The organism is Spirulina sp. CCNP1310, from assembly GCF_034932185.1.
In the GTDB taxonomy this organism is placed as follows: Bacteria; Cyanobacteriota; Cyanobacteriia; order Cyanobacteriales; family Spirulinaceae; genus Spirulina.
Genome location: NZ_JAYGHW010000004.1, coordinates 1 through 57319 on the forward strand (window position 1 = coordinate 1; position 57319 = coordinate 57319).

Here is a 57319-nt window from a genome sequence, read left to right on the forward strand (position 1 = left end):
GGATACCCTTCTTGCAGTTTTCGTAGAATCGCGAGATTGCACTCCAGGCTCTTTCTGCGGATGCTTGGCGAGCCATGCTGTTGAGTTCAGCGGCAAAAGGGAATTCCTGAGCCAGTTGAGCGCATAGCTTTTGTAGGTCGTTCTGTCCAGTTCCCCGGTTGTCCATCCAATAACGGATGGCTTTGTTTCGGATAAACTGGACTGTTCTCACCGCCTCGTCTATGGCGCTGAATTGCTGGGGCTTTCCGTAGGCTTTGAACTCTAGTACAATCATGGCTATATCCTAGCACACAATATAAGCCGCCCTGCAAGAACGGCGACTAAAGTCGCCGTGTCGTCTTTCATCCCCGCGCTAAAGCGACGTTGCTCTAAGACTCCCGCACTATTTTCGTAAACGCTGATACACTGTCGCCAATCCCTCGTCATCCCCGACATTACCAGGAAACAGCACCACAGGGAGGTTAGGGAATTGGGGATGGTCGGGGGCGGTGGTGACGAGGGAGCAACCGGGTAAAATCTGCCCCAGGAGCCGCGCCGATCGCAGCTTTAGGCCCACACTGAGCACATCATTGGAGGTAATCCCCCCCTTACTGATCAGAAATCGTAACTGGGGCGGCAACCCCTGGACAATTTCCATCAATAGTTGGGAAACCGCTTTGCCAAAATCGAGGCGTTGCTGAATATCGTCAAACTGCAATTCTTCGCGGCTGGTGTAGATCACGGGGGTTTTGCCCGCTGCAAAGGCGGTGGCAATTTCCTCTAAAGCCCAAGCTTTAAGGCCTTGGGCGGCGGTTAAATCCTCGCGCATTTGGGCCACAGCAATTTCAAGGGGGGCGAGGCCGTCCCTTTTGAGCAACTCCTTGAGTTGCGCGGTGGTTTTGCGCACATGGGAGCCGACGATAATCGCCCCCGGCTCCTCGGTGCGGCCGTATTGGGCCATGGCTTCGGGGGCGAGGGGTTGAGGCCCCAATTTTGCCAAGGAGGTGAGGAGGCTGGCGGCACTGCGGAAGAGGAAGCGTTTACCGGCTGCGGCCGCCTGGAGTAAATCCTCCGCAAAGGCATCAAAATCCCCCTGATTTTCCCCATCGACGGCACAGCAGACATTACCCGTTAGGGCCATGAGGCGGCTCTGGCTCCCGGCGCGAATGTCTTTGAGGGTAAACCGTTCAACCGCTGTGGCGGGGATTTGCCCTTGGGTTTTTTCCGCCACATAATCCGGTAAAAAGCCGGTGCTATAGCCAAAGACGGAATCTTGGGCGAATTCTGTGGCGTGGACGGGGATTTCTACGCCGTTGACGATTAGGTAATGGGTGCTGTCGCGGGTGATGCGGCCCCCCTCAAAAAAGGCGGGGGTGAGGAAATGGGCATCGAAGGGGCCGAGTTCGGCGGCGATCGCATCGGTTTCAATGGGGTAATGGCCCCGCAATGTGGAATCGGAACGGCTAACGACGAGGAACTCGGTGATCTTTTCGGCGGCGATCGCCTTTTGCAAATTCTGGCAAACTTCGCGGGTAATCGCCGCTGCTTCCCCAGGGGGCAAAGCACGGGTATTGGTGAGAATGAAAAAAATCGGAGCCGAATCCGCTAAACCTAGCCGTAGCGTCTCCACATCCCATTGCAGCAACAACAGGCAACTGTGGACGGTTTGAGAGCCGGTGGGATCATCATCCAAAACAATGATTTTCGGGGTTTGAGACATAAAATGAGGAGAATACGCTTGCCCTTATCCTACCGCTCCCGTTGTCAACCATTGTGCTTATTCTCAGCTTAATCTTTGCCAGTATGGGGGCTTGGTTCCTCAGTAGCCTAATCGGGGGTGGCAGTCCCCTCATTCTCATTCCCGTGATCAATGGATTTTTAGGGGCTGCCGCAGTTCCGCCAGTGCTAACCACGGGGATGTTATTTGGTAATGGGCAACGGGTTTGGCTCTACTGGGGAGCCATTGATTGGCGGGTGGTGGCTTGGTGTTTGCCAGGGGCAACGGTGGGGGCGGTGTTGGGGGCCTTTGTCCTTAGCCGTACCCAAATTGAAGGGTTAAGTTTACTCTTAGCCTTATTTTTGCTCACCTCCGGATTCAGCCTCTTAGGGCAGCGAACCCCTCAGGAGGGCGATCGCCACATCACCCCAGAGGCTTGCAGTCTTGAAGACGACTACGTTGGTGCAAACTCCCCCCCAAAAACCCAACCCCGTTGGCAGATCAAAGCCTGGTATTTTCTACCTGTGGGCTTCCTTTATGCCTTTTTTTCCGGCCTGATCGGCTCCACCGGCCCCGTCCTCCATCCCCTTTACCTCAACTACGGCCTCACCAAAGAAGCGATGTTAGCCACCAAATCCTTTAATGTTCTAGGTGTGCATCTCGTCAAACTGATCGCCTATGGAGCCTTTGGCGTTTTAACCCAGGAGAATTTAGCCTATGGGCTGCTCATTGGTGTTGCCGCTTTACCAGGGAATGGCTTGGGTCAATGGGTTTTGGCAAAAATGAGTGAACAGCAGTTTCGTCAATTGGTGATTCTATTTATCGGAACCAGCGGTCTCTGGATGCTCTGGCAACAACGCCAATTCTTGATCGTCTGGGCTGGGTTTTGACACTCCCCGCGCTAAAGCGACGGGGATTCTTGGTTCATCGACCGGACTTAACCGAGCAGGATTGCTCCAACTCAGCCAGAGGTCTAATCTCCCCAAGCGTATAACTTCCCGTTTGCCCCACGGTAGTTAGTCCCAGGCGCAGGATACAAACCCGCTTCACTATCGACTCAGCACGATGCCGATTGCAGACTAACCCTTTCACATTCAAGTCTTCCTAGGCGACCAAATCGTTAGATTGGATGACGCAGTAGGCAATCCGCCCACTCATTACGCTGCCTGCTTACCCTTAAATGCTTCCAGGCCTGTCGGTTTTTAGCCTTGTGATAGTTCCTGGACGTTTGAAATTCAATATAATCACCATAACACGACTGGCCCAAGGAGGGCGACTAAAGTCCCTCGTGTCGTCTTTCATCCCCGCAATAAATTGACGTTGCTCTAAGACTCCCGCACTATTTTCGTAAACCCTACTTTCTCGATTCCGAAGGTGTATCCCCTAGAGGCGGAGGACAACAAGGGGAATCCATCCCCCCCAACTCGCCATTTTTTTAACAAGAGCAGGGATCCCCAGCAAATCCGGTTAAAGTGGAGAGAGTTTTTTGGGAAGCGGTTATGGCAGAAACAAAACCGATGATCCTCGTGACAGGCGGAGCGGGTTATATTGGCTCCCATGCAGTGCTGGCTCTACAAGAGGCGGGCTATGGGGTTGTGGTTTTAGATAACTTGGTCTATGGCCATCGGGAATTGGTGGAGGCCTTGGGGGTGAAGTTGATTGTGGGAGATACGAGCGATCGCCCCCTTTTGGATCAACTCTTTGCTGACCATCCCATTGCCGCCGTCATGCACTTCGCCGCCTATGCCTATGTGGGGGAATCCGTCACCGAACCCGCCAAATACTATCAAAACAATGTGGTGGGAACCCTGACGCTCCTCGATGCGATGCGGGCCGCAGGTGTGAACTGTTTCGTTTTTTCCTCCACCTGCGCCACCTACGGCATTCCCCAAACCCTGCCCATCCCCGAAACCCATCCCCAAGACCCCATCAACCCCTACGGCCAAACTAAATTGATGGTGGAAAAAATCCTCGATGATTACGATCGCGCCTATGGCCTGCGCTCCGTCCGGTTTCGCTACTTCAACGCCGCCGGAGCCGATCCCAATAGCCGCCTCGGGGAAGACCACAACCCCGAAACCCATTTAATCCCCCTGATCCTCGATGCAGCCATGGGCCGGCGGGACAACATCGCCATTTTCGGCACAGACTACCCCACCCCCGACGGCACTTGCATTCGGGACTATATCCACGTCACCGATTTAGCCGCCGCCCATCTTTTAGGTATTGATTACCTTTTACAAGGGGGAAAAACCGAGGTGCTGAACTTGGGCAATGGTAACGGCTTCTCGGTGCGGGAGGTGATTGAGCAGGTGCGCCAAACAACGGGGCGGGATGTGGTGGCGGTGGAATGCGATCGCCGCCCTGGGGATCCCCCCGTGCTGGTGGGCAGTTGCGAGAAAGCCCAAAACATCTTAGGCTGGCAACCCCGCTATGGGGACTTAGGGCAGATCGTCGCCCATGCTTGGCAATGGCATCAAAAACGCTATGGACAACACTGAAACCTATCCCGATCTGCCCCTGACGGGCCGCTACCGTCGCGCCTTCCTTTGGACTCCGGCAGGCATTAACCGCTATCTCGATGCGGGCTGTGCTTGGGGCTATGGCGCGGTGCATTTCACCACCAAAAGCCGCGAAGTTGTGGGCCTTGACCCCACACCGGAATTTATCACCGCCGCCCAACGACAATATCCCGGATTAACCTTTGTGTTATCGGATTTAGAAGCCACACCCCTGCCGGATGCTTATTTTGAGGCGATCGCCTGTTGCGACACCATCGAACATGTCCGCGACGAGGTGCAATGTTTTCGGGAACTGTTCCGAATGCTCAAACCCGGCGGCATTTTAATCATCACGACCCCCCACCGGGGCCTCTTCGCCTGGCTCGACCCCGCCAATAGCATCCCCTACCTGGACTATTTCGCCCGCCGTTATTTGGGATTGATCTACCGCCTCCTCTACTGGTTCCGCAAACGCCAATGGCCGGGGCCGATCCCCTGGAAAAAGCCCATTTACACCCATGACACAATGCACCGCCACTATTCCCGCCAGGAATTGCTGGCCCTCATCGATCAGGCTGTTGGTTCCCAAGGGTATCAGGTCATGAAGACGGCGCGATCGGGCCTCTTCCTTGGGGTGGGGGTGGATGTTTTCAGCTTTTTGTTTACGGTATTTTTCCCCCGTGGGGTGATGAAGAGGATGGGCGATCGCCTCCTCTTTCCCCCCCTCCAACAATTAGCCGAATGGGACTATTGGATTCCCTACGGCCCATTGGCCTATAACATTGCCATTCAAGTGGAGAAAACAATGTAGGGGCGTTGGCGTAAGCCTGCCGGAGGCACAAAAATTTTTCGCCCCAAATTTTTCGCCCCTACATATCGATAGCCTAACCCATTGATTTTCCGCTTAACCGAACACCTGCAACAGATTGGACTGTTTCATGAGTAGGGAGAGAGATGCTTTCAAAATTTTCTAGCCAATCTCCCTCCACATCATCAAAATATTGATGAACCCGATCAACTCCGTACTCTTCCCAATCCTGCTGATATTGTCGCATCGCACGCAAAGCAGCCCTGGCTCTCTCGACAGGATCGGAGATTTCACTAAAACTGAAAATGTTAGTTTCACTAGCCATAACTGAAATTGGAGAACCCATTTCAATATGTATGAGTGTATTATACCAGTATATGTAGCATTATACTAGTATCATAAAGTACTCAACCATTGCTAGCGAATTGCTATGATCGAAGATAGTGGCGGCAAGTCGATCCACTAGGTCATTTTCCATGGGATTATAGCTGATCAGTAATCCTCTCTCAATGCACCAAAACTGTAAAGTCATTTCCCATGCTTGTCGCTTCTGATCAAGATGGGGTTCTGAAATGGTTGTTAACTGAACACACAACGATGATTCTCTCTGTCCAGACGCTAACAAGTCTGTTGCCATAGACAGATCGAGCAGGTGTCGCCATAGGTAGCTTCCCCCTTTTCTAGTGAGTTCTCGCCCAAGACTTTTCAAGAGACGTGCATCCTCGCGCCGAAAGTTGCCGTTCATAACCTCCCGCCGCCAATTGGGAAACTTTGGATCTGGATCACTGATCCAGCGTGGAAATAGAACCTCAAGCCAGTACTGCTCTGTGACTGAGAAATTTTCACTCGCGTAAAATTGCTGTCTCTCGCTATCGCTCAAAGATCTCAGCCCAAACCAAATTTCAGAATCTCCAATGACTTCTGTGAGCAGGTCTAGAACATACGGTTTGCTCACTAACAGGCCATCTTTTTTGGGTTCGATCCACTTACTCAGTGCTGCCAGCTTCTGAGCTAGATTGGGTTCAGTCGTTGTAGCTCGCTGAGTTAATTCTTCGAGCCTTGTCCGGGCTTCCTGTGGGGAGAGACGTTTTAATACCACGGTTGAGCGTCAAAAATTTGTAGGTTGTCCATTCTAACTGAAAGGTTGTCCCGCTACAGCTACCCCATTAACCCCTTGCCTAGAATCTTACTCCTCCCAATCATCAAACAAAGCTCTAGCCCATCGATTCCGGCAGAGCGGCGGGATCTTGGGGGGTGATGGGGGGGAGAGCTTTCGCTTCGATGGGCGATCGCCCACTAATCGCCCCAATGCCTAAGGTGGCGGATTGATGCCAGCGGTCTAAAACATCGGCGAATAAGACCTCTTCAACCCAAACCTTTGCTACCACCGTAAGGGGCAGGGCGAGGATTAGGCCCAAAAGGCCAAAGGCCTGGGCAAAGAAAATCTGTGCCGTCAGCGTCACCGCCGGTAATAGTGAAACCTGTTTCGCCATCACCGTGGGGGAAAGCCAATAACTTTCCAGGTTTTGGATTACCAAATACCAAACCAACACTGCCACCACTTTCCAAGGGGCATCGAGCAACGCCACCATGATCGGAAAAATCGCACTGGTGAAGGGGCCAATATTGGGAATCATGTTCAGCACGCCGGCCAGGAGGGCATGAACGAGAACTAAATCCACGCCAAAAAAGACAAGGCCGATGGCGCTCATCGTGCCGATAAACAGGCAGTTAATTACCATCCCTTCTAACCAACTGCTGAGGGCGACTTCACACTGTTTGAGGATGCCATCGATGCGGCTGCGGTAGAAGGAAGGGAAGAGTTTGATGAAGGCTTGGCGGTATTCTTGGGGATTGGCCAACATCATCAGTGTTAAAACCACGACGAGGAACAATTGCAACACCGTGGCCACAGAACTGGAAAAGAAGCTGAGGAGTGCTACTCCTAAGGGTTGGAGTTGGTTGACGACTTCTTTCCAAGTGGGGGGATCAGGGGCCAGTTCTGAAAATCGTTCGAGGGCGACAATTTGCGATCGCACCTGCGTAAAAGCCGTCGGCAACAGGTCAATTAATTTTTGAAACTGATCCACAAAGGGAGGGACGATTAACCAAAAGAAAAGGGTAATCATCACCACCACTAAGCCGATGGTCAGAGCCACCGCCCGCCCCCGGTTGCGCACCCCCCAAACCATCAGCTTACGCACAAGGCGATTGAGGGCAGTGGCGAGAACGACAGCGGAAAAGATCAACAGCAACAGTTGATGAATTTGCCAGAGGATATACAGGGCAATCACCAAACAGCTAAACCCCAACCACTTACCGAAATTCATGACTCTTCCTCCGGCGTAGCGGCAATATACTGCTCCAGTTCGGGGCTGTTCGCGCCATAGACTCCGGTGATCTGCTGTTCACAGCAGTCAATGGCAAAATCGTTGAATTCTTCCATGGGAACCTCAAACATTTGAGCAAAGGTGTCCGGGCGGACACGGCAGAAGCGGGGACGATCAGCGTAGATGGTGCAGTTGCGATGATCGCGATCATAGTGTTTACACCAGCCTCCCTCGCCCACCAGACTGAGGTAGAGGGTCAATTCCTCAGGGGTGAGGTAGGTGGCCAGATCGGGGCGATCGCTCGGATCCAGGTGGCAGCAAGCACCACAGTTTTCAATACATTGCCAGAGCGCCATGGGATTTGGGGGTTTTGTATAGTTTTGTATCGTTCCTGAAAGGGGATGTTCAGCGGTTCCCCCTATCCGGTAATATTAACCATGAATTTTTGTTTAGTTTTTATATCGGGTTGAAACGGGGAAAGACTATGGACTTTTTAATGAACTTCTTCGGTGCAATCAATTTTGAATTGATTTTTCAACTGGTGTTCCTGGCGTTAATTTTCATCGCTGGGCCGGTGGTTGTGTTTTTATTAGCACAGCGGGGTGGGGATCTCTAGGGCGATCGCCTTCACTGGATTCCTGAGCCGTTAGGAAATCCCTCCTAGTTAAACCTAGGAGGGATTTTTCGCATCTGGCGACCGGCAAAAAATCCTTCGCCCCTACACCCATCAATGCCACAACCGGATTCCACACATCCCTTAAATTTCTTCCACCTCAAGCAGCGCACTTAAGACTGCACCACAGGCAAAGGCAAACACCAGCGGCATGGGAGAATGGGTAAAATAGCTCAACAGCAGGGAGATGGAGGCGGCGATCGCCCCTGTCCACACCACCACCCGCTCCTCTTGACACCAACCCTTTGCCGCTTTAATCGAGCGCAGCACCGAAGTAGGGATCGGCTCTGGCATTACGGCCCCGGGGGGAAATGCCCAATAGTTTCCTGGCCGCTCTTGGAACAGATCCGTCCAGCCATTATCGAGACACCAGTCATTAATCCATTGATCGCTGTAATGCTTCATTGAGAACCTCCGAAAAACCTCACCCCAGGAAATGCCATTGGCGTAGGTTGGGGGTGCGAGCAAACAGGACACGCAAAAACAAGGTCAATTTTATCGAGTTCATCCTAGCAGTGAACCCCAGCATTCCTCGCACCTCCCATAAAAAACTTTACGTTTTACCCTGAAAAAGGTGAGTATTTATACTCACTTTCTTGCCAAAAGGGGCGAGAAAAGAAATATTTTTCACCCTGAACCATAGCGGAACGAGAACATTTCCCCCGTCTCTAAACTTGTGATCTCACATTCCGCAGGTTAAGACCAATGATGCTCATGAACGGTGCGTCAGATACAATTCAACTACCAACATCATCATCGCTCTTGTCTGACGCACCCTAGGATTGAATTGTAAGGTGCGTCAGAGCGGTTCATCTATAAGGCAAAAGAGCAGCGTCACGGCTGACGCACCATTGATTGATTCTTCAAAAAATAGGGTGAAATTAGTTCAATTCGAGACCAAATCTGCATAGGAGCAAAAAAAAATTTCGCCCCTACATCAAGGGTTCAATTTTGATAAATTTATAGCAATAGCCAAGGGGATTAATGTAATCTTTGAAACCAAGCCAGAGCGGACTGAAGTCCGACGACAAACTGTGTCCTAATGATTCTGGCTAGTGCGATAGCTTATCATCTTGAATTTTGAAGACCCGTTCATTTAATCCAAAATTAATCTGGATAGATTGGGATTAACCCCATTGTTTACCTAAGGTGGATTGTTTTAGCCAGGCTAAAAAACCTTGGCGATCGCCATCAGGCATATCGGCTAAAATATCCTTGAGTTCTTCAGCAAAATTAGTATTACCAAAAAAATCCTTACCAATACGATAAATTTCTTGCAAAATCGCAATTAAATGCTGCTCTGCCCAACTGGGAGCTTTAAAATTGCCCAGGGGATCCACCTTCAGCAATTGCTCCATTGCTTTGGGAGAAGTGACTTCGGGAATTTGGCGGGTTTGAAGGGCGTTGGCAATTTCCTGCTGAAAGAGCTTGGCTTGACGACCGCCGAGGAGTTCTTCCACATCAAAATAAACGGCTTGTAAAATCAGTAAGCAAGCCTGCACGAAAGCGACGGGGCTGGCTTCATCGCCGCCATCCCCCAATTGCTCAAGGCGAAACCGCCCCCAAACGCTATGGCGGTTGTCTTCTTGGAGTAACACGCAGAACTTTCCCTGATTATCCGTCAGGTCTTTCCAGAAGGTTTTCGCCTCCTCAGCTTGATTGACATCAAAAACACTAATGAGACGAAAGGTTTGATCTTGATACTTCAAGACGGGGATTTGTTGTTCTCGCTTGGGGTTCTGAACGCTGGAAATTTCAACATCCTGCCGTTTGAGAATAAACATAGTGTGGTCGATGACTCCTGCGGAGGGTCAGGGCAACGGGCTGGCTCATCAGTTTCCTGATTGCTTTCCTAGTGTACTTGAGATTGCGGAATAACCAACGGGCCCGCTTGGATGGTTCCCGCCCAAAGGGGGGATCTCCTGGGGCTACGGTGGATCTAGCCAATCTTAGCCTTTCATGGCAAGCTAGGGGGCGAAGGCGCAGGGTGGAAGATGAATGACGATCGCCCCTATTGGTTGGCATGGTCTCGGATTAATGGGGTGGGGCCCCGGTTGGTACAGCAGTTGGTGGTGGAGTTTGGCACTCTAGAGGAGGCTTGGTGGGCAACTTCGACGGCTTTGCGCACCGTGCCGGGGATTGGCCCCAAGTTATTGGAGACGATTAGCGAGGCGCGATCGCACCTTGACCCCGATCAGTTATTAGAAGATTGCGATCGCTCCGGCATTCAATTTTGGATCGCTGCGGATCCTGATTACCCCCGCTTACTGTTGGAAATCCCCAGTCCGCCGCCGGTACTCTACTATCGGGGCGTGGTGGATGGGGCGGAAAATCGGGGGGAGAAGGCGGCGATCGCCATCGTGGGAACCCGCAACCTCACCGACTATGGCCGCCGCTGGACAGCCCAACTCAGTACCCACCTCAGCCAACACCAATTTACGATTGTCTCCGGCATGGCCGCTGGGGTGGATACCATCGCCCATGAGGCTTGTCTTCGGGCGGGGGGGCGTACCCTTGCTGTACTCGGAACCGGCGTTGATGTGGTTTATCCCAAAAGTAACCGCCGCCTTTATGAACAAATCCAAACCCAAGGGTTAATCCTCAGCGACTATCCCCCCGGTACACCCCCCGAAGCCCGCAACTTCCCCCCCCGCAACCGGATTATTGCCGGGTTGAGTCGGGCGGTGTTGGTGATGGAGGCAGCCCAGCGATCAGGGGCATTGATTACCGCCCGCTATGGGGCAGAATTTAACCGTGATGTTTATAGTTTGCCGGGTTCGTTGGATCAACCCCAATCCTTGGGCTGTTTGGAGTTGGTTAACAATGGGGCGCAATTGATCTTAGGTGTTAAACCCTTATTGGAAGCTTTGGGGGAAATTCCCCATTTGGATCTGCCGGGGGGCCAACTTTCCCTAGAGTTGCTCAATCCTAGCGCCGCGATCGCCCCACCCCTGATCCCCACCGCCGTAACTCCACCCCCAGATTTAGACCCCCTGCTGAAACAGGTTTGGGAAGCAACGCCCCTAGAACCGACACCCCTGGATGTGATCATGGCGACGACGGGCTTACCGATCAGCGAACTCTCCCCGGCCTTATCCCAGTTAGAATTATTAGACTTGGTGATCCAGTTGCCAGGGATGCAATACCGTCGGAGTTAACGCCTTTCCCCATGAATACCCCCCAAGCCGTTGTCTTGCTATCCGGTGGTTTAGATTCCGCCACCGCCGCCGCCCAAGCCCAAGCCGATGGCTATGGTGCGATCGCCCTTTCCTGTCGCTATGGCCAACGCCATCACCGGGAACTGGCGGCGGCAAAGGCGATCGCCCAACACCTCAAGATCGCCCAACATTTCATCATCGATGTCAATCTGGGGCAATGGGGCGGCTCCTCCCTCACCGATACCACCACCCCCCTCGCCCAGGATGGCAGCGACACTGCCCCGATCCCCGCCACCTATGTCCCCGGTCGCAATACAGTATTCATCGCCCTCGCCCTCTCCCTCGCGGAAGCCCAAGGCGCAACCGCTGTCTACTTAGGGATTAACGCCGTCGATTATTCCGGCTATCCCGACTGTCGCCCCGATTATTTAGCCGCCTATCAACAATTGGCAGCCCTCTCCTCACGGGTGGGGGTAGAGGGGCAACCGATTCAACTGGTGGCTCCCTTAGTGGCGGATAGTAAAGTGGATATTGTCCGGCGAGCATTGCAGTTAGGGGTTCCCATTCCCCTCACTTGGTCTTGCTATGCTGGAGGCGATGCCCCCTGTGGCCGCTGCGATTCCTGCCGGATTCGGGATCAGGCCTTGATTACTGCCGGTTATCCCCAATGGGCCACTCCGAATGTCACTCCCTGCTTTTAAGCCATGTTTGTGTTTCTTTCCAAGCTCCTGCCGGTTTTTGTCTACCCCCTCGGTTTGGCCTGTGTCTTGTTGGTGATCTCCTTAGTGCTGGCTTGGTGGCAGCCACGTTTAGCCGCCATTCCCACGGCTTTAGCCCTGCTGGTGTTGGTGATAGCCTCAATGCCGACGGTGAATACAGCTTTGCTGAAATCCTTGGAATGGCAACACCTACCAGAAGGGCCACTCCCCCCAGGGGAGGCGATCGTCATTTTGGGGGGAGGGTTGAAATTTCAGGAGCATCCTCGGCGGATGGTGGAGGTGGCGGAAGCGGGCGATCGCGTCCTTTACGGTGCAAAACTCTACCACCAAAACCGCGCCCCCTTAATCGTTGCCACCGGAGGCCGGATTCATTGGCAGGGAGAAGAACCCCCGGAATCTGCCGATATGGTGGAATTATTAACAATACTGGGCGTTCCCAAAGCAGCTATTTTAGAAGAATCCGCTTCGGTGAATACCTATCAAAATGCCCTCTACACCAAAGATTTATTAGAACCCCAAGGCATTAAACGCATTTTACTCGTAACTTCCGCCCTCCATATGCCCCGCGCTGTGGCCATTTTTGCCAAATTGGGGTTTGAGGTGATCCCCGCCCCAACAGATTTTGTGGTGACAGATGGTAGCCTCACGGGTGGCCAACAAACTCTCGCTGGTTTGATTTTAGATCTTTGGCCCGATACCGGGCGATTAGCCTCAACAACGGATGCCCTAAAAGAGTATATCGGTATCGTTGTCTACCGATTACGGGGTTGGCTGTGATACAACTGGAGGGGAAGAAATGCGCTAGGATCAAGTGTTAAGCCCCCCTCACTGCCATTTTTTGGTTATGAATCAACCCATTTATCGCACCCTTGAAGCGCGACCCGATAACTATCAAGGCTGGTATAACCAGGCCCTGGCACTCCATGATCAACGTCGCTATCAAGAGGCTTTATATTGTTATGAAAAAGCCCTTGAACATAAACCCCAAGATTATTGGAGTTGGTACCGGCGGGGAACAATTTTTGAGGAATTAGGGGAATATAACGAGGCATTAAGCTGTTATCAACAGGCGACAGCAGTCCGCCAAGATGACTATTGGGCTTGGTATAGTTTGGGCTATATTGCCCTTCAAGATCTCCAACATTATCAAGAGGCGGCGGACTATTTTGCCCAAGCCCGTGCCATTAATCCTGAGGATTATTGGAGTTGTTATCGTCAAGGGGAAGCGTTGCGGCTGGCGGGGGATTTTGAAGAGGCGATCGCCTGTTTCCAAGCGGCCCTAGCAATTCGGCCGGGGGATTATTGGTCGATTTACCGCCAGGGGGATGCCCTGCGCCAAAGTGGGGATTATGAAGGGGCGATCGCCACCTACCAAGCCGCCCTCAAAGTTCGCCCCCAGGATTATTGGTCGCTGTATCAACAGGGGCAAACCCTCAAACTGATGGGCTACTACTACGCCGCCTTGAGTGTGTTTCGAGAACTCTGGCGGCTGGATCCCGATGATGACCAGATTTGGTATGCCCAAGCGGTCTGTTATGCCCAGTTGTGGGATATGCCAGGGGTGATGCGGATGCTTGAACCCGCGTTGCAATACAGTCCCCCGTATTACCTAGAGCAAATTAGCCAAGACCCCGCTTTTGCTGCAATCCTCAACCATCCAGAATTGCAGCGATTAATGGCCAACTGTCGGGCGGAATTGACCAGCGGCGCTTAACGGTCGTCGGCCAATGCCCTGCGATAGAGCCGCTGGGTGGCTTTCAGGAGGGAATCCAGCAGGGAGGATGGGGGGAGATGTTCGGGATCAAGTTCCTGGAGTTGCAGTAAAAACCGCGCCTCTTGGGTTTGCACTTCCCCATCGCTATAGATCAAGCCGCTAATTGCTTCTAGTACCTTTTGATAGTCTTCTTGACTGTAGCGATCGCCCAAATAATCCTGAATCCAGGTGTAGCATTCTTGGGGCGTAATCGGCTTAATTTCCGCTAGCATCGCCTTAATATCCGGGTCTTCTTCGAGACCATGATTGTTGGCCATGCGATGGAGATAGTCCCGTTCTTCTTTTTGAATCACCCCGTCAATCCAGGCGGCTCCGATTAAAATCCGCATTAAATCTTTTGTGCTGTGTTCTTTAACGCTCGGAGAATTCATGAGGGATCTTTTTTGGTGAAAACCAAAAGGCAAAACTTTCGGATTTATTTTAACACCCGAAATTTTTCCCCTGACAAAATTGCGCCAATTCTGAAAAACTGATCACGTTTATTGATATTTTTTGATAAATCGTTACGAGATCCCCCCGGCTACGCCGACCCCCTTCATAAGGGGGTTAAATTCCAGAACCCCCCCTTTTTTAAGGGGGGGCAGGGGGGGATCTCGCTTCGTCATTAATGCTCAGGATCCCCCCGGCTACGCCGACCCCCTTAAAAAGGGGGTTAAATTCCAGAACCCCCCCTTTTTTAAGGGGGGGCGGGGGGGGATCCCGCTTCGTTTTAATGCTCAGGATCCCCCCGGCTACGCCGACCCCCTTAAAAAGGGGGTTAAATTCCAAAACCCCCCTTTTTTAAGGGGGGGCAGGGGGGGATCCCTCACGCCACCGTAATTTCAGCCAAAGCCCCGATCGCCCCATCCACTTTTCCCGCCGGAACCCGCCCCGCATTCCCCCAACAAATCCCCACTACCCCCGCCGCCCCTGCGGCCCGGGCCATGGCCCAATCAAATTCTGAATCTCCCACCATTAGCGTTTGTTCCGGGGGGAGAGCAAGGCGATCGCAGGCCTTGCGATACAACGCCGGATCCGGCTTCGCCAACCCATCCGGCTCATGGCCCAATTCCAACGCCAACCAAGGGCGCAACTCGCTATAGGTGACAAATTCCTCTACCTCCGGTGTCGTTCCCGCCGACAACACCCCTAGGGTTAACCCCGCACTGTGCAACCGTTCCAGGGTTTCAGCTACCCCGGGAAAAGGGGGGCTAGTGGTGCGATCGCGCGTCACGGTGCGATCGGCATCCTCAAAGGCGCGTTGGGCAAGTTGCCGGGCTTCGGGCCAAGGGCGGCCGGTTTCGGCAATATAGGCCGCCGCCGCGATTTCATTTTCCACGCGACTCCCCACCACCATTAACCCCTGGCGATCAATATCTCCCCCCTGTACCCCAAAGGCCATCAGTAAGGGTTCCCCCACCCCCGGAATTTGGGCATCAATCAGGCGCGATCGCTTCAGGGCCAAGGCCCGCAAATAAGCCGGTGAATCCTCCAACGTGCCATCTTTATCAAAAATAATTGCTTCGATTCCCGTAAACTCCACCCCACCACAGCACACAGTCACCACGCTCGATCCTCCTTAACAATCCGTTACGATGCTCTACCCCGTTCACACCGTAATGATAAGCTGGCAAATGCACTCAAAATCAATCTTTATAACGGAGTTTCTATGACGGGGTCGGAGTTACCACATTTGTTAAGAGTGGCACGGGGGGAAATCTTGGCACGGCCACCCGTCTGGATGATGCGCCAAGCCGGACGCTACATGAAGGTTTATCGGGATTTGCGGGATAAATACCCCAGTTTTCGCGATCGCTCCGAAAATGCCGATCTCGCCATTGAAATTTCCCTACAACCCTGGCGGGCCTTCCAACCGGACGGCGTGATCATGTTCTCCGATATCCTCACCCCGTTACCGGGTATTGGTATCCCCTTCGATATTATCGAAAGCAAAGGGCCGATCATCGATCCCCCGATCCGCACCCAGGAACAGGTGGACAACCTCCACCCCCTCGACCCCGATGCTTCCCTGCCCTTTATCCGCACGATTTTACAAACCCTGCGCCAAGAGGTGGGCAATCAATCCACAGTCTTAGGGTTTGTGGGTGCGCCTTGGACGTTGGCGGCCTATGCCGTCGAGGGGAAAAGCTCGAAAAACTACGCAGTGATTAAGGGTATGGCCTTTTCTGCGCCGGATCTGCTCCATTCCTTCTTAGGGAAGTTGGCAGATGCGATCGCCACCTATGTTTGTTATCAAATCGAATGCGGCGCTCAAGTGGTGCAAATGTTCGATTCTTGGGCGGGAGAACTCAGCCCCCAAGATTACGAAGTGTTTGCCCTCCCCTACCATCAGCAGGTGGTGAAGGCCGTTAAGGCCAAGCATCCCGATACCCCCTTGATCCTCTATATCAGCGGTAGTGCGGGGGTATTGGAGCGCATGGGTAAAAGTGGTGTGGATATTGTCAGCGTCGATTGGACGATGGATCTAGCCGAAGCGCGGCAACGGTTAGGCCCCGCGATGAAGGTGCAGGGCAATATGGATCCCGGTGTGCTGTTTGGCTCCAAGGATTTCATCACCGAACGCATTTTAGATACGGTGCGTAAAGGTGGCGGCCAAGGGCATATCCTCAACTTGGGCCATGGGGTACTCCCCGGCACTCCTGAGGAAAACGTTGAGCATTTCTTTACCATCTCCAAGCAAGTGGATCAACTTTTGGCCGTTCAAGCCTAAACTAGGCCTGTGAATGGATCAAAAAAGAGAGGTTAAACGCCTACAGCTTGTTAGTCGTGCCATAGCCCTCACCCTAAATCCCTCCCAGGGAGGGGAGAGGGACTTTGAGAATGCGCCTCTCTTCAATCGTTCACGCCCTGGCAATCTTTATCCCCACTCGCTAATGGTGCAAAGCAAATCCTCTCCCCCCCCACGCAAGCGCATCTTTATTACGGGTGGCAGCGGTTGTATTGGCCATTACATTGCCGAAACCCTGATCGACACCAGTCCCCATGAACTGTTTTTTTTAGTGCGCAATCCCGCCAAAGTGCAGTTTGATGTAGAAGCCCGGGAGGGAGTGCATCTCATCCATGGGGATATGCACGACATTGAACATCAAGGAGAGTTACTCAAAACCATTGATATTGCTATTTTGACAGCCAATGCTTGGGGGGGAACCTCAGAAGTATTTGATGTCAATATTGCCAAAACAATCCGGCTGATTAATTTGCTCGATCCTAAACGTTGTCAGCAGGTGCTTTATTTTTCCACTGCTAGCATTCTTGATCATCAAAATAAGCTCCTCGAAGAAGCGAAGCAAATCGGCACGGACTATATTCGCTCTAAATATGATTGCCATTCCCGTTTGGGGCGTTTAGAATTGGCTCCTAAAATTACGATTCTTTTTCCAACCTTAGTGTTTGGTGGCAGTTCAACAAAGCCCTATTCTCACATTTCTGGAGGATTGGCTGAGGTGACAAAATGGATTGGTTTAGCCCGGTTCTTTAAAGCCGATGCTAGCTTTCACTATCTCCATGGCCGGGATATTGCAACAGTTGTGCGCTATTTAGTGGATAATCCGCTGCCCTATGATGTGGTTAATCAGTTGGATGATATCTATTTAAAACAGTTGGTTTTGGGGAATCCGCCCCTAACGGTGAATGAAGCCCTTGAGGAAGTTTGTGCTTATTTTGGCAAAAAAATCTATTTTCAAATCCCCCTTTCGCTGTGGTTAGCGAATTTTTTCATCAATGTATTTGGCATTCAAGTGGCGGCCTGGGATCGGTTTTGTATGAAGTATCGCCACTTTACCTATAAAAATCCCGTTAATCCGGCGACATTTGGGCTGCCGGTTTTTTGTCCCACGTTGGCGGATATTTTGTTGGCGACGGGAATTCGGGGGAAAGTGGGAAGTGGGAAGTAGGAAGTGGGAAGATTGTAGGGGCGAAAAATTTTTCGCCATCCCCCACCGTTCATAATCATCTTTCGCCCTCCCCCACCGTTCATAATCATCTTTCGCCCTCCCCCACTCGCACCTTCCTCCCCCACTCGTATCTTTCGCCCTCGCACGATCGCACTGAACTCCTTAATGCGATCGCGAAAAACGCTATATTGAATAAATATTGCGCGGGGGATTGAGGCGTGTTATTGGGTTCTGAGGTAGGAGATTTACAGCTTGTGCGCGATCGCTTTCAGGCGTTGGCGGATCCGATTCGGTTGGCGGTGGTGGAGTTGTTGCGGGGGGAAGAAATGTGTGTTTGTGATCTGTGCGATCGCCTCCATCTCCATCAATCTAAACTGTCTTTTCATCTCAAGATCCTCAAACAAGCGGGGTTAATTCATCCCCGTCAGGCAGGGCGCTGGATTTATTATCGATTAGATCAAGAGGCGATCGCCCACCTCAGCGCCTATCTCGCCCAATTCCAAACCCAACCCTACCAACCCGCCCGCCCTTGCCCCGATTAACCTACCAATTTGTAGGGGCGTTGGCGTAAGCCTGCCGGAGGCACAAAAATCTTTCGCCCCAATCTTTCGCCCCCAATTTTTTGCCCCTACAGGACTTTTTCTAAAAATTGTTGGGCGCGATCGCTCTTGGGATTCGTAAAAAACTCACTAGGGGGCGCATCTTCAGCCACTTTGCCGCCATCGAGGAAGAAAATGCGATCGGCAACTTCACGGGCAAACCCCATTTCATGGGTGACGATCGCCATCGTCATCCCCGTTAAAGAGACCGCTTTAATCACATCAAGCACTTCCTTCACCATTTCCGGATCAAGGGCTGAGGTGGGTTCATCGAAGAGCATGACATTGGGTTCCATGGCCAGGGCGCGGGCGATCGCCACCCGTTGCTTTTGTCCCCCCGATAACCTTGAGGGATAAACATCAGCTTTTTCTGCCAAGCCGACGCGGGTGAGTAATTGCTCTGCCTTTTCTTGGGCGATCGCCTTGGGCATTTGCTTGACTTTAACCGGGGCATACATGACGTTTTGCAAAACAGTCATGTGGGGGAAAAGATGAAAATGCTGAAACACCATGCCGACGTGTTGGCGCATTGTCATCACATCCACGCCCGGTGCAGTGATGTCTGTTCCATCAATGAAAATTTTGCCGGATGTGGGTTTTTCCAGGAGATTTAAACAGCGTAAAAATGTTGATTTGCCACAGCCGGAAGGGCCGATAATCGCCACCACTTCACCCTGATGAATTTCGGTGGTAATTTCCCGCAAAACTTTAAGACTACCAAAGGATTTATAGAGACGATCAACGGCGATCGCCACATTTCCCGAACTTCCATCAACCATTATCTTTTCCTCCTTAATCAATCACAATGAATGCCATCATTGCGGGTATTTTGCCAAACTCCCCTGGACTGCTAGGGGATAACGACTAAAGTCGTTACGACAAACGTTTGTAGTTTGTAGTGAAGATTTTAGTCCTCTCCCGCACTGCAATCGACTCCGTTAGCTACTACGGTGTAACCGTTGTTCTAAAACATTCGCTACCACCGTTAGCACCATCACCATCACATAGTAAACAAGTCCCGCAACCAACAACGGCTCAAAATACAGATACTTTTCAGCCCCAACAATCTGCGCCCGACGAAGTAAATCCTGCACTCCGATGGTTGATACCAGAGATGAATCCTTTAATAAGGCAATGGTTTCATTGACGAGGGCCGGCAGAATATTTTTAATTGCCTGGGGCAAAATGATATCAATCATCATCGGCTGATAAGTGACACCTAAGGACATGGCTGCTTCAGTTTGGCCACGATCCACTGCTAAAATTCCCGCCCGGATGATCTCAGAAACATAGGCCCCAGAATTGAGAGAAAAGGTCAACACCCCTGCTTGAAATGGTTGGATATTAAAGCCGGTGAGTTGTGGTGTGGCAAAGTAAATCAGCGATAGCGTCACCAATAACGGAACGCCTCGGAAAATTGAGGTGTAGGCCACCCCAAACTGCTGTAGAGGCTTAAAGCTGGAAATTTTAAACAGGGCGAGAATCGTTCCCCAAATGAAGCCGAAGAAAAAAGAGACCAGTGTAAACTGAAGTGTCACCCAGATCCCGGAGAACATGAATGGCAAACTGGGGATAACCTCATCAAACTTGAGGTTAATCTCACCCAGTAATCCGGGAGCTAGGGGAGAGGTAGAAAGCAGCGCCAGAATAGTCAATTATTCACCTGCTCCTGCTTGTTCAGCATAGTAGTCCTCAAACCATTTTTTAATCAATGATTCAAGCGTGCCATCCTCTTTCATTTCCTTGAGAACCGTATCAAATTCCTCGCGCAATTCTGAATCTTTGGGGAAGGCGATCGCCGATCCAGATTCTTCAGTCCCTCCATCTAGGGTTGTAAACTCTAAATCGGGGTTATTGGCAATGTAGCCTTTAGCCACCGTATCCTCAACAATCGCCGCCTCAATGCGCCCCGCCTTCATTTCCTGGATCAGTTCACTGATTTTGTTGCGCGGTTCGAGGGTAATATTGCCAATTTCCTTGGCTTTTTCCTGCGCTTCCTGCTCCTGAATTGAACCCAGTTGCACCCCTACCGTTTTCCCTGCTAGATCCTCATAGGTCTTAAATCCAGATCCGGCTTTGGCAACAATTGTATTTTTGGCTTCGTAATAAATGCTGGAAAAATCGACATTTTCTTCCCGTTCCGGTGTTGGGGTCATCCCCGCCATGGCAAAATCGGCCCGCCCCGCTTGCAGTGCGGGAATAATGCCGTTAAAGTCCATGTCTTGGATCTCTAACTCGTAGCCCAGTTTTTCGGTGATATAGGTGGCAATGTCAACGTCAAAACCAACGGGTTTGCCCTCACCCCGCTGCGTTTCAAAAAACTCATAGGGTGGATAATCGGCAGAGGTGGCCATCACTAAGGTTTTAGCCCCGTCTGCCGTTGTACTTTCCCCATTGCCGCTACCACAGCCGGCAATCCCACTCACCAGCAACGACGAAGAAAGGGCGAGGGCAACTAAAAAATTTCTACGTTTCATCAGGATTTAGGCATCTGCAAAGAATCAGCAAAACGGGAGTTTACCAGAATTTGCGGACTAGAATCGTAGTAAATGTTGCAGTAGGGGCGAAAAATCTTTCGCCCCAATCTTTCGCCCCAAGTCTTTCGCCTCAATCTTTCGCTCAATCTTTCGCCCCGACAGGGTGGATTAGCTCAAATAATCGTCCTGGGTTCCCTTGGCATCCAGGGCTTCACCTAGACGGTTGAGGGCGTGGACATAGGCCGCCGTGCGCATCGAAATGGATTTTTCCTGGGCGATCGCCCAAGTTGCTGCCGTTTCTGCCACCATTTTGGTATTGAGGCGATCGCCAACTTCCGCCTCCGTCCAATAGAAACCATTGCGGTTTTGCACCCATTCAAAATAACTCACCGTCACGCCCCCCGCATTGACCAAAATATCGGGGAACACCAAAATGCCCCGGCCATCCAGGATCTCATCTGCCGCTGAACTAATCGGGCCATTGGCCACCTCAAAAATATAGCGGGCTTGGATCTCGCCAGCATTGGCCGCCGTAATTTGGTTCTCCAAGGCAGCGGGGATCAACACATCCACATCCAGCTTTAACAGGTCGCCATTGCTAATAATTTCCTCGCCAATATTACAAACTGTATCGTGGCAATAGATAGATTGAATACTGTGGCGTTGGCGAAGCCTCTCCCCAGGAGAATCGCGCTTATACTCGCGAATTTTGGGAATATCCAACCCTTGGGACGCATAGATCCCCCCCTCAGAATCACTCACCGCCACCACCCGATAGCCCGCTTGGTGGAGGAACGTCGCCAACGCCGCCCCGGCATTGCCAAACCCTTGGATCGCCACGGTGGTATTGCCAGGGTGCTGATCCAGCTTCGGCAAAATATGGGTCATGACGTTATAGGCCCCCATGGCCGTCGCCGTATCCCGCCCTTGGCTTCCCCCTAGGGCTAAGGGTTTCCCCGTCACCACCCCCGGACTCGCTTTGCGCTTAATAATCGAATACTGATCCATCATCCAGCCCATCACCATCGCATTGGTGTAGACATCGGGGGCGAGAATGTCAATATCAGGGCCAATGAAATCGGCGATCGCATCAATATAGCCGCGACTCAACCGCTCCAATTCATGGCGGGACAATTCCTTCGGGTTGAGGGTGATCCCCCCCTTTGCCCCCCCAAAGGGCAGATTCAACAACGCACATTTAAACGTCATCCAAAAGGCCAGGGATTGCACCTCATCAAGGCAAACATGGGGATGATACCGCACGCCCCCCTTCCCCGGGCCACGGGTATCATCGTAGCGCACTCGATAACCCTGAAATACCCGCAATGAGCCATCATCCATCCGCACCGGAATCGAAACACTCAGGCTCGCCTTTGGAAATCTCAACCGGCCGAGAGCATCATTGGAAAGCACAACATGGTGCAGGGCTTTTTCTAAGCGACTGCTGGCATCACTCAAGAGGGAGAGTTGACTGGGGTTGTGCGCAGGAGCTTGGATCGTCATGGTCGCCTCGATTGACAGAGAATTGATCGCAATCTGCTGGAGTGCTTAAACGGGCAACATCTTGACCATGCAGAGGATGTGTCCTTTTCGGCTAGGTGTAGGATTGCTCTACCTTTATTAGACTCGTTAAAAACAGTATAAAAATATACAGATAACAAAAATTCATAAAAAATTAATTTTTTCCCATGGCGTGATTTTGCCCTGTTTGCTTGGGTGGTGATCGAAAAGAAGAGGAAAAGGGTGAGGAGAAGCGACACCAACGCTCCCCCAAAATCCCAGCGAAATTTGCGATACTGCAAAAGATGCACCCGTTCGTAGTGCGGACTTTCGTCCGCTCCCCGCCTAGACTGCTCTTGAGCTTTTCGCCCAAAGTTATCAGGCAGCGATCGCCACCACTAAGGCGATCGCCCCCCTCCCAAGACGCTCTCGAATTTTGCGCTCTTCCCTTTCTATCTCTTTGAGTAAACCCGGTGAATCCCTTTCTCCTCTTGATTGGCATCTTGGCAGCCCTTTCCGCCTCCGCCGCCGCAGGGATGCGCATCGCCTTGCCCCTCCTGCTCATTGGGCTACTCCAAGATGATCTCTGGAGTACCGTCCCCATCTTGGATTGGCTTCATCCCCAAGTGGTGGTGGGGGTGCTCACCAGTTGGTCGTTATTTGAAATGTTTGCCTCAAAGCGACAGTTAGGGCAACGGGTGAATCAATTGGTGCAATTGGGGTTTAGCCCCATTGTCGGGGCTGTCATGGCCGTTACAGCGATGAATCTCACCTCATTGGAATTTGAGCCAGTGTGGATCATCGCCATTGTCGGGGGCTTATTAGCCTTTGTCTTGAAGTTGGTACAAGTAGGCTGGTTTTTTCGCCTTCAGGGTTTGCCCCTCTGGGTCATTCTCTTAGAGGATTTGCTCTGCATTTTCCTCGTCTTTTTTGCCCTCAAAGCCCCCCAACAGGGGGGATTAATCGCCATGCTGCTGCTGTGGCTCTCGGTGCGCAGTTCCGGGGCCTGGTATCGCTGGTATCGAGGCAAAGATCGGCGGGAGGATCCCCCCCTGCCCCCCCTTAAAAAGGGGGGGTTCTGAATTAACCCCCTTATTAAGGGGGTCGGCGTAGCCGGGGGGATCCTGAGCATTAAAACGAAGCGAGATCCCCCCCTGCCCCCCCTTAAAAAGGGGGGGTTCTGAATTAACCCCCTTATTAAGGGGGTCGGCGTAGCCGGGGGGATCCTGAGCATTAAAACGAAGCGAGATCCCCCCCTTGTCAAAGGGGTGAATTGGGTTAAGGATCAACCCAACGGCCATCAGATTTGATCAAATTAATCAACTCCGTCACCCCTTGATCTTCAGGAACTTTGGTGATCTCTTCCCGACCCCGATAGAGGGAAATATAGCCGGGCTGTTTGCCCACATAACCATAATCTGCATCCGCCATTTCACCAGGGCCGTTAACGATACAGCCCATCACCGCAATATCTAAGCCGGTGAGGTGTTTGGTGGCTTCCCGGACTTTGTGTAGCACTTCCTCTAGGTTGAACAATGTCCGCCCACAGGAGGGACAGGCCACATATTCCACCATCGTTTTCCGTAAGCCCAAGGCCTGCAAAATGCTGTAGCAGACGGGAATTTCCTTTTCCGGGGCTTCTGTCAGGGAAACCCGGATCGTATCGCCAATGCCAGCGGCCAACAGCGTCGCGATCCCCGCCGTAGACTTGATCCGGCCATATTCTCCATCCCCTGCTTCCGTCACGCCTAAATGCAACGGGTAATCCATGCCCAACTCATCCATCCGTTGGGCCATGAGACGATAGGCCGCCACCATCACCGGGACGCGGGAGGCTTTCAGGGAAATGACCAAATTGCGAAAATCGAGAGATTCACAAATGCGGATAAATTCTAAGGCCGATTCCACCATGCCCTCGGGGGTGTCGCCATAGGTGAAGAGCATCCGCTCGGCGAGGGAACCATGATTCACACCGATGCGCATCGATTTACCCTGATCCCGCAGAGAAATCACCAACGGCTCTAGGGTTTCGCGGATTTTTGCGCCAATTTCTTCAAATTCTGCTTGGGTGTATTCGGTGCGATCGCTCTTCGGCTTTTCAAACACATATAAACCGGGATTGATCCGCACCTTATCGACGTGCTTGGCCACCTCTAGGGCGATCTTCATGCCATTGTGGTGGACATCGGCAACGAGGGGAACGGTTTGATAGGTGGCGGCCAGTTGGGCCTTAATTTCCGCCAAAGCCTTGGCATGGGCAAGGCTGGGAACCGTCACCCGGACAATTTCACAGCCGATTTCATGGAGGCGACGGATCCCCGCCACCGAGCCAGCAATATCAAGGGTGTCCTCGTTGATCATCGATTGGACAACGACGGGATGGCCGCCGCCGATGGTGACGGAGCCGACGGGAACCGGGCGGGTTTTGCGGCGGTGGATCGTCGTATCGGTGAAGGTAGCCGGGGTGGGAGGTGTTAGGGTTTGCATCGGTTTAACAGGGTTTAGGCATTAACGGGGCTGGGTTCTAGACCCAGAGTGGTCATCAAACGATAGATATCAAAATGGGTCTGCATCAGTTCTTGAATGCAGAGCACTTTAATCGGCTCTTGCAGACGCACCTGGCCAAAGGCGCGATCGACAATTTCCACCGTCGTCAGCGTGTCCAGGTCTACGGACAAAATCGGGATTTCCAGATCATCAGCACGGCTGAGAATGAAGTCTTGGGGGGCAGAATGGCCGGTGAGGATCAGGCAGTTGGTGGAGGTTTCTAGGGCGGCTAATTGCAATTCACTGCGATCGCCCCCCGTCACCACCGCCATATTCCGCCCCTTGCGGAAATATTCCAGGGCGGAATTGACGTTCATCGCCCCGATGGTGAGGGTTTCCACCATCAGATCGAGACGGTTACTGCGACACAGCACCTTAGCTTGGAGTTGGGTGGCAATCTCCCGGACGCTGACACTGCGCAGCAGGCTATTGCGGGGAATTTGACCCAAGACGGCGATCCCTTGGCTCTCCAGGTAGGGAACAATCTGTTCCGTGACGAGGCCTTGATCAGCGGGGGGAATATCGTTGAGTACGACACCGAGGAGGCGATCTCCTAACTCCCGTTGGGCATTGAGCAGTTGATCCACCAACGCCACGGGATGATAGCGCGTCACCAGCAACACCGATGTATCCAGTTCCACCGCCATCTCCACCAAGGACAAATTCAGCAGCCGCCCCTCCGAGAGCGTAGCCGGCCCCTCCAAAATCACCAGATCCCCTGCCAATTCATCCACATAGCCATGAATCGACAGATGAAAACCCGCCCCCTGCTTGAGGTATTGAATAAAATTGGTTTCATCCAAGGTCAACAGGGGCGCTTTCGTCTGTTGGGGGGAAAGGCTGAGGTGATCAGCAATGAACTGCACATCCGCATCCCGGTTTTCCGCCGTGCTGGCATTGGGATAGGTTCCCAAGGGCTTGCCGTAGCCAATCTGTAACCCCTGCCCTTGAAGTTGATGGGCAATCCCTAAAATCACTGCGGATTTACCACTATAAGCTGCCGTTGAACCGACCAAAAGACGCTTGGCTTGTGCCACCCCTTCACTCCTTGCTAATAATTGAACTAATGTACTGAGATTGTTTAAACAGGATGGCTTTATCCATCCATTTGTAAAAGCTTCCGATAGAACGCCCGCGAAAAATCCGCCTTGTGGGTGCGTTGGTAGTTCATAATTACGCCGATCAAATGATCGACAAACTCTGAATTTTGCATATCCACTTCGTAGGTCAGTTCTGCATTGCCATCAAACTGCAACCGGCAACGGGTAGACTCTAGGGGCAACTTGGAGACAAACCAAGTGGCCACAAAGGGAATACCTTCCCCCCCCTCAATGAGTCGCTCCCCTTCTAAGGAGCCATTTTGGTAGATGCCGATCGCCTTCGGGAGCATCCGCCGCTTTTGTCCCTGGAAGAAGGGGACATAAACCATGGCATCTTGCTTTGCCGCCGGTTGGATTTCTTCTATGGACATGGTTGCCTTCTAAAACAGAAAGTCTAGTCGTGATGATTTAAATCGTTAGGGGGAAAATTCCAGGATGATACCAATCTCTTTAATTTTTCCACTTCTTGATTGTAGGAGAGTTCGGGAAATTGGGCCAGGGTTGATTAGGATGTAGACAATCCGAAAGCTGTTTTTAGCAATGTGCGGAGGTAGGTTTGGGCATCTCCCCAACGATGGGCAAAGGGCTGTTGGCTCTGGAGGAAGACCCGCGCCGAGTTGCGCCCCGGCATCCCGGAAATGGAGCCGCCGGGATGGGTTCCCGCTCCGGTGAGATAGAGGCCTTGGATGGGGGTTTTATAATCCGCTATTTCAGGGAGGGGGCGGAAAAAGATCATTTGATCCAAAGTCATATCCATGTGGTAGTAATTCCCCTTATGGGTTCCCAAACGTTGGGCCAGTTCCGCCGGACTTTCCACCCGGCGGGCGATGACGCTGTGGCGGAGGTTAGGGGCATAGTCTGCGAGTTTGGCCATGATGCGATCGCCCACTTGATTTTTCAATTCATCTGTCCAGCCCGTCCCATCTAAACCCGTTCCTGCTGCCCCCGCAATTTGATAGGGGGCAAAAAATTCAATCCACAGCGTGTGCTTACCCTCCGGGGCCATGGAGGGATCAAGGACGGTGGGGCAAACGACGTAAAGGGAGGGGTCTTGATCGGGAATTTCCCCAAAGGCACAAAGGGCATGGGCTTTTTCCACATGATCGACGGAATCGGCAATTAAGATTGAGCCAATCAGGTTTTCCTCGCGATGGCCGTAGGCTTCAAACCGGGGCGGTTCACTTAAGGCGCAGTCAATTTTTAAAATCGTTTCATTGTTGTTGACGATGCGGCGATCGAGGCGATCGCCCAACTCCGGCGCAAGCCCCTGCAAATCACCGGGATCAAGCAGGTTTAAAAACAGGCGGCGGGCATCGATGTTAGAAATCACGCCCCGGCTGGCTCGATATTCCTGGCCCTGCACCGTTTCCACCCCCACCACCCGGCCACCGTCAATCAGCAACCGTTTCACCCCTTGATCGGTGTAAATCTTGCCCCCTTTGGCGAGGACTAACTTCACCAACGCCGCCGTTAACGCCCCCGTTCCCCCCCGAGGGCGGGACATCCCCGGACTGTGGCGCATGGCCATCATCATCGCCCCCACCGCGATCCCTTTCTGGGAAGGCGGCGCACCAATTTCCGCCGCTAACCGCGCCAGGGGAGCCTTAACGGTTTCCGAATCAAACCATTCATTGAGCAGATCCGTGGGGGAGGTGAGCATATTGCGGACAAAATCCAGGGCCTTGGTTTTCGACCCCGCCACCTTGAATAAATCCTTCAGATTCGCCGCGCCATAGTTCCCGGCAATGTCGAAAATGGCCATGGGAGGGGCATTGAAGAGGGGGGCGATCGCATTCCCCACCTCTAACCAATAGGCGGAAAACTCCGCGTATTTCTCAGCATCTCGCGGGCTATATTCGGCAATCCCGGCACAGGTTTGGGCAATGGATTTGTGGGCGACGAACTGGCTACCATCGGCAAGGGGGCAATAGACGACGGGATCACAGGGGAGATAGTCTAGGCCGTATTTCGCCAGTTCCAACTCCGCAACAACAGGGCCGAGGTGAATAAATTCGTGATCAATGGCGCAGAGGTTGAACTTAAAACCCGGTGCTTCCTCCGGCATTGCCTCCTCCGTCGTTGCCGCTCCCCCTGGTACGGGCCGTTTTTCCAACAGCAAAACCCGATACCCCGCTTTGAGCAGATAGGCCGCACAGACTAAGCCATTGTGGCCAGCACCGATGATGATCACATCGTAGGTTTCCATAAACGGGAGTAGGGAGTAGGCACATCGGTGTATCAGTCTAGTCCAAAGCGTCTCTTGTCGCTATACTGGGGCTATTGCTCTTGACTTGCTTTCATGAATCCAGCAGTAAAAGTCGTTGAACCGTCCGGTATTTTAGACGGCACGAAAGCGAACGAATTTCGCCAAGAAATCAGTGAACACGTGGCCAAAGGGGTGCAGATGATCCTGATTGATTTTAAGGATGTCACGTTTATGGACAGTTCGGGCTTGGGGGCCTTGGTGTTGGCGTTGAAAACGGTACGGGCCGCCAAAACCCAGATGTGCCTTTGCTCGATTAATGAGCAAATCAAGATGTTGTTTGAATTAACCAGTATGGATCGCGTCTTTGATATCTACAGCGATCGCGAGGAATTTGAACTGGCCCTTGGGGCTGAATAACCCCCTTAATGGGCGAAGCGAATTTCCAACAGGGATAAATCATCATCAAAATCGGGCTTACGGGCGAGGGTGCGCACCACTTGGATAATGTCATCTAGGTTCCGCTCTCGTTGCCGATGGTAGGTTTCCAGTTGGCCAATGAAGGGGTCAATGCCCCAGATTTCGCCATTGTGTTGGGGAATTTCGTAAATGCCGTCACTAAATAGGTAGAGGCTCGATTGCGCCGCCACGGTGCAGACGGCTTCTTCGTATTCCACATCAGGGAACATCCCCACGGGAAAGCCGGGGGTTTTGAGGGGGAAGGTGGCGATCGCTCCCCCCCGTTGCGGGGAAATCAAAATCGCGGGGGGATGGCCCGCACTGGCATAGGTCAGTTGTCGCTTCCGTTGGTTATAGACCCCATACCAAATCGTGAAATATTTATCATTGCGGGCAGTCATTTGGAAAATTTCATTCAACCCCGCTAAAACTTGGCTGGGTTTGCGGTAGTCCACCTGTTTAAGGGCTTGCGATCGCAACAAATTCAGCACCGACACCGAAGGCAACGCCGCCCGCAACCCATGGCCCGACACATCCAATAAATACATCACCGCATACTGATCATCCAACCAGTAGTAATCAAAACTGTCCCCCCCCAACTGACTCGAAGGGATAAAGCGCATATCCACAATCAAAGGGGGATAGGGGGAAGGCTCCGGCAACAGGGAGCAGACATAATCGGCAGCTTCTGCGAGTTCTGCCTCAATCAATTGCTTTTGCCGCTTGAGGTCATTGTTCAATTGATACAACCGCAGGCCCGAGCGAATCCGCGCCTCTAGCTCAAACATCTCAATGGGTTTACACAAGAAATCATCCGCCCCCGCATCCAACCCTTCCACCCGATCCTCCACCGATCCCTTCGAGGTGAGCAGAATAAAAAACGTGGTGGCTAACTCCGGCAAAGATTTAACATGACGACACACCTCTAGCCCATTCATCTTAGGCATCACCCAATCACAGATCACCATCGCGGGATGCAAGGCTTGCACCTGCGCCAGGCCATCGGCTCCATTGCCGGCCACAGTCACCTCATACCCCCGACTTGCCAGCGTCCGCTTTAACAGCATTTGAATGGCAGGGTCATCATCAATAATTACAATATTCTCCATAGCAGAGCCGTTCTTGTGAGTCATGAGACGGGAAGCCAACAGATCTGATTGGCATCTTGATTTTGACATCCTCTCCCCGTAATCGCTAGGCGATACAGGTAGAGATTCCCCGGATCACCCCTTGAATGTCCTCCTGCTGTCCATGTCCTGAAGCCTACACCACCCCATGACCGAGTTTCACTGCTGTTGCAGGCTACACCCCTAGGGAGCAGGGTGACGGATCTTGGTAGAATTTGCCTAGGACAGCGGGGGCGATCGCCCCTTTCCCTAAACATCACCACTGGCCTTGAGCATTGCCAGTACAACCCCCAGCAGGATTGAAGCATCCTTGACGGGCCAGGATACGCTGGAATTGCCCCCGAAATTGGTAACAGGATCACGTTTTAACCCCATTTATCGTTAATTTTAATTTTCTATGAATTGCTTGATCTCAACCGCCGATCTCGCTGACCACCTCAATGATCCAGACTGGGTGGTGATCGATTGTCGTTTTCAACTGGCAGACCCCCAATGGGGTCGCAGCCAATATCACCATAGCCATATTCCTGGGGCTTACTATGCTGATCTTAACCAAGACCTCTCGGCTCCCGTCGGGCCAAAGGGTGGCCGTCACCCGCTCCCGGAGCCTGACCAGTTGGCGGCAAAGCTGACAGCGATGGGCGTGGTGTGGGGCCAAACCCCCGTTGTGGTTTATGATGACGCTCGGTTTGCCTTTGGATCACGGCTGTGGTGGTTATTGCGCTATTACGGTCATAAACAGGTGCAGGTGCTTGATGGCGGGTGGCCCGCTTGGGTGCGGGAGGATCGCCCCGTGACTGAGGCAATCCCCACCCCCCGGGCCGGGGCCTTTACGCCCCAATTGCAACGGGATTGGGTGGTGGATATCGCCACGGTGCAACAACCGGAGCGGGGGTTTATCTTGGTAGACTGTCGCGATCGCGATCGCTATCTCGGCCATCACGAACCCATTGATCCCATTGCCGGCCATATTCCGGGGGCAATTAATCGCCCCTGGCGGGAGATCACGACAGCGGCAGGTTACAGTCAATCTCCAGAGGTACAGCGGGATCTTTGGGCGGATCTGCCCTGGGATCAGGAGCTTGTGGTTTACTGTGGTTCTGGGGTGACAGCTTGTGTGAATCTCCTTTCTCTAACGGTGGCGGGGCGGCCCTGGGCCAAGCTTTATCCGGGGGGCTGGAGTGATTGGTGCGCCCATCTCAGCAACACCGCTTGAGATTCTGCCCCAATTCCCGCCTAGGGTCAAAGTGTTGTGGGATACTTTTAAAGCGCGTGCCGGTGATTTTCCCCGGATTCACGCCCAGTACCCCCTGAACAAGGGGATCGTCTACCCTAGGGGAGCGATCGCCCCGGCTCACGGTCTGACAGCGTTGACCGAATCACAGCCAGTACAGTCTCCTGATGGGGGAGCGACTTAAAATTCGCAATCCGCAGGATTACGGTACTGACTGATCAGGGCAAAGGCTGTATCTATTATTTTCATTTAAATGACCTAAGTCTTGATTTTTTATGTTTTTCCCTCAAAATCGTTTATCTATTTTTGTTGATGGCAATAATATGTTTTATGCTCAACAAAAAAATGGCTGGTTTTTCGATCCCCGTCGTGTTTTAGAATATTTCAAAAGTGAACCCACGGTGATGCTCGTCAATGCCTTTTGGTACACGGGCTTGAAGGATCCCCAAGATCAGCGGGGCTTTCGAGATGCGTTGATTAGTTTGGGTTATACGGTGCGCACGAAAATTCTCAAGGAATATTATGATGATTCCTCCGGGCGTTATTCCCAAAAAGCGAATTTAGATATTGAAATTGTCGTCGATATGTTTAACACCTGCGAGCAGTATAACCGCGTCGTTTTATTCAGTGGTGATGGCGATTTTGAGCGGGCCATTGAACTGTTGCGCTCGAAAAATACCCACATTACCGTTGTGTCCACCGAAGGCATGATCGCCCGCGAACTCCGCAACGCCACGGATTGCTATATCGATCTCAACGATGTGCGCAACCACATCGAAAAGCTGGATTATTGAGGATCCCCCCTGCCCCCCTTAACAAGGGGGGTTCGGATTAACCCCCTTATCAAGGGGGTCGGCGTAGCCGGGGGGATCGTGCGCCTCATCGTGCAGCGGGATCCCCCCTGCCCCCCTTAAAAAGGGGGGTTTTGGATATTGGGTAAGTAAAGCCCGACAAACTCTCAAACTGGCTGTCGTTTTAATTGCCTCCGGATTGATGTGGGTGGCGGTGGCGGCATAGCCTTGGGCCTGAAGTTGGGCGATTAGGTGCGATCGCTTCGGTAAATCCCCTTTTATCCCTTGGGCGATCGCCCGTAAAGGGTAAAAATAGGGGGGCAACATTGCCTCAGCAGCAAAGCAAGCCAGCAATTGCACCACGTCCCGCCATTGCCAGGCGGCGGCTAATTCCCCCATTTGCTTCACCCAAAGGGGATCATGCAATGGCCCTAACCACATTGGCCCCGTTAATGTTAACGGTTGCTGATCCTGAAGACAGGAACAACGACCCAATCGCCGCCAAGGGATCACCTGATAATCGCCGCAATGGTGGCAATAGCCTAACCAACCGTAGGTTTTCGGGTTGAACTGGCGGCGCGGGGTTAGCTGCACCAAAAGGCGATAGGTTTCCCCGGTGAAATAGGCAAAGCCGGGGCGGATGCCATAGCCCATCGTTGCCGCTTGGCGTTGCAATATCCCTAAAAGAATGCGTAGCCCCTGCTCATGGCCCGCCGGATGGACGCGGGCAATCCCCCCAAAGGCGGGTAACTGCTCCGGGGGGAGATGGCCGGTGAGCGATCGCCCGTCCGTACTCGTCAAATATAACCAGCCCCCCAACGGCATCGCCCCCAAAGCATAGGGCAATTCCCCTAAGGGATCGCCAAAGCCATCGAGATCAATAAAATCGTAATCATCCTGTGCTGCCATGCAACGGGCCAAGAGCCGCCGGGCCGGTTCATGGCTGATGCGGCACTGTTGTACCGGGCGCAAATTGGCCGCAATCACCGAGGCTAAATCGGGATTGCCCTCGTTGCACCAGACAAAATCCGCCCCACTTTCGACAGCATAACGGAGCGATCGCACGCCACAGCCCGCCATCCCCTCCAAAACCCGCAACCGACCGCACTGTTGGCGATGGAGCGCCGCCGCCAATACGCCCAAATCCCGCACGAGCCGGCCTTGGGGTCGGAAAAAAGCGCCCCCCACTTGAAAGGACACCGCCCCCTCTTGTTGGCTATCCATCAACCGGCCAACACCTGTCGCTGCATTGCCGCCGCAATTTGGTCAATGGGTAAAATTTGCCGCGCCCCATTGAGGGCGATCGCCTCCTTGGGCATCCCAAACACCACCGAAGTCGCCTCATTTTGGGCAATGGTATGGCCGCCAGCTTGGGCGATCGCCGCCAACCCATCCGCCCCATCACGCCCCATCCCCGTCAGCAACACCCCCAGGGCCGCGCTGCGATAATACCGCGCCACTGATTCCATCATCACCGTCACCGAGGGCCGATGGCCATCCACCTTCGGCCCCGCTGATACTGCAAACTGCCCTCGCTGATCCATTTGTAAATGCATCTGCTCCGGCGGAAAATAAATCACACCCCCTTGGGGCATTTCGCCCCCTTGGGCAATGCGGATCGGCAAAGCACAATGGAGCATCAGCCAATCGATCAGCCCCTGTAAAAACCCAAAACTAATATGCTGCACGATCACAACCGGCGTGGGCCAATCCCCCGGCAACGCCGCCAAAATCGTTTTCAACGCTTGGGGGCCCCCCGTCGAAGCCCCGATCGCCACCATCTTTACCCGGCTACTCTGGCCTGAAGTACGGAGCGGCATGGGGGGGAGCATAGGCAGGATTTGAGGCACAGCAGTGGGGGATTTACGATAGCGGGTAAACACCCGCACCCCCGATAACACCTGAATCTTCCGCACCAACGCCGCCTGAATCGCCTCATATTCACTGATATCCTGCACCAAAGGCTTCGGAAAAATATCCACCGCCCCCGCATCTAGGAGGGCAAAAACATTTTTCGTATCCTCCTCCTGCACCGAAGCACTGATCACCAAGATCGGAATCGGAGTTTTCGCCATCACCTCATAGGTAAATTGCAGCCCATCCATTTGGGGCATATGGAGGTCTGTACAAATCACATCGGGGTTCAGTTTGGGGATCATTGACAACGCCTCTAACCCCGTTTTCGCCACCCCCACCACCTCCACATTCCCAGAAGCATTTAAGATCCGCTTGAGAATCGCTTGAGCAATCAAAGAATCTTCAACCAGCAAGACACGGGTGGGCATAGGAATTAGGGGAATGAAGGGGAATTAAACGAGGCGTTCTAAGGTTTCGAGGAGCACCGATTGATCAAATGTGCCTTTGGTAATATAGGCATTGGCCCCCGCTTCGGCTCCCCGACGGCGATCGTCTTCTGAAGAAAGAGAAGTGACCAAAATAATCGGCAACTCGTTATATTCGGGATATTCCCGAATGCGACGAGTCATGGCCAAACCATCCAGATTCGGCATTTGCACATCACTGATTACCGCATCAAACTGACCGGCTTTCAGTTTATTAAAACCATCCAAGCCATCCACGGCGGTGATGACGGTGTACCCTGCTCCTTCTAAGATACGCTTTTCTTGAGTCCGAATGGTGATTGAATCCTCCGCGAGCAGAACCGTTGCCCGTTTAGTGGTGGTTTTTCTATCGTTGGCGGTGAGATCGGGGCGAGGCACGAAGGCAGTACGCCCCCGCTGAATACTTTTGAGCAGATCCATCGGATTGAGAATCATACAGACTTCTCCTGTTCCTAAAATGGTTGCTCCGGCAATATTCCGGACTCGTTTCAGCAATTTACTCTGGGGTTTAAGTACGACATCTTGGGTATCAATGACCTGATCAACAAAGAGGCCAAACCGTTCATCGCCCATGCGGAGCAAAATACAAGGGAGGCTCCGGTTGCCGTTGGCTTCGGCACTGAGGGTTTCAATGTCGAGGAGTTGGGCGAGATGGGCAACGGAAATGGCTTGGCCTTGGATGGCGATGGTTTCCCGGCCTTCGACGGTAAAGACATCATTGGGATCAATGAGCAGGGAGGTTTCCACATATTCCACGGGGATGGCTTGGGTCAACCCGCCCACATCAACGAGTAAGACGTTGGCGGTGGCGAGGGTTGTCCCCAGTTGGATGCGGAAGGTGGTGCCTTGGCCGGGGGTGGATTGGACTTGAATACTGCCTTTGAGGTGTTCCACATTGGTTTGCACCACATCAAGGCCCACACCCCGGCCGGAAACTTCGGTGATTAAGGTTTGGGTGGAAAAGCCGGGGGTGAAGATCAGGTTATAGATCTGGGCGGGGGTCATGGCGGCCAATTCGTTGGCACTGTGGAGGCCGCGCTCGATCGCCTTGCGTTTAATTTTTTCTAAATCCAAACCCCGCCCATCATCACTGACTTCAATGATCACATTGCTGGTGGTTTGATGACCCTTGAGGCGGATCGTGGCGGTGGGGGGCTTACCGGCGGCGAGGCGATCGCTCGGTGATTCAATGCCATGGTCAATGGCATTACGAATAATATGCATCAGGGGGTCTTTCATTTCCTCCAAAATGCGTTTATCGGCGGTGGTTTCGCTCCCTTCAAGGATCAGTTCAATGTCTTTGCCCTGCTGTTTGGCTAAATCCCGCACCATGCGAGGAAAGAGGCTGAAAATATTCGACAGCGGCAACAGTCGCAGCGTGCGGATCCGGTCTTCAAGGTTGCCCGCAATCATTTCTAAGCGGGTGGAGTTTTCCTGAGAAGACAGTTTCAGTTGTTGCAGGAGCGTATCGAGGCGTTCGATCAGCGTTTGCTCCTGCTCGCTTTGGTTCTGGCCGGTGTGGCGGGTTTTCCATTCCCCCCAGGTATTGAGGACGCTTTCTAGCTCTGAAGCCACATGGGCAATGCGGATTTTCGTCACGGTGAGTTCCCCCGTTTGGGTGATCAGGTCGTCCAGGTGGCGGGTGGCGACGCGGATCGTTTCGATGCGGTAGGGTTCAGTGCCGGTTTTGCCATTGGTGGCGGTGGGGATGACGGTGGTGGTGGTGGTTGGAGGAGTGGGGGGAGAGGGTTGAGGAGTGAGGGGGAGTAAAGGTTCTGGGGTTGAGGGAATTTCTGGGGTTTGGATGGCGACGGGTTCCGGTTCGGGAAGGGGGGCGACTTCGTGATCTGCCTCCGTTGCGGCGGGGTTGGGGTGAGTGGGGGGAGCAGGGGGGGGAGCGGCTCCCATGAGGGGGGCGGGGGTGTGGAAGGAATCCACGCCGCTGGGATTGCCGGTGACGGCTTCGTTGACGAGTTTGCGGACGGCATCGAGGCCCTGATAGAAGCGATCGCTCAATTCCGGGGTGAGGGTGACTTCCTGCCGTTGGAGGCCCCCAAGGAGATGTTCAATTTGGTGGATCAGCTTCTCCACCGTATTCACCCCCAACATCCGGGAATCCCCTTTCAAACTGTGGGCCTCCCGGAGCAGTTCTTCGAGGGGACTGAGATCATCGGGGCTTTTTTCCAGTTGTAGTAAGCCCGCTTCGAGTTTTTGGAGGTGCTCCTCGCTGGCGGTTTGGTAAAGATTCCGGAGTTCTTCGTCTTCGATAAACATAGGATTTTCGGGATGGAACGTGAGCGGATTTAAACCATCGCCTGGAGGTTCAGGGTGGTTTCATTGAGTTTCTGGGTGCCAATTTTGGTTTGGCTAATGCCCCAGGCGGTTTCCTGGGCCCCCTGATTGATTTGGTTCATAGCCTGGACGACTTGGGCGATCGCCGTGGCCTCTTCTTGGATACTGAAGGCAATTTGCTGACTACTCAACACCACTTCACTAATCGCACTGTTGACTCCGGCAAAAGCTTGGGCGGTTTCACGGGTCAAGACCACGCCACTTTCAACACTTGCGGTGCTATCGCGGGTGACGGTAACGGTGGTTTGCACCGCCTGTTGAATGGCCCGGACGCGATCGCCAATATTTTGGGTCGATTGTTGGGTTTGTTCGGCCAATTTGCGAATTTCCGCCGCCACCACCGTAAAGCCTTTACCCTGTTCCCCCGCCCGCACCGCCTCAATGGCCGCATTCAGGGCTAACAAATTCGTCTGTTGGGCAATTTCATCCACCAAGCGGGCAATATTCTCGATCGCCCCCGCTTGCTCCTGCAATTCCTGGGTTTGGTGGGCAATGGCCGCCACCGTTTCCTGAAGCCGCTGGATGGCGGTGAGGGTATGGCTGGCGGCTTGGTTGCCCTGCTCCACCAGCGTTAACACCTGTTGCGATCGCGCCACCACCGCCTTCACCTGCCGGGAGGACTGTTGAGAAGCCGCTTCCAGTTGGCTCATCGTCGTTGTCGTTTCCTGCACCGAACTCGCCTGCTGTGTCGCCACCGTTTCCTGTCTCGCTGCCACAGCAGCAATTTCCTCACTCGTCGTCGCCACCGTGTTAATCAGTTCCTCCACCGTGCCGGTTATCGCCTCCGAGAGAAATTTCCGCAGGGGCGAAAGTACCACGACAATCGTGATCGTCAATACCGGCACAAAAATCCATAAAATCCACCGAAAGACTTGGGTCGCCACGAGCCGTTCCGCTGCCGCCGTTTCTGACTGCAAATCAATTAACTCATTTAACTGGGCTGTAATTGGATCAATGGCGTTATAAATCCGATTATTAACCGCTCTGATTTCAAGGGCATTTTGAGATCTTAACGCTGCCACTAAACGATCTAATTCTGGCTCTGACTGCGCAAATAAAGCTTCAGCTTGATCAACCATATCCAATTCCCCTGGCGTTAATTGCGTTTGCAAATAAATCCGCCAAGTTTCGGCGATCTGACGGCGAGCCGATTCAATTTCTTGGGTGGCTGTGATCGGGGTCATCAAACCTGAATCGGCTTTATGGGTGGCATCAACAATTGTGACCGCATAGGCATCGGAAACCGCTTTAATCTGTTGCATCGGGATGACACGATCATCATAAATCGTCCGAACTTGCCGATTCATGAGCCAAAATCCTGCAATCGAAAACCCGCCTAAAATACCGAGAAGCAGAGCAGGCAGGAGGCTAAACAATTGAATTTTAGCTTTGAGATTCATGATTATTTAACTCTAAGGGGATAAAACAAAGATAATGTAATGAGTAGATTACCCTTGCTTCAATATGAATCCTGTGTTGATCATAGCCCTGAATTAAACTGCCCTTTAATAATGGTTAAATTGTTGTTAAATGATCGTTAACAAGAATTGCGGTAAACCCCTCCCTGACACCCACAAGAGGGACATCCTCTTTCCCATAACTGGGCAAAATTCCGGACTTCTCCCCCATTGATCTGCTGACAAAGGCAACATATTGATCCAAGGCTCCTGAAATTGAGCCAACTGTGGAAATTTAACGACACCCACCGGCTCTCATTGTTTTCACTGTACTCTGCTTTCAGACATCAATTCGGGTTTTTTAATAAATCAACATCATCCTTCCCTGGGGCCTGAACCCCAACGCTTTCAACCTGGGCCAACCAGGGTAAAAGAGCTTGATGAAACAGATCTGGACATTCATCCTGGGGGCAATGGCCCGCCCCGGGGAGAGCCACAAACTGAAGGCGGGGGTTCAGGTGGCGGAAATGATGGGAGAGGGCAAAGGGGACAAAGCGATCGCTCTCCCCCCAGAGCAATAAAATCGGCTGGGTTAAGCCCGCAATCACCGCCGTCATCGGGGGGGAAAAATCCGCCCCCCGCAGGCTGTGGAAAAGAGCAACTAACGTATCCCCCGCCCCCAGGTCATAGGCCGGATTCGACAAAATCTGTACCAGTTCATCATCCACCGCCTCCCGATGGGGATAGGCCAGCGTCACCCAAGGGCGAATCACCGCCGGGCGGCGCACCCAAGCCAGGAGTAACTTCAACAGCAAAGGCGGCGTAAACATCCGTTCAATCGTATTCACAAGGGGCCGCAAAGGCGCGGGAATCGCCCCCTGACTTAAGGCCACATCCGGCAAATTAATCAACGCCACCCCCGCCACCATCTCCGGATAACGGGCTGCGGCCAAAGCACAAACCAATGATCCTAAAGAATTCCCCACCAACACCACCGGCCGCCCAATCCAGGTGGCCCAAAAATCATGCACCTGCTCCACCCAAAGATCCAAGCTATAGCGGGTTTTAGCCTTGCGGGAGCCGCCAAACCCCAAAAGATCGAGGGCATAAACGGGGCGATCGCCCCGCAACACCGGAATATTATGCCGCCAATGCTCAAGGGCCGCCCCAAACCCATGGATCAAAATCACCGGCAGCCCCCGCCCCTCCCCACCAGCAGGGGTAAAACTATAGCGCACCGGCCAGCCCCGCCAGACCCAATCCCGTTGGCGACCAATGCGCTGCTCCCACGGCCACTGTTCCCGTTCTGTCTTACCCACCCCACCCATCCCCCATCATCCTAATGCCCATCCCCATTGTAGGGTCTTGATGATCTCACCCTTACCCAAACCCAGACTGGAAAAAAACCCAGGCCACAGGGAGACGAAATCCCCAGACAATCAGTACAATGGGCAGATGACGAAAAACTCTCAGATTTCACCTGACCAAACGATTGCAAGGCACCCTTGACACAACCTGTGAAAGATAGACGCACGCGCCGGGATTTACCGCAAATTAACGAACGTATCCGCTACCCTCAAATTCGCGTCATTGATACCGATGGCGGCCAAATGGGCATCATCACTTCCGAGGAAGGCCGTCGCCTTGCCGAAGAGCGGGAACTTGATCTCGTTCTTGTCAGCGACAAGTCCGATCCCCCCGTCTGTCGGATTATGGACTACGGCAAATACAAGTTTGAACAAGAGAAAAAAGCGCGGGAAGCTCGCAAAAAGCAGCACACCGCCGATGTTAAAGAAGTGAAGATGCGCTACAAAATCGAAGAACACGATTACCAAGTGCGTGTTAATAGTGCGATCCGTTTCCTGAAAGCGGGGGATAAGGTCAAAGCGACGATCACGTTCCGGGGACGGGAAATCCAGCACGCCAACCTCGCTGAAGCCCTCCTCAACCGCATGGCCAAGGATCTCGAAGCCGTCGCCGAACTCCAACAGGCCCCGAAACGAGAGGGACGGAATATGATGATGTTGCTCTCTCCCAAAAAGTGAGCCTTCACCCTTAACCATAAATAGGCTTATGGTGGGTTACGCTCCCCATTAGCCTGTTTATGATTTTCCCCACCCCATTATGAAAACAGCCAAAAGCGTTCGCAATTCAGGAGACTGGCGACAACAAATCCTCAAAATCGTCAACCTCAGACCAGAGGAAGGCGAACGGACGTTTTTAATGTTTGCCTGCTATACCCTCACCTCCATTGGTTTACTCTGGCTGGAGCAATGTACGATCGCCCTCTTTTTAGAGCATTTTGGGGCGGAGGGGTTGCCGGTGATCTATGTGGCCAGTGCGCTGATGGGGTCGGGCTTAGGGATTATTTATTCCTGGTTGCAAAATAACTTTCCCCTCAAGCAGGTCTTTATAGTCATTGCCCTGCTGATGGCGTTGCCCTTGGTGCTTTTTCGTGTTGGCTTAGAGTTGGGCAATGGCAGCGGCATTATTGTGATGGGGGTGGTATTTACGCTGCGGCTCTGGATGGATGCCGAAGAGGTGCTCAACGACCTCAACTCCCAAGTGGCAGCGAACCAACTGTTTAACATTCGCGAAATTAAGCGGGCTTATCCGATTGTTTCCAGTGGGCTATTACTGGGGGATGTGCTGTCGGGGTTTTCCCTTCCTGTGTTGTTGCTCTTGATTGGCCTGAAAAATGTCATTCTGGCTGCGGCGGTGATGATTCTCCTGGGGGGTAGCGTGTTGCTTTACCTCAGCAATCGCTATAAACAGGCTTTCCCCGATACGCCGGTACGGGAACTCGATGAGCTTCAGAGTAACTACGCTTCTAAGCGTACCGGCGGGACGTTGCGCCGCTACATTATTCCCCTGTTTGCCTTTTTCGTGTTGGGAGAACTGCTGTTTTTATTGGTGGAGTTCCAATATTTAGGGGAGTTGGAGCGGGTCTATCCCAATACCGATGAGATTGCTGGGTTCCTGGGGCTGTTTTCGGGGATTTTGGGGATTTGTGAGTTGGCGACCCAATGGTTTGTCTCCAGTCGAGCGGTGGAGCGGTTGGGGGTGTTTGTGGCGGCGATGTTTTTGCCGGTTTCCCTGTCGATTTTGGGCTTTTTTACGATTCTGTTGGATGTCACCAACTTGGGGGGCTTTGATTTTGACGGGGCGCAGATCCTGTTTGTGGGGGTGATTGTCCTCAAGTTTTTTGATGAGTTGCTCCGCTATACGCTGATTGCGGGGATTGAACCCTTTTTGTTTCAACCGTTACCGGCGGAGATTCGCAGTGATATTCAAACCCAGGTGCAGGGGATTGCGGAACCCCTTTCGACGGGGTTAACGGGGCTGGGGATTCTTTCGGCGGTGTGGATTTGTGGCAAGGTGTTTGCCTATTTGCCGGAGGAGTCGGCGCGGGTGGCTCAGGGGGGGATTTTTGTGGGGGCGATCGTCCTGTTCTCGATTGTCTGGGCCACCAGTGCGCTATTTTTGCGCCAGAGCTATGTGAGTTTGTTGGTGCAGAGTGCGGAGCATGGGCGGCTGGGGTTTGGTTCGGTGGATCTCAATGCCTTTAAGCGGGCAATTATTGATTCTTTGGATCAGGAGACCGCCGATGAGGATAAACGGTCTTGTATTCAACTCTTGGAGCGGATCGATGTGGCCAATGCGGGGGAAATCCTCGCGCCTCGGTTGGTGAAGCTGTCGCCGGATTTGCAATACCTGAGTATGAAGGTGATGTTGGCGGCTCCGAAGGTGGAGTATTTGGGCCATGTGCAGCGGTTGATTGAGTGTAAGCCGAGTTTGGATGTGTTGGCCTCTGCGCTGCGGTATATTTGGCTGGCTCAACCGGAGTTAGAGACCCATACCCTTAAGCCCTATCTCAATGAGCGGGTGGATCCGATGGTGCGGGGGACGGCGGCGGGGCTGATTTTGCGACGGGGGACGGCGGACGATCGCAAGGAAGCCACAGCCACATTAGAACAAATGCTGACCTCGAACCGGGAAAAGGAGCGGGTGATTGGGGTGCAGGCGTTGCAGGAGGCGGATGAGCAGTCGGATCTCAGTCAGTTTTATATTCCGATGCTGCTACAAGATGAGTCGGCGCGGGTGCGTTGTGCGTTGTTAGAGGCGATCGCCGCTAAACGTCTCACCGATTACTACCCTTCCCTCCTCAAGGGGCTGTACTACCGATCAACTCGTGATGCGGCCAAGCAATCTTTAGTGAAGTTGGGGGATGAGGCGATCGCCCTCCTCAGTTCCGTGGCAGAAGATATTCATAAACCCGATTTTATCCGTCAACAGGCTTGGTCCGCCCTGGCGGAAATTGGCAGCCCTACGGCGATCACGATGCTGATTCAACACCTACTCACCAGTTGGGGGACGGCTCGGCGCAACCTACTGCGGATTTTGTTGAAAATTCCGGGGGATCACGGTATTGAAATGGTGTTAGAGCAAATTGGCCGCAGTGGCGTGGAAACGCTGATCGAGCAGGAATTGCTCCTGTTGGATCAAGTGCTGGCGGCGGATTTAGACTTGCCCGCCGATGGGATCACGGGGCGAGAAGCGGATTTATTGCGGTCTAGCTTAAAGGGGATGCAGGCGGATATTACCGATCGCTGCTTTTTGATCATGAAGCTGCTTTATCCCTTTAATGCCATCCAAGCGGCGATTCTCAATCTGGACTCCGATTCTGAGGTGAGCATTGCCCTCGGGTTGGAAATTTTGGACAATACCGTCGATCTACCCCAAAAACAAATTTTATTGCGGGTTTTGGAGCGTCGCCCCACCCGCGATCGCCTCAATGATTTAAACGACCTGATGCCCTATGAGCCATTAGAGGCGGGCGATCGCCTCCGTCGCTTACTGGAATTGCGCCATTTCCTTTCCGATTGGACTCTCGCCTGCTGTTTCCATTTAGCGCGGGAGCAGCGCTGGGCCGTCAGTCGTGAGTCCACCTTGGTGGGCCTGCGCCATCCCAGTAGTTTTGTACGGGAATCGGTGCTGGCTTACCTCAAGGCCGCCAGCCCCCGCACCTGCCTAGAATTGTTGCCAGTCTTGAAGAATGACCCCGATCCCCTCGTAGCGGCACAAGTCGATCGGTTAAAAATAGAGTTAAATTATGGAACCTAGCGAAATTTATTCAACCCGACCCTCGATGGTCTGGGAGCATCACACCCCCTTTTAAAATCGCCATGTTAAGCAGCTTTGAACGCCTTCTGTTTATTCGGCGCGTTTCAATTTTCCAAGAATTGCGCGACGAATTTCTCGTCAAGCTCGCCTCTGCCATGGATGAATTGTCTTTCCCCACGGATCACACCATTTTTGAACAGGGGGAGGAGGGGCGATCGCTCTACATCGTCGTTTCCGGTCGGGTGCGTGTCCATGTAGGCGATCGCGACCTGGTGCGCCTTGATGCTGGCTCGATCTTCGGGGAAATGGCCCTCTTTGATGCCGAACCCCGCTCCGCCTCCGTCACCACCACCGAAACCTGTGATTGTCTTACCCTCAATCAACTCCAACTGATTGATGCCATTGAAGAAACCCCCGAAATCGCCGTCAACATCACCCGCGCCCTCTCCCGTCGAATTCGCGAACTCAACGGCAAAATCAACAGCTACGAAACCGAGTTGAAAGAAATCAAAGCGATCAACACCTCCCGTTAAAGTTTCCTAACCGGGTGAAATTCGTTTAAACTCTATTCATCCCTTTGTTTTCGGTCTCCTCAGACCCCCCCGCGCTGCCCCTAGGATTTTTCTGATCCAGAAAAAATGTTCACCTCTGGGCAGACATGGCTAAAATAACAACTAAGTTCAGTAAAGGTGCAGTAGAAGTCCGGCATGAATTTTGAACAGGATCATCAACTTTGCCTCGATAAACTCCTGTGGGCAACGCGCCAATTGGATGTCAACGTCAGCGATCAGGACATTGCCAAAATCGCTGAAATCATCGTCCAAACCATGACAGGCCCCTGGCGGTACTTCCACACCCCTGATCACATCTTTGAGGTAGGGGGGTCAGCCAATGCGATCGAAGTCCTCGCCGCCCTCTTCCACGATCTGGTCTACGTCCAAGTCGATCAAACCGTCAACTTCAACCTCACCTTCTACATCGTCCCCTTCATCCGGGAAGTCAAAGAACACCTTTACATCCGCGCCGCCGACGACCTCCCCCAAGACCCCCTGTTTACCATGGTGCTGCAAGTCTTCGGCTTCAGCCCCGGTCAACAACTCTCCCCCTTTTCTGGTCAAAATGAATTTCTCAGCGCCTTAGTTTGTGCCAAAGTCCTCGAACCCTTCTTTAGCCAAGCCCTGATCCTCAAAATCATCGCCTGCATCGAAACCACCATCCCCTTCCGTCCCAACCGTGACGGCCTAACCCCCGCTGAACACCTTTACGAACGCCTCAAAGCCGCCAACGCGGAATATAACCTTGAAATTCCCGACGCTGAACTGATCCAAGCCGTCCAGCAAGCGGTACGGATGGCCAACCGAGATGTGGGCAGTTTTGCCAACCCCAGTTCCGCCCGATTCCTCGATAACACCTGGAGCCTGCTCCCCGAAACCAACCACAACCTCAAAAACCCCAGTTCCTACACCGTCAACGAATACCGGGTCGCCCTCCAAAAAATGGAAGGGTTTATGAACTTCCTGAAGCCGGATCTGGTCTTTCAGCAGTTTGCCAACGAACCCCCCGATGCCGCCTATCAGAACTTGCTAGAGCGAGCGGAGCGCAATATCGAAATTGCCCGCCTCTACATCGGCAGCAAGCTATTCACGATGGCAGTGCTTGAAGCCCTCTCCCGTCGCTTCGGGCGCAATATCCCCCTCTCGACGATTATGGGAGAACTCAACCCCCTTGGGCTACAAATCGAGAAGCTCGAAGATTTCCTCCCCGATGTCCCCAATCACCATCCTGCCCGGAATAACCTAGAGCGGGAAGTACTGGATCTTTTAGAAAAGGGCCGCTATAGCAGTTCCTCCTACGACATCAAAAATTCACCCCTCACCACCCTGATGGTCAAAGTGATGGGGTTTGACCGGATTCGTGAACTCCTAGGCCAAGCCAAGGACTTTTTCAAGGATGAACTCAGCGGGGAAACGTTCCTGGCCGCCTGCGATCAGACCATCGTTGAAATCATCACCACCAGTATGTCGAAGCTCTTCGACAGCCGTAAAACCGCCCTCATGCAAGCAACAGCCAGCTAGGTTCTCCCCTTACCGCATTTTTGTAGGGGCGAAAAATTTTTCGCCCCTACGCTCATTTAGGCTACAACCAGATTCCCGATTAATTCCAGATCAGCGTTAGATCAAGGGTGAAGAACCGTAGGGTGCGTCAGAACGATTAATCCATGACGGAAAAGAGCAGCGTCACGGCTGACGCACCATGGATCCAGCCAGGAAAGGAATTAATTCCAGATCAGTGTTAGATCAAGCGTGAAGTTGGGGAGGATGGGGTGGGCGGAAATTGTGGTGGGTTGGGTGAGGATTTCCGGGGGATGGTTGGGGCGGTAGCAGTGGACTTGTTGACCTTCGGGGTCGATGAGCCAACCCAATTGTGCGCCATTGGCAATATATTCAGTCAGTTTGGCCTGAAGGGGGGGCAGGGTATCGCTGGGGGATTTGAGTTCAATGACAAAATCCGGGCAGATGGGGGCAAAGGTGCGACGTTGTTCGGGGGTGAGGGCATCCCAACGGCTTTGGGCAATCCAGGCAGCATCGGGGGAGCGGATGGCGCTGTTGGGGAGGGTGAAGCCAGCGGAGGAGTCGAAGGCAAGACCTAAACGGGTTTGGCGGTTCCAATACCAAAGTTGACCCGTAATACTTGCATTTTGACGACCACTATCACTACCAGCGGGGGCGATAACGCTGAGTTCTCCTTGGGCGGTGCGTTCGAGTCTCAGGTCAGGGTTACTGGCACAGAGTTGAGCAAAGGCGGCATTGGTGAGTTGGAGGGTGGGGCGCAGATCGAGGGCAATCATGGCGTTTAGGGGTCGGGGCTGGTGGGGACGATAGCCTTGGGCTTCGGGGCGGCTTTGGGCAATGGGCGGATTGTCGGGATTAGGTTCTGTGTGGGGGCGAAAAATTTTTGTGCCTCCAGCAGGCTTACGCCAACGCCCCTACCTGATTTTAAAGGAAGCCGAAAAAGCCCCCTACTTTTAAAGTAGGGAGCGATGTATTTATCGTTCTCCTTGGGGAGGAACGTTGAGCTTACAACAGGGTAACGTTGTTTGCTTGTAATCCTTTCGGGCCTTGTTCAATCGTGAATTTCACCCGTGCGCCTTCATCAAGGCTTCTCACATTGGGTTCTGAGATCGATCGGAAATGCACAAAAACATCCTTGCTCCCACCATCGGGGGTGATAAAGCCGAAGCCCTTATCCTCGTTGAACCATTTCACAGTACCCACATCTTCTTGCATTATTGACTTGTCCTAATTTAGAAAGTTGAATCTGAATGGCTCCAAAAGCTGATCAGACTCCCTTAGCAGTTTAAACGAAATTGATCCTTGTTTCCCACTGCGTGATCAGTTCAAAGATTTTTTTAAGAAATTCGGGGGGATTAACTGGGGAATGGGTGGGCTAAATCGTATCCTCGACTCCGGGCCAGAGGGCAGCAATCTCCGCCGCCTGTTGGGCAGCGGTGAAATGCTCCCAAACAATGCCGTTACAGTCTGTATCCTGGGTAAATTCAGGGGCTTGGTCATCTTCCCAACCCAAATGTCGCAAGGGGCCGCCTTCCTGGGCAGTGCCTTGGCGGATGGAAATGTTCACTGTTTCTGTGCGCCAGAGGGCGTAGGTGCTGGGAATCACCAGGGTTGGCGGCTGGCCGAAGCGTTGGGAATAGTCGGCAATGGTTGCCTCTAGATTGGCCACGCCAAGGGCCAAATGTAGTTTTTTCATGACAATTGCCCTGGAAAAAAGCGGGTAGCGAGAATCGAACTCGCAACTAAAGCTTGGGAAGCTTTCGTTTTACCACTAAACTATACCCGCAACGATTTATGAAGATAGCATAGCTTACGCTGTCCTGGCAAGGGCGATGGGCGATCGCCCCCCATCGCCTCGCCCTCCCAAAGATCCCAATTATCCTGCCGGATCAACCCCTTAGGGTACGATCAAAACTGGACAGGGGGAGAGGTTGATCACCCGGTTCGTCACACTTTCCGCTGCCCCTTCGGTGGTCAGCCCCGTGCCGCGACAGCCCATGATGATTAAATCCGCCTCCAGTTCATCGGCCACATCACAAATTGTAAAGGAAACCATGCCCTCCCGCTCTAGGGTTTCCGCCTCAATGCCCTGCTCAGTGAACAGCGTTTTCGCCCCTGTGAGCAGCTTCTCCACGGCCTCGGGGGAATGCATCACCGCCTCCGGGCCTGTGGGGGCTTCTGTGTCCGGCTCCGGCGGCTCCACCACCGAGAGCAACACCAAGCGGCTTTGATAAGTTTTGACGAGATTGGCCACGGTTTCCACCGCATGGCGGGTCTCACGGCTTTGATCGATGGGGAATAAAACAGTTTTAAACATGGTGAGTATCTCCATTAACACCTACTCCGGTAAGATCGGCTAGGACGCGATCGCCTGGCAAGGGAGCAACTCTCCTGGCATCGCAACAGACATACTCACAAGAATAGAGCCTAATTTAGGAGGATATTTCCCGTGGCAAAAAAAACGGTAGCAAATTTAACAGATGCCGAAGTCGCCGGTAAGCGCGTTTTAGTCCGAGCCGATTTCAATGTGCCTCAGGATGACCAAGGGACAATCACCGATGACACCCGGATTCGTGCCGCCCTACCCACGATTCAAATGCTGATGGACAAAGGAGCCAAGGTGCTGCTCTCCAGCCACATGGGCCGTCCCAAGGGCAAGGTCAACGAAACGATGCGCCTCACCCCGGTCGCAACCCGCCTCAGTGAGTTACTGGGCAAGCCGGTGACGATGTGCAGTGATTGCATTGGCGATGCAGTCGCCAACGTTGTGGCGGGAATGGGCAATGGCGATGTGGCGCTGTTAGAAAATGTCCGTTTTTATGCCGAAGAAGAAGCCAATGACCCCGCCTTTGCTGAGAAACTGGCTGCCAATGCGGATCTCTATGTCAACGATGCCTTTGGCACTGCTCACCGCGCCCACGCTTCCACGGAAGGGGTGACGAAGTATCTCAGCCCCAGTGTGGCGGGTTTGTTGATTGAGAAGGAATTAGATTATTTGCAAAATGCGATCGACAATCCCCAGCGGCCCCTGGCGGCGATTATCGGTGGCTCGAAGGTGTCCAGCAAGATCGGTGTGATTGAAACCTTGTTGGAAAAATGCGACAAGCTGCTGATCGGCGGCGGGATGGTGTTCACGTTCTACAAGGCTCGGGGCTTGAATGTGGGGAAATCCCTCGTCGAGGAAGATAAGCTCGAACTCGCGAAAAGCCTCGAAGCAGCGGCGAAGGAAAAAGGGGTGGAGTTACTCCTCCCCACCGATGTGATTGTGGCGGATAACTTTGCCCCCGATGCCAACGCCCAAACCGTCAGCGTTGAAAATATTCCCGATGGTTGGATGGGTTTAGATATTGGCCCCGATTCGGTGAAAACTTTCCAAGCGGCTTTGGCGGATTGCAAATGTGTGATCTGGAATGGCCCCATGGGGGTGTTTGAGTTTGATAAATTTGCCGCCGGAACAGAGGCGATCGCCCACACCCTCGCGGAACTCACCCCTAAAGGCACAGTAACCATCATCGGCGGTGGGGATTCTGTGGCAGCGGTGGAAAAAGTGGGTGTGGCGGAAACCATGAGCCACATTTCCACAGGGGGCGGTGCAAGCCTCGAACTCCTTGAAGGGAAAGTCCTCCCCGGTATTGCCGCCCTCGACGAAGCCTAACCCCCAAAGCGATCCCCCCGGCTACGCCGACCCCCTTAAAAAGGGGGTTAAAAAACAAAACCCCCCTTTTTAAGGGGGGGTAGGGGGGGATCCCTAGCGGCGCATTTGCTGCGCCATGGTCATAAACGGATTCAAACTTGGGCCCGGCTTCCGTTTCCCAAAGGTTTGTAACGTGCCGCCATATTCCGGCGCAAAGGTGACATCCGGTTGCGATTCCGGTTTCGGCGCAACAGGTAGCGGAGGCGGGGGAACCACCACAGGAGCCGGAGCTGGTGCAGCCATGGTGACAGGTTTGGCCACCACTGCGGGTTCATCAGGTTCAGGAGCCTTAGCCTTGGGCGTAAGGGGTTCACTGGGAGCTTCATCCCCGTCCTTAATTTCTAAATAGAAATCTTCACCTTTTTGGGTGAGTTTTTTCAAAAAGCCGACCATGGTTCATCTCTCCGTTAATAACGCACAATTAAGAGCAGGGCAAAGCAACCAGACCAAACTAGGCATAATTGCTCATTTTGTTCACATATTTTAATATTTTAGATTAATTTTGGTTATCTTTCACCCGGACTAACCCTAAAACTTTCCTCTTTCCCCCATTCCTATGGCAACCAAAAAGCAATTCACCAGTTTTGAAGACATCCTCGCCCAAAGCGATAAGCCTGTGCTTGTCGATTTCTATGCGACTTGGTGCGGCCCCTGCCAAATGATGGCCCCCCTGTTGGAGCAGGTGGGCCATCAACTCAAAGACCGGCTACAAATTGTCAAAATTGACAGCGATCGCTATCCCAACCTTGCCCAACGTTATGGCATTCAAGCCCTGCCTACCCTGGTTTTATTTAAAAACGGTGAACCTGTTGATCGCATTGAAGGACTAATCCAAGGGCCCCAACTCGTGACTCACCTCAACAACCTCCTTTAGCCCGAATCCAATGACTCAGATTAAACCCAGGGGGGAGATTAGCCCATTCAGGACTTTAGTCCCAGTTGAAGGGGCGAAAAATCTCCCTGGAGATGGATGCAAACTTGGGGAGATTGGAAGAGAATATTAATATTGGGCGATCGCCCCTTGTTTCCGTTTATGCTGAGTTGTTTGGAAGCAACGGGGGATCCCTGGAAAACCTGGCATTGTGGTGAAAAATGGGTGAGATCAGAAAAGGAACCGACGACTTGCCGTGTTTCGTCTCGGTTCCCTCTCTGGTTCGCTCCTCACACAATAGTAAGAATAACCAATGGATATGATTCTGTCAACTTAATTAACAGCCAAAATTTCCCAGCGGGGCGATTTCCATCCGCAATTGTGATCACAGCAACAAATGATCTCCTATCCGGTTCGGAGATTTCACCATTCGCCCCCCTGACGAACCCGGACAGAATCCCGCACCATAGAATAGTGACCCAACAAAGGAGTCTTGTAGCAATAATGCCAACAGCGAACCTCTCAGCCGCCCCCAAAGCGGTGTCCACCGACCTTGTACGCACCTATCTCCAAGAGATTGGCCGCGTCCCCCTGCTCACCCACGAGCAGGAAATTTACTATGGCAAGCAAGTTCAACAGATGATGGCATTGCTCACCATCAAGGAAGATCTGACCGCCGGGCTGGATCGTGAACCCACTGCCGCCGAATGGGCCGAAGCTGCCCACCTCAGCGAAGAGGAGCTTGAACGCCAAATGCTTCAGGGCCAACGAGCCAAGCGGGCGATGATTGAAGCCAATCTGCGCTTAGTGGTGTCCATTGCCAAAAAGTACCAAAAACGCAATATGGAGTTCTTGGATTTGCTCCAGGAAGGTGCTTTGGGTTTAGAGCGGGGTGTGGAAAAATTCGATCCCACCCGGGGCTATAAGTTCTCCACCTATGCCTATTGGTGGATTCGCCAAGCGATTACCCGCGCCATTGCCCAGCAATCCCGCACGGTGCGCCTGCCGATCCACATTACGGAAAAGCTCAACAAAATCAAAAAAACCCAGCGGGAACTGGCCCAAGAATTGGGCCGCCGAGCCACGCCGAAGGATATTGCGATCGCCCTCGAAATGGAGCCGAACCAAGTCCGGGATTATCTGACGGTGGCCCGCCATCCCCTTTCTTTGGATATGCGGGTGGGGGATAACCACGATACGGAACTCTCCGAACTCCTAGAAGATGAAGATTCTTCCCCCGACGACTACGCCACCCAAGAATCCCTGCGGCAGGATCTCCAAAACCTGATCGCGGAACTCACCCCCCAACAGCGGCGGGTGATCATTCTGCGCTACGGCTTGGAGGATGGCAATCCCCTTTCTTTGGCCAAAATTGGCCATCAACTCAGCTTAAGCCGTGAGCGGGTGCGTCAATTAGAGCAACAGGCCCTCAACCAATTACGCAAACGGCGGGCCCGGGTTAAAGAATACGTGGCCAGCTAGCCACAAGCTGAAAACATGATGTTCAAGACTTAAATTTGTGTTGGTGAGAGGTTGGGGTGAGCAATTTGCTCACCCTTTTTTCGTGGTTGCTTCCTGATCCTGGGCGAATCCCCGGAGGGCGAAAAATTTTGTGCCTCCGGCAGGCTTACGCCAACGCCCCTAGGGTGGTTCAGAACCCCAACTAATTGGCAACGCAATAGGCATTCACCCCATTAACTAAATCCGGCTCCCGTTGCACCGCCTGCTCTAGCTTCACCTTCGCCACATCTACCCCTTCGCGATTGAGATCTTTATAGCTTTGGGAGTAATCACGGGTGGCCTTGGCGATCGCTGTATACATGGCCACAAACCCCCCTTGATATTGTTGCAATTGGGGATCATCCAAGTTCAGGGCTTGCATCTCTTGGGCCGCTTTATCGAGGGTGTCGGCGGCTTGGAGCCAGATTAAGGGGTCTTGATTATTTTGATCCTCCGTGAGAATTTCCGTCTCAGCGGTGGCGCGATTGGCGATTTCCACCAAGTGATTGCATTGTAAGACCCGACTGGCAGCACAACTGCTGGTCAACGCGGACAAAGCAGCGATGAAAACAACATAGGGCAAGCCACGCATAATCGTTCCTCTTCACTCAAGCATCAGTAATTATCCCGACCCTGATTCTAACGCCATTTTTTAGCAACATTGCAGCCCTCTAGGATTGCCGGGTGTAGGGGCAAAAAATTTTTTGCCCCCCTCCCCTCGAATCAACCCACTCTGGTTAAGTCTTGATGAGTTTTTTGTTAAGTTTTGGGGCGATCGCCCCCTCAAGGCCCCACCCTAGAGGAACGACGTTTCCCCCAGTCAAAATGTTAGAAGTCTTAGATTTAGATCGATCCCTTGATAAAGACACCTATAAGCAAGAGCTAGAAGCACTAATGCAGCAGTTGCGATCGCTGCAACAGGCCTGTTGGGAAAGCCAACTGCCCGTGATCATTGTCCTCGAAGGCTGGGCAGCGGCGGGGAAGGGGGCGCTGGTGAAAAAAATGGTCAATTATATGGATCCGCGTGGGTTTTCGGTTTATACAACATTGCCCCCCACGGAAACCGAAGCCCAATACCCCTTCCTCTGGCGGTTTTGGCAACAACTCCCCCCCAAGGGGGCGATCGGCATTTTCTATCACAGTTGGTACACCCATGTTTTAGAAGACCGGCTTTTGGCCCAGGTCTCCCCGGAGCGCGTGCCGCAAATCATGGCCCAGATCAACGCCTTTGAGCGGCAGTTGTATGAGGATGGGGCGGCGATCGCCAAATTCCACATCCACCTCAGCCGTAAGGAGTTAAAAAAACGCCTCAAAACCGCTGCCAAGGATGAACTCACCGCTTGGCGCGTCCGCCCCGAAGATTGGCAACAGCACAAACGCTACGACGAATATGTCCAACTCACGGAAGAAATGCTCGTCCAAACCAGTACCGGCGTTGCCCCTTGGACGTTAGTAGAGGGGGATTGTGAACATTGGGCGCGGGTCAAAGTCCTGTCTCAACTGGTGGCGGTGATTACCGAAGCCCTCGATCGCCGCGCCACGCTCCAAACTCCCCCCGCCAGTCCCCCCCAAACGGAACTCCTCCCCACCGAACCCAACACCCTCGCCGCCGTTGATCTCAGCCTCCAACTTCAACGGGATGAATATAAGGAGCGGCTCCGGGCCGCTCAATTGGAACTGCGCCGCCTGCAATTGCAAATTTATCAACATCAAATCCCGGTGGTCTTGGTGTTTGAAGGCTGGGATGCAGCGGGGAAGGGGGGCGCAATTAAGCGGCTCACGGATATCCTCGATCCCCGCAGCTACAAGGTCAACCCCTACGCCGCCCCCACGGAGGAGGAAAATCGCTACCATTACCTCTGGCGGTTTTGGCGCACATTGCCCCCAGCAGGGAAAATCGGCATTTGCGATCGCAGTTGGTACGGTCGGGTCTTAGTGGAGCGGGTCGAAGGCTTTGCCAACGATATCGAATGGCGCAGAGCCTACCGCGAAATCAACGAGTTTGAAGCCCAACTCACCACGAGCGGCTACGTTGTCCTCAAGTTTTGGCTCCACATCGACCCCAATGAACAGTTACGCCGCTTTGAACAGCGGGATGACGACCCCTTTAAGCAATACAAACTCACTGAAGAAGATTGGCGGAATCGCGATCGCTGGCCCCTCTACAATGTCGCCGTCAACCAAATGATCACCCGCACTAGCACCCCCACCGCCCCCTGGGTTGTCGTCCCCGGCAATGATAAATACTATGCCCGTGTCTTTGTGATTGAAACGGTGATTCAGGGGATCTGTAGTGAGTTGAAGCGGCGGGAAAAGTTGCAGAACTAGGGACTGGGGAACGGGGAACGGGGAATGGGCAATGGGGAACGTAGGGGCGTTGGCGTAAGCCTGCCGGAGGCACAAAAATTTTTCGCCCTTGCAAAATTTTTTCGCCCTTGGGCCGACTGGACTCCGTATGATCGGTAAAAGCTGTAATACTGAACTTTGCGTGATCTTCAGGGGGTTAAACCCCACCGTTTTCCATGTTTGAAATTCTCACCGGCCTGCTCCTGCTCCTGCTGATTTTGGTTTTGCTCTATTACCTCTTGGTGCAGGTGATTCCTCGGCAGACCCTGGTGTTTTTGGGTGGAGGATTTTTAATTGCGATTATCCTCGTCAGCTTTTTCATTCCCAGCTATGGCCCCACAGCCGTACTCTGGCGGGTTGTTTCCCTACCCCTCCACCCCGTCGGCTTGGCCATTGTCATGGTGCTCTTGGCCGTGATGCGAATTAAGAAGGACAAAATTGAAAAACCCGCCCCCACATTTCTCTGGGTGGCCCTGATTACCTTACTGTTGGGGAGCAACCCCCTCATTGCCTATCAATTAGCCCAAAGCATTGAACAGGAAGCCGTCGCGATTGAAGTGCAAAAACAGGGGATTTGTGTGGTGAATTGTCCCACGGAGCCGGAGGTGAGCGGGGCGATCGTTGTCTTGGGATCGGGGACAACGGAGCCAAATATTCCCTATCGCACCCAAATTCAATTAACCCGTGAAGGCGATCGCCTCCTTTACACCGCCACCCTCTACGAACAGCAACTGGCCCGAGGCAGCACCCCCCGCGTGATTATCTGCGCTCCCCCCCGCAGTTACCTGATTGGGGATGAAAACCAAATTAGTGAAGCCGAAGATATTTCCCGTGTCCTACAACAGTTAGGTATCCCCCGCGATATGATCATGCTGGAAAACCGGGGGGTACATCTCCATATGCACGCCGTCAATGTGCGGGAAATCCTCAATCAAGCCGGTCTCACAGAAAGCTTCGTAATCCTGATTACTTCTGGCCTGCGACTGCGCCGGGCGGCCCAAACGTTCCGCCAAGTGGGGATCCGCGTGATTCCCCGTCCCAGTTCTTTCCACACATTCCAAAGTGGTAGCACGCCCCAGCGACAACTCACTGCCATGGATTTTCTCCCCTCAATCCAGGCATTACAAATCACCCATGATGTTATCGATGAGTATTTTGCGACGATCTACTATTTCCTCCGAGGTTGGCTCTCCCCCGTAGTGTACTAAACCGATTAATCCCTTTGTGCGTATAAAAATACGCCATCTTGCTTAAAAATCGCTGTGAATCTCGAATCCTGCTCAAGACGTGAACGCAGATAATTGACCTCTTCTGGGGAACTGTTAAATCCTGGATAAATTTGGTCTAAAAAGACATATTGAAAAGGACTGAGATCAATATCTCGATTCCATTCAGCCGTTAACTCGATTTTGGTGCGGTGGGTAAGATGGGGGGCAATGTGGAAAGGGACAAAGATAGGACTGTGATCATCAATTAAAGCCATTGCTTTTCTTGAAGCGCTCCAAGTCTCAAACCCTTCTAGATAGCGGCCCACAAAATAGCCCGGTTTCCCCAACATCATAAATATGGCTAATGACCAAGCAACAATTAACCGTGAAAATTTGAGCCAGTTGTGATTATGAGCAAGGGATAAAACCACTGCCATGATTAAAAAAGGGACGATGGGCAAAGCATAGTGATTAATTAAATCTTTTTGAGCCTCATAGGATGAGAGTAAATTTATCAATATATTCGGAATTGCGCCGAAGATGGGGTGAAGATGGCGGAGGGATAATCCCCAAGCAACGGGTAAAAATAAAATGATCAGATAAATCAAATTGCTGAGGGTGGCGAGTTGTGTCCAGACTAGATCTGGGCGTAGGATCAGATTTTTCAAGATCTCGATGAGTGAATTTCCTAATGCGCCATAACGGCCAAGACTACCAATACCTCCTCCAAAATAGGGAGGAATGATTTTAGTGGCGATGCCAAACCAACCCAGCCCAACCAGCATGGCAGTGATACCATATCGGTATTGTTTTTTACTCCCAGTTAGCCAAAATCCCAAACCGAAAACTGTCAATCCAAAGATATTTTTGCAACTACACAAGGTTACAATTGCCATCAGAAATAGGATTAAATTTCGCCGGTAACTGGCCAAAATTGCGGTAAATAATAATCCTGGGGCAAAAACATCGGTATGAAAATCAAAAAGGTTGATATTGAAAATAACTGGATACAAAAGATAGCAAAGAATAATAACTTGAGATTTCCGATGACTCAAGTTTTCTTTCTGGCAAATAAACCATAGGGGGATGACCGCTAATGATAACCCTAGGGATTGCAATAAAAATAACCAGTAAGGGCTGGGGATAACCCGATAAAGCAGGGATAGAGGGTAGAGGATCAAGGCGGCATCAGCATCAATCATGACGTGTTCGCCGGTAAAGGAGCCAATGGGGGGATATCCTTGGCTCAGAAGATAAAGATACTGATCAAAAATGCCTAAATCCCATGCTGTAGAGCGGAGCAAGAAATGGCGGAGACTGCTATAGAAAAAAAAGATCAGGCTACTGAGTAAAACAGTTTTGGTCAGGAATTGCTGATCAGGTTGCAGCCGGTTTAAAGATAAGATCTGCGAAATCTTGGGTAACTGAATAGACATTGGGTTCTGTTCTCTCATCAATCAGCATAATAGCAGTGCCTCCTGAGCATGAACGGAATCCGGTTGTTCCATGTATGGGTGTGGGGGCGTTGGTGTAAGCCTGCCGGAGGCCAAAAATTTTTCGCCCCTACTCATGCTGTCATGCTACTGCTGGTTCTGGGGGGGCTGTTTCTGGGGTTAACTGTTCGATCATTTCCACCAGTTCCCGCTCAAAGAGGAGGTGGGCGCGGTTGGTTTTGCCGCCGATGAAGAAGCGATCGCCCACCTGTAATGCCCAAATTTGCGAATGGGAAACATAGCTCATCACCACGCCCACCATTAACAACCCAAACCCGGCATAAACCAGGGGAACACCGGGATCCGCTTTAATTTGTAACCCGGTACTGCCAATCAGTTGCACCACTGTAAGCCTTAGCCCTTCCTGTAAATCAATGGCCATGCCTTCCCGCACTGCCCCCAAGGGTTTGCCATCTTCGCCATAGACGAGCAATAATCCTTGCAGATCCCGCGCTACAAGGGAAACACCGCTGGTCATTTCGGGATTGGTGGGAACCCAGGTGGCCCAAAGGCGGCTACTGCTACTGGTTTCGAGGGGAGCCATGGGGATCTGAAAAATCGGGCTGTTATTAACCCGGACTTGGACGGCATCAATGCCCCAATTGGTTTGATAGAGGGTGACACCGTGGTAACGGAGGGGATGATTCACGGAAATGGTTTGGCGATCGCGCTCCACCCCCCCTTGATCCACCACCGATAAATCAGAATAAAACTGATCGATCGCCCCCTCAGCGGTGTAGTCAATCCAAAAACGATTGACTTTAATTTCCCAATCCTTAGGAACTTGGGATGCAGCCAGGGGCCCCGCGTCGATCAGGTTAGTAATCGCCCGTTGGGAACCACTGGGGATGATTTCTTGGGCGAAAAAGCCCGATAATGCCCCCCACACGCCCCCAGCGAGGATCAACAGCAAACTGATGTGAACTACGATGGGGCCAATTTTGCCCATTAAACCCTTACGGGCATAGAGTTGGTCATCTTCGGTAAACAGAGCGTAACCCTTCGCCGTCAGGAGGGGAGTGAGACGGGAGAGGGAGCCGCTGCCCAATTCGGCACTGAGGGCCAATTTTTCAAACTGTTTCGGTTGGCTGTAATACTGCCAACGGCGGGCCAGCTTGAGGGCGGGCCATTGGCGTAAAAAGCTACAGGTGGTGAGGCTGGCGGCGAGGAGGACGAGGAGTGTCAGGAACCAGCCGGTGCGATAAACGTGATCTAACCCCAAGAAGCCAATCACCCGCCAGGAGAGGAAGCCAAATAGGGCGGGGTCTTCGGGGTAGTTGGTTTGGTAATAACTGAGGCTTTGCCCCTGCTCGATTACCGTGCCGCTGATA

55 protein-coding genes, 1 tRNA gene and 2 pseudogenes (1 of these 58 cut by a window edge) are annotated in these 57319 nt (G+C 52.7%); 24 read left to right on the top strand and 34 right to left on the bottom strand.

The features are described from left to right. Positions 1–274, bottom strand: a pseudogene (locus VB712_RS01775) (RNA-guided endonuclease TnpB family protein); the annotation flags it as partial. Positions 275–382: 108 nt separating this feature from the next. Continuing rightward, complete coding sequence (locus VB712_RS01780) at positions 383–1699, bottom strand: four-carbon acid sugar kinase family protein (RefSeq protein ID WP_323251515.1); 1317 nt, start codon at positions 1697–1699, stop codon at positions 383–385. A gap of 53 nt (positions 1700–1752) precedes the next feature. On the opposite strand from VB712_RS01780, the gene VB712_RS01785 reads away from it, so the two are divergent. Next, the gene (locus tag VB712_RS01785) at positions 1753–2586 is read left to right on the top strand and encodes a sulfite exporter TauE/SafE family protein (RefSeq protein WP_323251516.1); all 834 of its coding nucleotides are present in this window, start codon (positions 1753–1755) and stop codon (positions 2584–2586) included. Between the two features lie 34 nt (positions 2587–2620). Here the strand turns inward: VB712_RS01785 and VB712_RS20350 are convergent. Beyond that, positions 2621–2921 (bottom strand): annotated as a pseudogene (locus tag VB712_RS20350) (hypothetical protein); the annotation flags it as partial. A gap of 274 nt (positions 2922–3195) precedes the next feature. Here VB712_RS20350 and galE point away from each other — a divergent pair. Then, positions 3196–4197 carry a UDP-glucose 4-epimerase GalE gene (gene galE, locus VB712_RS01790; protein WP_323251518.1) on the top strand — a complete coding sequence of 334 codons (1002 nt, stop codon included), beginning with the start codon at positions 3196–3198 and terminating at the stop codon, positions 4195–4197. Next, the gene (locus tag VB712_RS01795; protein WP_323251520.1) at positions 4184–5008 is read left to right on the top strand and encodes a class I SAM-dependent methyltransferase; all 825 of its coding nucleotides are present in this window, start codon (positions 4184–4186) and stop codon (positions 5006–5008) included. The genes galE and VB712_RS01795 overlap by 14 nt, the downstream gene beginning before the upstream one ends. Positions 5009–5081: 73 nt before the next feature. Here the strand turns inward: VB712_RS01795 and VB712_RS01800 are convergent, their stop codons facing one another. From VB712_RS01800 to VB712_RS01815, 4 genes are all read right to left on the bottom strand, one after another. Beyond that, positions 5082–5330, bottom strand: coding sequence for a hypothetical protein (locus VB712_RS01800; RefSeq protein ID WP_323251522.1), 249 nt, complete (start codon positions 5328–5330; stop codon positions 5082–5084). Between the two features lie 60 nt (positions 5331–5390). Next, a complete protein-coding gene (locus tag VB712_RS01805; RefSeq protein WP_323251524.1) occupies positions 5391–6104 on the bottom strand; it encodes a hypothetical protein in 714 nt (237 codons plus the stop codon). A 115-nt stretch (positions 6105–6219) separates the two neighbouring features. Beyond that, the gene (locus VB712_RS01810; protein ID WP_323251526.1) at positions 6220–7335 is read right to left on the bottom strand and encodes an AI-2E family transporter; all 1116 of its coding nucleotides are present in this window, start codon (positions 7333–7335) and stop codon (positions 6220–6222) included. Further along, the gene (locus tag VB712_RS01815) at positions 7332–7691 is read right to left on the bottom strand and encodes a YkgJ family cysteine cluster protein (protein ID WP_323251527.1); all 360 of its coding nucleotides are present in this window, start codon (positions 7689–7691) and stop codon (positions 7332–7334) included. Before VB712_RS01815 ends, VB712_RS01810 begins: the two co-directional genes overlap by 4 nt. A 128-nt stretch (positions 7692–7819) precedes the next feature. Between VB712_RS01815 and psb30 the strand changes: the two genes are divergently transcribed. Then, positions 7820–7951 carry a photosystem II reaction center protein Ycf12/Psb30 gene (gene psb30 / locus VB712_RS01820; protein WP_323251529.1) on the top strand — a complete coding sequence of 44 codons (132 nt, stop codon included), beginning with the start codon at positions 7820–7822 and terminating at the stop codon, positions 7949–7951. 141 nt (positions 7952–8092) lie between these two features. Here the strand turns inward: psb30 and VB712_RS01825 are convergent, their stop codons facing one another. After that, positions 8093–8413, bottom strand: a complete 321-nt coding sequence (locus VB712_RS01825; protein WP_323251531.1) for a hypothetical protein — start codon at positions 8411–8413, stop codon at positions 8093–8095. A 722-nt stretch (positions 8414–9135) separates the two neighbouring features. Continuing rightward, the gene (locus tag VB712_RS01830; RefSeq protein ID WP_323251533.1) at positions 9136–9792 is read right to left on the bottom strand and encodes an Npun_F0813 family protein; all 657 of its coding nucleotides are present in this window, start codon (positions 9790–9792) and stop codon (positions 9136–9138) included. Positions 9793–10002: 210 nt separating this feature from the next. Between VB712_RS01830 and dprA the strand changes: the two genes are divergently transcribed. The 4 genes from dprA (at position 10003) to VB712_RS01850 (ending at position 13599) form a co-directional block, all read left to right on the top strand. Then, positions 10003–11166 (top strand): DNA-processing protein DprA, encoded by a 1164-nt coding sequence (gene dprA / locus VB712_RS01835; RefSeq protein WP_323251535.1) that lies wholly within the window; start codon positions 10003–10005, stop codon positions 11164–11166. 11 nt (positions 11167–11177) lie between these two features. Continuing rightward, complete coding sequence (gene queC, locus VB712_RS01840; protein ID WP_323251537.1) at positions 11178–11867, top strand: 7-cyano-7-deazaguanine synthase QueC; 690 nt, start codon at positions 11178–11180, stop codon at positions 11865–11867. 3 nt (positions 11868–11870) lie between these two features. Continuing rightward, a complete protein-coding gene (locus VB712_RS01845) occupies positions 11871–12662 on the top strand; it encodes a YdcF family protein (protein WP_323251539.1) in 792 nt (263 codons plus the stop codon). A gap of 67 nt (positions 12663–12729) precedes the next feature. Further along, positions 12730–13599 (top strand): tetratricopeptide repeat protein, encoded by an 870-nt coding sequence (locus tag VB712_RS01850; protein ID WP_323251541.1) that lies wholly within the window; start codon positions 12730–12732, stop codon positions 13597–13599. Here VB712_RS01850 and VB712_RS01855 read toward each other — a convergent pair. Further along, positions 13596–14030 carry a TerB family tellurite resistance protein gene (locus tag VB712_RS01855; protein WP_323251543.1) on the bottom strand — a complete coding sequence of 145 codons (435 nt, stop codon included), beginning with the start codon at positions 14028–14030 and terminating at the stop codon, positions 13596–13598. The two genes, VB712_RS01850 and VB712_RS01855, sit on opposite strands and share 4 nt — an antisense overlap. Before the next feature lie 434 nt (positions 14031–14464). Further along, entirely contained in the window at positions 14465–15205 is a 741-nt protein-coding gene (locus VB712_RS01860; RefSeq protein WP_323251545.1) for an HAD family hydrolase, read from the bottom strand. A gap of 102 nt (positions 15206–15307) precedes the next feature. On the opposite strand from VB712_RS01860, the gene hemE reads away from it, so the two are divergent. From hemE to VB712_RS01875, 3 genes are all read left to right on the top strand, one after another. Beyond that, positions 15308–16369 carry a uroporphyrinogen decarboxylase gene (gene hemE / locus VB712_RS01865; protein WP_323251547.1) on the top strand — a complete coding sequence of 354 codons (1062 nt, stop codon included), beginning with the start codon at positions 15308–15310 and terminating at the stop codon, positions 16367–16369. Positions 16370–16532: 163 nt separating this feature from the next. Then, positions 16533–17552, top strand: a complete 1020-nt coding sequence (locus VB712_RS01870) for an NAD(P)-dependent oxidoreductase (RefSeq protein ID WP_323251549.1) — start codon at positions 16533–16535, stop codon at positions 17550–17552. Between the two features lie 218 nt (positions 17553–17770). Next, positions 17771–18094: a metalloregulator ArsR/SmtB family transcription factor gene (locus VB712_RS01875; RefSeq protein ID WP_323251552.1), complete on the top strand. Its 324-nt coding sequence runs from the start codon at positions 17771–17773 to the stop codon at positions 18092–18094. An 86-nt stretch (positions 18095–18180) separates the two neighbouring features. On the opposite strand, the gene VB712_RS01880 is transcribed toward VB712_RS01875, so the two are convergent. The 4 genes from VB712_RS01880 to VB712_RS01895 all read right to left on the bottom strand — a co-directional run bounded on the left by VB712_RS01880 (position 18181) and on the right by VB712_RS01895 (position 22131). Next, complete coding sequence (locus VB712_RS01880) at positions 18181–18930, bottom strand: amino acid ABC transporter ATP-binding protein (protein WP_323251554.1); 750 nt, start codon at positions 18928–18930, stop codon at positions 18181–18183. A 159-nt stretch (positions 18931–19089) separates the two neighbouring features. Next, entirely contained in the window at positions 19090–19806 is a 717-nt protein-coding gene (locus VB712_RS01885; RefSeq protein ID WP_323251556.1) for an amino acid ABC transporter permease, read from the bottom strand. Further along, complete coding sequence (locus VB712_RS01890; RefSeq protein ID WP_323251558.1) at positions 19807–20628, bottom strand: transporter substrate-binding domain-containing protein; 822 nt, start codon at positions 20626–20628, stop codon at positions 19807–19809. 168 nt (positions 20629–20796) lie between these two features. Then, on the bottom strand, positions 20797–22131 hold the full coding sequence (locus VB712_RS01895) for a Glu/Leu/Phe/Val dehydrogenase (RefSeq protein ID WP_323251560.1): 1335 nt from the start codon (positions 22129–22131) through the stop codon (positions 20797–20799). A 488-nt stretch (positions 22132–22619) separates the two neighbouring features. On the opposite strand from VB712_RS01895, the gene VB712_RS01900 reads away from it, so the two are divergent. Continuing rightward, the gene (locus VB712_RS01900) at positions 22620–23210 is read left to right on the top strand and encodes a DUF4126 domain-containing protein (RefSeq protein ID WP_416236224.1); all 591 of its coding nucleotides are present in this window, start codon (positions 22620–22622) and stop codon (positions 23208–23210) included. 196 nt (positions 23211–23406) lie between these two features. Here VB712_RS01900 and ispG read toward each other — a convergent pair whose 3' ends face one another. The 4 genes from ispG to crtO form a co-directional block, all read right to left on the bottom strand. Continuing rightward, a complete protein-coding gene (ispG, locus tag VB712_RS01905; protein WP_323251564.1) occupies positions 23407–24615 on the bottom strand; it encodes a (E)-4-hydroxy-3-methylbut-2-enyl-diphosphate synthase in 1209 nt (402 codons plus the stop codon). 14 nt (positions 24616–24629) lie between these two features. Beyond that, positions 24630–25712 carry a phosphotransacetylase family protein gene (locus tag VB712_RS01910; protein WP_323251566.1) on the bottom strand — a complete coding sequence of 361 codons (1083 nt, stop codon included), beginning with the start codon at positions 25710–25712 and terminating at the stop codon, positions 24630–24632. Between the two features lie 59 nt (positions 25713–25771). Next, positions 25772–26146: a type IV pilus biogenesis protein EbsA gene (gene ebsA, locus VB712_RS01915; protein WP_323251568.1), complete on the bottom strand. Its 375-nt coding sequence runs from the start codon at positions 26144–26146 to the stop codon at positions 25772–25774. A 134-nt stretch (positions 26147–26280) separates the two neighbouring features. Beyond that, positions 26281–27981: a beta-carotene ketolase CrtO gene (gene crtO, locus VB712_RS01920; protein ID WP_416236222.1), complete on the bottom strand. Its 1701-nt coding sequence runs from the start codon at positions 27979–27981 to the stop codon at positions 26281–26283. Positions 27982–28074: 93 nt separating this feature from the next. Here crtO and VB712_RS01925 point away from each other — a divergent pair, with 93 nt between their 5' ends. Continuing rightward, complete coding sequence (locus VB712_RS01925; RefSeq protein WP_323251570.1) at positions 28075–28398, top strand: STAS domain-containing protein; 324 nt, start codon at positions 28075–28077, stop codon at positions 28396–28398. A gap of 5 nt (positions 28399–28403) precedes the next feature. On the opposite strand, the gene VB712_RS01930 is transcribed toward VB712_RS01925, so the two are convergent. Then, entirely contained in the window at positions 28404–29546 is a 1143-nt protein-coding gene (locus VB712_RS01930; RefSeq protein ID WP_323251572.1) for a PP2C family protein-serine/threonine phosphatase, read from the bottom strand. A gap of 415 nt (positions 29547–29961) precedes the next feature. Between VB712_RS01930 and VB712_RS01935 the strand changes: the two genes are divergently transcribed. Next, positions 29962–30780: a sulfurtransferase gene (locus tag VB712_RS01935; protein WP_323251574.1), complete on the top strand. Its 819-nt coding sequence runs from the start codon at positions 29962–29964 to the stop codon at positions 30778–30780. A 293-nt stretch (positions 30781–31073) separates the two neighbouring features. After that, entirely contained in the window at positions 31074–31592 is a 519-nt protein-coding gene (locus tag VB712_RS01940; RefSeq protein ID WP_323251576.1) for an NYN domain-containing protein, read from the top strand. 18 nt (positions 31593–31610) lie between these two features. Here the strand turns inward: VB712_RS01940 and VB712_RS01945 are convergent, their stop codons facing one another. The 5 genes from VB712_RS01945 to VB712_RS01965 form a co-directional block, all read right to left on the bottom strand. Then, positions 31611–32813: a tRNA (guanine-N1)-methyltransferase gene (locus VB712_RS01945; protein ID WP_323251578.1), complete on the bottom strand. Its 1203-nt coding sequence runs from the start codon at positions 32811–32813 to the stop codon at positions 31611–31613. Further along, positions 32813–33874 (bottom strand): chemotaxis-specific protein-glutamate methyltransferase CheB, encoded by a 1062-nt coding sequence (gene cheB, locus VB712_RS01950; protein ID WP_323251580.1) that lies wholly within the window; start codon positions 33872–33874, stop codon positions 32813–32815. Before cheB ends, VB712_RS01945 begins: the two co-directional genes overlap by 1 nt. A gap of 24 nt (positions 33875–33898) precedes the next feature. Beyond that, on the bottom strand, positions 33899–36205 hold the full coding sequence (locus VB712_RS01955; RefSeq protein ID WP_323251582.1) for a hybrid sensor histidine kinase/response regulator: 2307 nt from the start codon (positions 36203–36205) through the stop codon (positions 33899–33901). 29 nt (positions 36206–36234) lie between these two features. Beyond that, a complete protein-coding gene (locus tag VB712_RS01960; RefSeq protein WP_323251583.1) occupies positions 36235–37683 on the bottom strand; it encodes a HAMP domain-containing methyl-accepting chemotaxis protein in 1449 nt (482 codons plus the stop codon). Positions 37684–38027: 344 nt separating this feature from the next. Continuing rightward, complete coding sequence (locus VB712_RS01965) at positions 38028–38999, bottom strand: alpha/beta fold hydrolase (protein WP_323251585.1); 972 nt, start codon at positions 38997–38999, stop codon at positions 38028–38030. Positions 39000–39197: 198 nt separating this feature from the next. Here VB712_RS01965 and infC point away from each other — a divergent pair, with 198 nt between their 5' ends. The 4 genes from infC (at position 39198) to VB712_RS01985 (ending at position 44879) form a co-directional block, all read left to right on the top strand. Next, positions 39198–39725, top strand: coding sequence for a translation initiation factor IF-3 (gene infC / locus VB712_RS01970; RefSeq protein ID WP_323251587.1), 528 nt, complete (start codon positions 39198–39200; stop codon positions 39723–39725). Between the two features lie 79 nt (positions 39726–39804). Next, positions 39805–42804: an Npt1/Npt2 family nucleotide transporter gene (locus VB712_RS01975; RefSeq protein ID WP_323251589.1), complete on the top strand. Its 3000-nt coding sequence runs from the start codon at positions 39805–39807 to the stop codon at positions 42802–42804. A 62-nt stretch (positions 42805–42866) separates the two neighbouring features. Further along, positions 42867–43337 (top strand): cyclic nucleotide-binding domain-containing protein, encoded by a 471-nt coding sequence (locus VB712_RS01980; protein WP_323251591.1) that lies wholly within the window; start codon positions 42867–42869, stop codon positions 43335–43337. A gap of 174 nt (positions 43338–43511) precedes the next feature. Next, a complete protein-coding gene (locus VB712_RS01985) occupies positions 43512–44879 on the top strand; it encodes a hypothetical protein (RefSeq protein WP_323251593.1) in 1368 nt (455 codons plus the stop codon). Between the two features lie 200 nt (positions 44880–45079). On the opposite strand, the gene VB712_RS01990 is transcribed toward VB712_RS01985, so the two are convergent. The 5 genes from VB712_RS01990 to VB712_RS02010 form a co-directional block, all read right to left on the bottom strand. Beyond that, a complete protein-coding gene (locus tag VB712_RS01990) occupies positions 45080–45652 on the bottom strand; it encodes a Uma2 family endonuclease (RefSeq protein ID WP_323251595.1) in 573 nt (190 codons plus the stop codon). Between the two features lie 229 nt (positions 45653–45881). Further along, on the bottom strand, positions 45882–46091 hold the full coding sequence (locus VB712_RS01995) for a cold-shock protein (RefSeq protein WP_323251597.1): 210 nt from the start codon (positions 46089–46091) through the stop codon (positions 45882–45884). 160 nt (positions 46092–46251) lie between these two features. Next, a complete protein-coding gene (locus VB712_RS02000) occupies positions 46252–46572 on the bottom strand; it encodes a hypothetical protein (protein WP_323251599.1) in 321 nt (106 codons plus the stop codon). A gap of 19 nt (positions 46573–46591) precedes the next feature. Beyond that, positions 46592–46662, bottom strand: a tRNA-Gly gene (locus VB712_RS02005). Between the two features lie 111 nt (positions 46663–46773). After that, positions 46774–47193, bottom strand: a complete 420-nt coding sequence (locus tag VB712_RS02010; RefSeq protein WP_323251601.1) for a universal stress protein — start codon at positions 47191–47193, stop codon at positions 46774–46776. 132 nt (positions 47194–47325) lie between these two features. Between VB712_RS02010 and VB712_RS02015 the strand changes: the two genes are divergently transcribed. Continuing rightward, positions 47326–48531 carry a phosphoglycerate kinase gene (locus tag VB712_RS02015; protein ID WP_323251602.1) on the top strand — a complete coding sequence of 402 codons (1206 nt, stop codon included), beginning with the start codon at positions 47326–47328 and terminating at the stop codon, positions 48529–48531. 93 nt (positions 48532–48624) lie between these two features. On the opposite strand, the gene VB712_RS02020 is transcribed toward VB712_RS02015, so the two are convergent. Continuing rightward, positions 48625–48963: a hypothetical protein gene (locus tag VB712_RS02020; protein ID WP_323251604.1), complete on the bottom strand. Its 339-nt coding sequence runs from the start codon at positions 48961–48963 to the stop codon at positions 48625–48627. 163 nt (positions 48964–49126) lie between these two features. Between VB712_RS02020 and trxA the strand changes: the two genes are divergently transcribed. Both trxA and VB712_RS02030 read left to right on the top strand, forming a co-directional pair. Further along, positions 49127–49444 (top strand): thioredoxin, encoded by a 318-nt coding sequence (gene trxA / locus VB712_RS02025; RefSeq protein ID WP_323251605.1) that lies wholly within the window; start codon positions 49127–49129, stop codon positions 49442–49444. Positions 49445–49945: 501 nt separating this feature from the next. Further along, on the top strand, positions 49946–50923 hold the full coding sequence (locus VB712_RS02030; protein WP_323251607.1) for an RNA polymerase sigma factor, RpoD/SigA family: 978 nt from the start codon (positions 49946–49948) through the stop codon (positions 50921–50923). A gap of 181 nt (positions 50924–51104) precedes the next feature. Here VB712_RS02030 and VB712_RS02035 read toward each other — a convergent pair whose 3' ends face one another. After that, entirely contained in the window at positions 51105–51533 is a 429-nt protein-coding gene (locus VB712_RS02035) for a hypothetical protein (RefSeq protein WP_323251609.1), read from the bottom strand. A gap of 233 nt (positions 51534–51766) precedes the next feature. Between VB712_RS02035 and pap the strand changes: the two genes are divergently transcribed. Beyond that, positions 51767–53269, top strand: coding sequence for a polyphosphate:AMP phosphotransferase (pap, locus tag VB712_RS02040; protein WP_416236225.1), 1503 nt, complete (start codon positions 51767–51769; stop codon positions 53267–53269). A gap of 194 nt (positions 53270–53463) precedes the next feature. After that, entirely contained in the window at positions 53464–54495 is a 1032-nt protein-coding gene (locus VB712_RS02045) for a YdcF family protein (RefSeq protein WP_323251613.1), read from the top strand. A 5-nt stretch (positions 54496–54500) separates the two neighbouring features. Here VB712_RS02045 and VB712_RS02050 read toward each other — a convergent pair whose 3' ends face one another. Continuing rightward, complete coding sequence (locus VB712_RS02050; protein WP_323251615.1) at positions 54501–55931, bottom strand: DUF2079 domain-containing protein; 1431 nt, start codon at positions 55929–55931, stop codon at positions 54501–54503. Positions 55932–56070: 139 nt separating this feature from the next. Then, positions 56071–57319, bottom strand: partial view of a cytochrome c biogenesis protein gene (locus VB712_RS02055; RefSeq protein WP_323251617.1) — the 3' portion only. It continues 77 nt past the right edge of the window; the window shows 1249 of its 1326 coding nt (coding positions 78–1326); its start codon lies off the right edge, out of view; it ends in the stop codon at positions 56071–56073.

What these genes read in the sequence shown, in the direction of transcription:
- VB712_RS01940 (WP_323251576.1), top strand. Translation starts at nt 31,074, where the DNA reads ATGTTTTTCCCTCAAAATCGTTTATCTATTTTTGTTGATGGCAATAAT.
- VB712_RS01930 (WP_323251572.1), bottom strand. Translation starts at nt 29,546, where the DNA reads ATGGAGAATATTGTAATTATTGATGATGACCCTGCCATTCAAATGCTG.
- trxA (WP_323251605.1), top strand. Translation starts at nt 49,127, where the DNA reads ATGGCAACCAAAAAGCAATTCACCAGTTTTGAAGACATCCTCGCCCAA.
- galE (WP_323251518.1), top strand. Translation starts at nt 3,196, where the DNA reads ATGGCAGAAACAAAACCGATGATCCTCGTGACAGGCGGAGCGGGTTAT.
- VB712_RS01980 (WP_323251591.1), top strand. Translation starts at nt 42,867, where the DNA reads ATGTTAAGCAGCTTTGAACGCCTTCTGTTTATTCGGCGCGTTTCAATT.
- psb30 (WP_323251529.1), top strand. Translation starts at nt 7,820, where the DNA reads ATGGACTTTTTAATGAACTTCTTCGGTGCAATCAATTTTGAATTGATT.
- VB712_RS02035 (WP_323251609.1), bottom strand. Translation starts at nt 51,533, where the DNA reads ATGCGTGGCTTGCCCTATGTTGTTTTCATCGCTGCTTTGTCCGCGTTG.
- VB712_RS01825 (WP_323251531.1), bottom strand. Translation starts at nt 8,413, where the DNA reads ATGAAGCATTACAGCGATCAATGGATTAATGACTGGTGTCTCGATAAT.
- VB712_RS01845 (WP_323251539.1), top strand. Translation starts at nt 11,871, where the DNA reads ATGTTTGTGTTTCTTTCCAAGCTCCTGCCGGTTTTTGTCTACCCCCTC.
- dprA (WP_323251535.1), top strand. Translation starts at nt 10,003, where the DNA reads ATGAATGACGATCGCCCCTATTGGTTGGCATGGTCTCGGATTAATGGG.
- VB712_RS01850 (WP_323251541.1), top strand. Translation starts at nt 12,730, where the DNA reads ATGAATCAACCCATTTATCGCACCCTTGAAGCGCGACCCGATAACTAT.
- hemE (WP_323251547.1), top strand. Translation starts at nt 15,308, where the DNA reads ATGACGGGGTCGGAGTTACCACATTTGTTAAGAGTGGCACGGGGGGAA.
- VB712_RS01880 (WP_323251554.1), bottom strand. Translation starts at nt 18,930, where the DNA reads ATGGTTGATGGAAGTTCGGGAAATGTGGCGATCGCCGTTGATCGTCTC.
- VB712_RS01895 (WP_323251560.1), bottom strand. Translation starts at nt 22,131, where the DNA reads ATGACGATCCAAGCTCCTGCGCACAACCCCAGTCAACTCTCCCTCTTG.
- ebsA (WP_323251568.1), bottom strand. Translation starts at nt 26,146, where the DNA reads ATGTCCATAGAAGAAATCCAACCGGCGGCAAAGCAAGATGCCATGGTT.
- VB712_RS01830 (WP_323251533.1), bottom strand. Translation starts at nt 9,792, where the DNA reads ATGTTTATTCTCAAACGGCAGGATGTTGAAATTTCCAGCGTTCAGAAC.
- VB712_RS01925 (WP_323251570.1), top strand. Translation starts at nt 28,075, where the DNA reads ATGAATCCAGCAGTAAAAGTCGTTGAACCGTCCGGTATTTTAGACGGC.
- VB712_RS01960 (WP_323251583.1), bottom strand. Translation starts at nt 37,683, where the DNA reads ATGAATCTCAAAGCTAAAATTCAATTGTTTAGCCTCCTGCCTGCTCTG.
- VB712_RS01995 (WP_323251597.1), bottom strand. Translation starts at nt 46,091, where the DNA reads ATGCAAGAAGATGTGGGTACTGTGAAATGGTTCAACGAGGATAAGGGC.
- VB712_RS01855 (WP_323251543.1), bottom strand. Translation starts at nt 14,030, where the DNA reads ATGAATTCTCCGAGCGTTAAAGAACACAGCACAAAAGATTTAATGCGG.
- VB712_RS01945 (WP_323251578.1), bottom strand. Translation starts at nt 32,813, where the DNA reads ATGGATAGCCAACAAGAGGGGGCGGTGTCCTTTCAAGTGGGGGGCGCT.
- ispG (WP_323251564.1), bottom strand. Translation starts at nt 24,615, where the DNA reads ATGCAAACCCTAACACCTCCCACCCCGGCTACCTTCACCGATACGACG.
- VB712_RS02010 (WP_323251601.1), bottom strand. Translation starts at nt 47,193, where the DNA reads ATGTTTAAAACTGTTTTATTCCCCATCGATCAAAGCCGTGAGACCCGC.
- VB712_RS01990 (WP_323251595.1), bottom strand. Translation starts at nt 45,652, where the DNA reads ATGATTGCCCTCGATCTGCGCCCCACCCTCCAACTCACCAATGCCGCC.
- VB712_RS02020 (WP_323251604.1), bottom strand. Translation starts at nt 48,963, where the DNA reads ATGGTCGGCTTTTTGAAAAAACTCACCCAAAAAGGTGAAGATTTCTAT.
- VB712_RS01780 (WP_323251515.1), bottom strand. Translation starts at nt 1,699, where the DNA reads ATGTCTCAAACCCCGAAAATCATTGTTTTGGATGATGATCCCACCGGC.
- queC (WP_323251537.1), top strand. Translation starts at nt 11,178, where the DNA reads ATGAATACCCCCCAAGCCGTTGTCTTGCTATCCGGTGGTTTAGATTCC.
- pap (WP_416236225.1), top strand. Translation starts at nt 51,767, where the DNA reads ATGTTAGAAGTCTTAGATTTAGATCGATCCCTTGATAAAGACACCTAT.
- crtO (WP_416236222.1), bottom strand. Translation starts at nt 27,981, where the DNA reads ATGGAAACCTACGATGTGATCATCATCGGTGCTGGCCACAATGGCTTA.
- VB712_RS01795 (WP_323251520.1), top strand. Translation starts at nt 4,184, where the DNA reads ATGGACAACACTGAAACCTATCCCGATCTGCCCCTGACGGGCCGCTAC.
- VB712_RS01890 (WP_323251558.1), bottom strand. Translation starts at nt 20,628, where the DNA reads ATGAAACGTAGAAATTTTTTAGTTGCCCTCGCCCTTTCTTCGTCGTTG.
- VB712_RS01985 (WP_323251593.1), top strand. Translation starts at nt 43,512, where the DNA reads ATGAATTTTGAACAGGATCATCAACTTTGCCTCGATAAACTCCTGTGG.
- VB712_RS02030 (WP_323251607.1), top strand. Translation starts at nt 49,946, where the DNA reads ATGCCAACAGCGAACCTCTCAGCCGCCCCCAAAGCGGTGTCCACCGAC.
- VB712_RS01810 (WP_323251526.1), bottom strand. Translation starts at nt 7,335, where the DNA reads ATGAATTTCGGTAAGTGGTTGGGGTTTAGCTGTTTGGTGATTGCCCTG.
- VB712_RS01935 (WP_323251574.1), top strand. Translation starts at nt 29,962, where the DNA reads ATGAATTGCTTGATCTCAACCGCCGATCTCGCTGACCACCTCAATGAT.
- cheB (WP_323251580.1), bottom strand. Translation starts at nt 33,874, where the DNA reads ATGCCCACCCGTGTCTTGCTGGTTGAAGATTCTTTGATTGCTCAAGCG.
- VB712_RS01955 (WP_323251582.1), bottom strand. Translation starts at nt 36,205, where the DNA reads ATGTTTATCGAAGACGAAGAACTCCGGAATCTTTACCAAACCGCCAGC.
- VB712_RS02000 (WP_323251599.1), bottom strand. Translation starts at nt 46,572, where the DNA reads ATGAAAAAACTACATTTGGCCCTTGGCGTGGCCAATCTAGAGGCAACC.
- VB712_RS01975 (WP_323251589.1), top strand. Translation starts at nt 39,805, where the DNA reads ATGAAAACAGCCAAAAGCGTTCGCAATTCAGGAGACTGGCGACAACAA.
- VB712_RS02045 (WP_323251613.1), top strand. Translation starts at nt 53,464, where the DNA reads ATGTTTGAAATTCTCACCGGCCTGCTCCTGCTCCTGCTGATTTTGGTT.
- VB712_RS01800 (WP_323251522.1), bottom strand. Translation starts at nt 5,330, where the DNA reads ATGGCTAGTGAAACTAACATTTTCAGTTTTAGTGAAATCTCCGATCCT.
- VB712_RS01870 (WP_323251549.1), top strand. Translation starts at nt 16,533, where the DNA reads ATGGTGCAAAGCAAATCCTCTCCCCCCCCACGCAAGCGCATCTTTATT.
- VB712_RS02050 (WP_323251615.1), bottom strand. Translation starts at nt 55,931, where the DNA reads ATGTCTATTCAGTTACCCAAGATTTCGCAGATCTTATCTTTAAACCGG.
- VB712_RS01815 (WP_323251527.1), bottom strand. Translation starts at nt 7,691, where the DNA reads ATGGCGCTCTGGCAATGTATTGAAAACTGTGGTGCTTGCTGCCACCTG.